This window comes from Streptomyces sp. NPDC020379 (assembly GCF_044387105.1).
Lineage (GTDB): Bacteria > Actinomycetota > Actinomycetes > Streptomycetales > Streptomycetaceae > Streptomyces.
The window spans coordinates 165923-222927 of sequence record NZ_JBIRVR010000011.1; the positions used below are offsets into that span (position 1 = coordinate 165923).

The 57005-nt window shown below is 72.5% G+C and carries 49 protein-coding genes; 25 read left to right on the top strand and 24 right to left on the bottom strand.

Annotated elements, in window-relative coordinates:
- The first annotated feature begins 426 nt into the window (after positions 1-426).
- The gene (locus ACH427_RS16935) at positions 427-1038 is read left to right on the top strand and encodes a hypothetical protein (RefSeq protein ID WP_398870251.1); all 612 of its coding nucleotides are present in this window, start codon (positions 427-429) and stop codon (positions 1036-1038) included.
- Here the strand turns inward: ACH427_RS16935 and ACH427_RS16940 are convergent.
- Entirely contained in the window at positions 1022-2323 is a 1302-nt protein-coding gene (locus ACH427_RS16940; protein WP_398870252.1) for a diaminopimelate decarboxylase, read from the bottom strand. The two genes, ACH427_RS16935 and ACH427_RS16940, sit on opposite strands and share 17 nt — an antisense overlap.
- A 205-nt stretch (positions 2324-2528) precedes the next feature.
- Here ACH427_RS16940 and hutU point away from each other — a divergent pair, with 205 nt between their 5' ends.
- The 5 genes from hutU (at position 2529) to ACH427_RS16965 (ending at position 9651) form a co-directional block, all read left to right on the top strand.
- The gene (hutU, locus tag ACH427_RS16945) at positions 2529-4193 is read left to right on the top strand and encodes a urocanate hydratase (protein ID WP_398870253.1); all 1665 of its coding nucleotides are present in this window, start codon (positions 2529-2531) and stop codon (positions 4191-4193) included.
- A 125-nt stretch (positions 4194-4318) separates the two neighbouring features.
- Complete coding sequence (locus tag ACH427_RS16950) at positions 4319-5521, top strand: allantoate amidohydrolase (protein WP_398870311.1); 1203 nt, start codon at positions 4319-4321, stop codon at positions 5519-5521.
- The gene (locus ACH427_RS16955; protein ID WP_398870254.1) at positions 5512-6924 is read left to right on the top strand and encodes a formimidoylglutamate deiminase; all 1413 of its coding nucleotides are present in this window, start codon (positions 5512-5514) and stop codon (positions 6922-6924) included. Before ACH427_RS16950 ends, ACH427_RS16955 begins: the two co-directional genes overlap by 10 nt.
- A gap of 275 nt (positions 6925-7199) precedes the next feature.
- Complete coding sequence (gene hutI, locus ACH427_RS16960; protein WP_398870255.1) at positions 7200-8369, top strand: imidazolonepropionase; 1170 nt, start codon at positions 7200-7202, stop codon at positions 8367-8369.
- Positions 8370-8502: 133 nt separating this feature from the next.
- Positions 8503-9651 (top strand): serine hydrolase domain-containing protein, encoded by a 1149-nt coding sequence (locus ACH427_RS16965; protein ID WP_398870257.1) that lies wholly within the window; start codon positions 8503-8505, stop codon positions 9649-9651.
- Between the two features lie 13 nt (positions 9652-9664).
- On the opposite strand, the gene ACH427_RS16970 is transcribed toward ACH427_RS16965, so the two are convergent.
- The 6 genes from ACH427_RS16970 to ACH427_RS16995 form a co-directional block, all read right to left on the bottom strand.
- Positions 9665-9904 (bottom strand): hypothetical protein, encoded by a 240-nt coding sequence (locus ACH427_RS16970; protein WP_398870258.1) that lies wholly within the window; start codon positions 9902-9904, stop codon positions 9665-9667.
- A gap of 77 nt (positions 9905-9981) precedes the next feature.
- The gene (locus tag ACH427_RS16975) at positions 9982-10134 is read right to left on the bottom strand and encodes a hypothetical protein (RefSeq protein WP_398870259.1); all 153 of its coding nucleotides are present in this window, start codon (positions 10132-10134) and stop codon (positions 9982-9984) included.
- On the bottom strand, positions 10131-10361 hold the full coding sequence (locus ACH427_RS16980) for a hypothetical protein (RefSeq protein WP_398870260.1): 231 nt from the start codon (positions 10359-10361) through the stop codon (positions 10131-10133). Before ACH427_RS16980 ends, ACH427_RS16975 begins: the two co-directional genes overlap by 4 nt.
- A gap of 78 nt (positions 10362-10439) precedes the next feature.
- Positions 10440-11618, bottom strand: a complete 1179-nt coding sequence (locus ACH427_RS16985; protein ID WP_398870261.1) for a helix-turn-helix domain-containing protein — start codon at positions 11616-11618, stop codon at positions 10440-10442.
- A gap of 164 nt (positions 11619-11782) precedes the next feature.
- The gene (locus ACH427_RS16990; RefSeq protein WP_398870312.1) at positions 11783-12895 is read right to left on the bottom strand and encodes a DUF5937 family protein; all 1113 of its coding nucleotides are present in this window, start codon (positions 12893-12895) and stop codon (positions 11783-11785) included.
- A 384-nt stretch (positions 12896-13279) separates the two neighbouring features.
- On the bottom strand, positions 13280-14170 hold the full coding sequence (locus tag ACH427_RS16995; RefSeq protein ID WP_398870262.1) for an RNA polymerase sigma factor SigF: 891 nt from the start codon (positions 14168-14170) through the stop codon (positions 13280-13282).
- Between the two features lie 238 nt (positions 14171-14408).
- Here ACH427_RS16995 and ACH427_RS17000 point away from each other — a divergent pair, with 238 nt between their 5' ends.
- From ACH427_RS17000 to ACH427_RS17020, 5 genes are all read left to right on the top strand, one after another.
- Positions 14409-14777 (top strand): STAS domain-containing protein, encoded by a 369-nt coding sequence (locus ACH427_RS17000; RefSeq protein WP_398870263.1) that lies wholly within the window; start codon positions 14409-14411, stop codon positions 14775-14777.
- A 183-nt stretch (positions 14778-14960) separates the two neighbouring features.
- On the top strand, positions 14961-15455 hold the full coding sequence (locus tag ACH427_RS17005; RefSeq protein WP_398870265.1) for an ATP-binding protein: 495 nt from the start codon (positions 14961-14963) through the stop codon (positions 15453-15455).
- Positions 15456-15563: 108 nt separating this feature from the next.
- Positions 15564-16379 (top strand): peptidase, encoded by an 816-nt coding sequence (locus ACH427_RS17010; protein WP_398870266.1) that lies wholly within the window; start codon positions 15564-15566, stop codon positions 16377-16379.
- A gap of 409 nt (positions 16380-16788) precedes the next feature.
- Positions 16789-17622: a hypothetical protein gene (locus tag ACH427_RS17015; protein WP_398870267.1), complete on the top strand. Its 834-nt coding sequence runs from the start codon at positions 16789-16791 to the stop codon at positions 17620-17622.
- Positions 17619-18605: a neocarzinostatin apoprotein domain-containing protein gene (locus ACH427_RS17020; RefSeq protein ID WP_398870268.1), complete on the top strand. Its 987-nt coding sequence runs from the start codon at positions 17619-17621 to the stop codon at positions 18603-18605. Before ACH427_RS17015 ends, ACH427_RS17020 begins: the two co-directional genes overlap by 4 nt.
- A gap of 81 nt (positions 18606-18686) precedes the next feature.
- On the opposite strand, the gene ACH427_RS17025 is transcribed toward ACH427_RS17020, so the two are convergent.
- On the bottom strand, positions 18687-20219 hold the full coding sequence (locus ACH427_RS17025) for a peptide MFS transporter (RefSeq protein WP_398870269.1): 1533 nt from the start codon (positions 20217-20219) through the stop codon (positions 18687-18689).
- Positions 20220-20687: 468 nt separating this feature from the next.
- On the opposite strand from ACH427_RS17025, the gene ACH427_RS17030 reads away from it, so the two are divergent.
- Both ACH427_RS17030 and ACH427_RS17035 read left to right on the top strand, forming a co-directional pair.
- Positions 20688-21368, top strand: a complete 681-nt coding sequence (locus ACH427_RS17030) for a response regulator transcription factor (RefSeq protein ID WP_366004334.1) — start codon at positions 20688-20690, stop codon at positions 21366-21368.
- Positions 21369-21429: 61 nt separating this feature from the next.
- Complete coding sequence (locus ACH427_RS17035; RefSeq protein ID WP_398870270.1) at positions 21430-22689, top strand: ATP-binding protein; 1260 nt, start codon at positions 21430-21432, stop codon at positions 22687-22689.
- A gap of 18 nt (positions 22690-22707) precedes the next feature.
- Here the strand turns inward: ACH427_RS17035 and ACH427_RS17040 are convergent, their stop codons facing one another.
- Positions 22708-23214, bottom strand: coding sequence for a GtrA family protein (locus ACH427_RS17040; RefSeq protein WP_398870271.1), 507 nt, complete (start codon positions 23212-23214; stop codon positions 22708-22710).
- A 204-nt stretch (positions 23215-23418) separates the two neighbouring features.
- Between ACH427_RS17040 and ACH427_RS17045 the strand changes: the two genes are divergently transcribed.
- Genes ACH427_RS17045 through ACH427_RS17055 form a run of 3 tightly spaced genes read left to right on the top strand, consistent with a single transcriptional unit; the run spans position 23419 to position 26284 of the window.
- Positions 23419-24570: a 5-(carboxyamino)imidazole ribonucleotide synthase gene (locus ACH427_RS17045; protein ID WP_398870272.1), complete on the top strand. Its 1152-nt coding sequence runs from the start codon at positions 23419-23421 to the stop codon at positions 24568-24570.
- Entirely contained in the window at positions 24567-25097 is a 531-nt protein-coding gene (gene purE, locus ACH427_RS17050; RefSeq protein ID WP_398870273.1) for a 5-(carboxyamino)imidazole ribonucleotide mutase, read from the top strand. The genes ACH427_RS17045 and purE overlap by 4 nt, the downstream gene beginning before the upstream one ends.
- A gap of 5 nt (positions 25098-25102) precedes the next feature.
- Positions 25103-26284 (top strand): dipeptidase, encoded by a 1182-nt coding sequence (locus tag ACH427_RS17055; protein ID WP_398870274.1) that lies wholly within the window; start codon positions 25103-25105, stop codon positions 26282-26284.
- Between the two features lie 146 nt (positions 26285-26430).
- Here the strand turns inward: ACH427_RS17055 and ACH427_RS17060 are convergent, their stop codons facing one another.
- Positions 26431-27771 (bottom strand): UDP-glucose dehydrogenase family protein, encoded by a 1341-nt coding sequence (locus tag ACH427_RS17060; protein WP_398870275.1) that lies wholly within the window; start codon positions 27769-27771, stop codon positions 26431-26433.
- A 207-nt stretch (positions 27772-27978) separates the two neighbouring features.
- On the opposite strand from ACH427_RS17060, the gene ACH427_RS17065 reads away from it, so the two are divergent.
- Positions 27979-29139: an acyl-CoA dehydrogenase gene (locus ACH427_RS17065; RefSeq protein WP_361528501.1), complete on the top strand. Its 1161-nt coding sequence runs from the start codon at positions 27979-27981 to the stop codon at positions 29137-29139.
- 198 nt (positions 29140-29337) lie between these two features.
- On the opposite strand, the gene ACH427_RS17070 is transcribed toward ACH427_RS17065, so the two are convergent.
- Complete coding sequence (locus tag ACH427_RS17070) at positions 29338-29886, bottom strand: acyl-CoA thioesterase (protein WP_398870276.1); 549 nt, start codon at positions 29884-29886, stop codon at positions 29338-29340.
- A gap of 119 nt (positions 29887-30005) precedes the next feature.
- Here ACH427_RS17070 and ACH427_RS17075 point away from each other — a divergent pair, with 119 nt between their 5' ends.
- Positions 30006-31304, top strand: coding sequence for an LCP family protein (locus ACH427_RS17075; RefSeq protein ID WP_398870277.1), 1299 nt, complete (start codon positions 30006-30008; stop codon positions 31302-31304).
- An 18-nt stretch (positions 31305-31322) separates the two neighbouring features.
- Here ACH427_RS17075 and ACH427_RS17080 read toward each other — a convergent pair whose 3' ends face one another.
- Together ACH427_RS17080 and ACH427_RS17085 are read right to left on the bottom strand one after the other, a co-directional pair.
- Positions 31323-32111, bottom strand: a complete 789-nt coding sequence (locus ACH427_RS17080; RefSeq protein WP_398870278.1) for a VOC family protein — start codon at positions 32109-32111, stop codon at positions 31323-31325.
- Between the two features lie 276 nt (positions 32112-32387).
- Positions 32388-33857: an LCP family protein gene (locus tag ACH427_RS17085; RefSeq protein WP_398870279.1), complete on the bottom strand. Its 1470-nt coding sequence runs from the start codon at positions 33855-33857 to the stop codon at positions 32388-32390.
- A 222-nt stretch (positions 33858-34079) separates the two neighbouring features.
- On the opposite strand from ACH427_RS17085, the gene ACH427_RS17090 reads away from it, so the two are divergent.
- Positions 34080-35096 (top strand): glycosyltransferase family 2 protein, encoded by a 1017-nt coding sequence (locus ACH427_RS17090; protein WP_398870280.1) that lies wholly within the window; start codon positions 34080-34082, stop codon positions 35094-35096.
- Positions 35097-35135: 39 nt separating this feature from the next.
- On the opposite strand, the gene ACH427_RS17095 is transcribed toward ACH427_RS17090, so the two are convergent.
- From ACH427_RS17095 to ACH427_RS17125, 7 genes are all read right to left on the bottom strand, one after another.
- Positions 35136-35462: a DUF4288 domain-containing protein gene (locus ACH427_RS17095; protein ID WP_398870281.1), complete on the bottom strand. Its 327-nt coding sequence runs from the start codon at positions 35460-35462 to the stop codon at positions 35136-35138.
- A gap of 10 nt (positions 35463-35472) precedes the next feature.
- On the bottom strand, positions 35473-35823 hold the full coding sequence (locus ACH427_RS17100) for a hypothetical protein (protein WP_398870282.1): 351 nt from the start codon (positions 35821-35823) through the stop codon (positions 35473-35475).
- A gap of 4 nt (positions 35824-35827) precedes the next feature.
- The gene (locus ACH427_RS17105) at positions 35828-36289 is read right to left on the bottom strand and encodes a hypothetical protein (protein WP_398870283.1); all 462 of its coding nucleotides are present in this window, start codon (positions 36287-36289) and stop codon (positions 35828-35830) included.
- A gap of 174 nt (positions 36290-36463) precedes the next feature.
- Positions 36464-38197, bottom strand: a complete 1734-nt coding sequence (locus tag ACH427_RS17110; RefSeq protein WP_398870284.1) for an LCP family protein — start codon at positions 38195-38197, stop codon at positions 36464-36466.
- A gap of 152 nt (positions 38198-38349) precedes the next feature.
- Positions 38350-40140: an LCP family protein gene (locus ACH427_RS17115; protein WP_398870285.1), complete on the bottom strand. Its 1791-nt coding sequence runs from the start codon at positions 40138-40140 to the stop codon at positions 38350-38352.
- 227 nt (positions 40141-40367) lie between these two features.
- Positions 40368-41660 carry an LCP family protein gene (locus ACH427_RS17120; protein ID WP_398870286.1) on the bottom strand — a complete coding sequence of 431 codons (1293 nt, stop codon included), beginning with the start codon at positions 41658-41660 and terminating at the stop codon, positions 40368-40370.
- A 123-nt stretch (positions 41661-41783) separates the two neighbouring features.
- On the bottom strand, positions 41784-42536 hold the full coding sequence (locus tag ACH427_RS17125) for a TIGR03089 family protein (protein ID WP_398870287.1): 753 nt from the start codon (positions 42534-42536) through the stop codon (positions 41784-41786).
- Between the two features lie 138 nt (positions 42537-42674).
- Here ACH427_RS17125 and ACH427_RS17130 point away from each other — a divergent pair, with 138 nt between their 5' ends.
- From ACH427_RS17130 to ACH427_RS17140, 3 genes are all read left to right on the top strand, one after another.
- Positions 42675-44177, top strand: a complete 1503-nt coding sequence (locus ACH427_RS17130) for an N-acetylmuramoyl-L-alanine amidase (RefSeq protein WP_398870288.1) — start codon at positions 42675-42677, stop codon at positions 44175-44177.
- A gap of 83 nt (positions 44178-44260) precedes the next feature.
- Positions 44261-45343, top strand: a complete 1083-nt coding sequence (locus tag ACH427_RS17135; protein WP_398870289.1) for a sugar phosphate nucleotidyltransferase — start codon at positions 44261-44263, stop codon at positions 45341-45343.
- A 77-nt stretch (positions 45344-45420) separates the two neighbouring features.
- Positions 45421-46323 carry a DNA-3-methyladenine glycosylase family protein gene (locus ACH427_RS17140; protein ID WP_398870290.1) on the top strand — a complete coding sequence of 301 codons (903 nt, stop codon included), beginning with the start codon at positions 45421-45423 and terminating at the stop codon, positions 46321-46323.
- A gap of 401 nt (positions 46324-46724) precedes the next feature.
- On the opposite strand, the gene ACH427_RS17145 is transcribed toward ACH427_RS17140, so the two are convergent.
- The 3 genes from ACH427_RS17145 to ACH427_RS17155 are packed head-to-tail and all read right to left on the bottom strand — an operon-like array spanning position 46725 to position 49587.
- Positions 46725-48056 (bottom strand): coenzyme F420-0:L-glutamate ligase, encoded by a 1332-nt coding sequence (locus ACH427_RS17145; RefSeq protein WP_398870291.1) that lies wholly within the window; start codon positions 48054-48056, stop codon positions 46725-46727.
- Positions 48053-49018: a 2-phospho-L-lactate transferase gene (cofD, locus tag ACH427_RS17150; protein ID WP_398870292.1), complete on the bottom strand. Its 966-nt coding sequence runs from the start codon at positions 49016-49018 to the stop codon at positions 48053-48055. The genes ACH427_RS17145 and cofD overlap by 4 nt, the downstream gene beginning before the upstream one ends.
- A gap of 44 nt (positions 49019-49062) precedes the next feature.
- Entirely contained in the window at positions 49063-49587 is a 525-nt protein-coding gene (locus ACH427_RS17155) for a cysteine dioxygenase (RefSeq protein WP_398870293.1), read from the bottom strand.
- Between the two features lie 681 nt (positions 49588-50268).
- On the opposite strand from ACH427_RS17155, the gene ACH427_RS17160 reads away from it, so the two are divergent.
- The 3 genes from ACH427_RS17160 to ACH427_RS17170 all read left to right on the top strand — a co-directional run bounded on the left by ACH427_RS17160 (position 50269) and on the right by ACH427_RS17170 (position 56238).
- Positions 50269-50532, top strand: a complete 264-nt coding sequence (locus ACH427_RS17160) for a WhiB family transcriptional regulator (RefSeq protein WP_004952403.1) — start codon at positions 50269-50271, stop codon at positions 50530-50532.
- A 400-nt stretch (positions 50533-50932) separates the two neighbouring features.
- Complete coding sequence (locus ACH427_RS17165; protein ID WP_398870294.1) at positions 50933-54694, top strand: glycosyltransferase; 3762 nt, start codon at positions 50933-50935, stop codon at positions 54692-54694.
- The gene (locus ACH427_RS17170) at positions 54691-56238 is read left to right on the top strand and encodes a DUF5719 family protein (protein ID WP_398870295.1); all 1548 of its coding nucleotides are present in this window, start codon (positions 54691-54693) and stop codon (positions 56236-56238) included. Before ACH427_RS17165 ends, ACH427_RS17170 begins: the two co-directional genes overlap by 4 nt.
- Positions 56239-56353: 115 nt before the next feature.
- Here ACH427_RS17170 and ACH427_RS17175 read toward each other — a convergent pair whose 3' ends face one another.
- Complete coding sequence (locus ACH427_RS17175; RefSeq protein ID WP_398870296.1) at positions 56354-56863, bottom strand: metallopeptidase family protein; 510 nt, start codon at positions 56861-56863, stop codon at positions 56354-56356.
- Positions 56864-57005: the final 142 nt, after the last annotated feature.

Here is a 57005-nt window from a genome sequence, read left to right on the forward strand (position 1 = left end):
GATCAAAAATCAAACACCGCCCCGACTGCCCGCTGGCGAATCGTTCGGCATCCAGGTAGTCACCGGGGACGTCCGCAAGGCCGAACTGCAACGGACAGGCCTCAAGCGCCGGCCGGGGTGCTCGTTGGTGTCAGGGGGCGCGCCTGTCTTTTTCTTTCAGCCCGTTGGGGGTGCCCCCGGACGGAGTCTGGGGGAGGTAGCTGGGGGAGTTCCGGGGCGCGCGACGCTGCGGGGGTCTGGGGGCTTGCCCCCCCACGCGGCGGAGCCGCACATCAGACGCAGCCGGGAAGGAGCGGGTAGGGAAAAAGCCCGCCGCAGGCGCCGGCCAGCCCGCACGCCCATTCTCAGCCCCCGCTCAGAAACATTCGCTAGCCTGCCGCAGGCAACAAGCCTCCAGAACCCCACGCAAAAGGGAGGATTCCAACGATGGGACGCGGCGCACACGCACTGGCCCGAGTAGCAGTGATCGTCAGAGCACCCGCAGCCTGGCTCTGGTGGCCAGGGCTGCTGAGCGCGGCCGTCGGCGCGCTCGTCCCCGGGCTCACCGGGCGGCGGATCGGGCTGCTCGCGGGCGCGGGGCTCTTCCTGATCGTGGCCGGTGCGGTCTTCCTGGCCCGGCGCGGCCGCTACCGGGAGCTCGCGCGCGGCGCGTCCCGCGCGGGCAAGGCGGTCTTCCTCCAGGACCGCCGGGTCACCCTGCGCAACTGGCGGCGCGCACGCCGCTGGTGGCTGCTGATCGCCTTCCTCGCGGCCGTCGGCTCGTCCTTCGCGGTGCCCGCCGCGGGCGGCCTCGCGCTCGCCGGCGCCGGCGCGGGCCTGTGGGCGAAGGCGCTCTGGATCGGCGGGCTGGAGCGGGACGCCGAGACGCTGTTCTGGGTGCGCACGGAGTGGGCGCGCTCGGCTCCCGCCGCCAAGCCCGTGCCCGGCTATCTCACCACCGGGCCCGCCGCGGGCGACGCGCTGCCGGGCGGCGCCCGCCGCCGTGGCCGCGGACCCGGCCGTGCCGCCCGTGGGGCGGCGGTCAGCGCAGCGCGCTGAGTTCCGTGGCGTGGGCCGCGCCGCTCTCCGCGACCAGCTCCTCCAGGCACTGCGGCGCGCGCACGGTGGCGAATCGCGTGTGACCTTCTGCCGACGCGTAGCCGTAAACCCCGGGACGGGGGAGCGAGTTGTACGCGAAGTGGTTCGAGAAGTAGTACGCGCCGGTGTCCAGCAGCGCCACATGGTCGCCCGGCTCCAGCGGCGGCAGCGGCCGGTCCACGGCGATCAGGTCGCCCGCGAAGCAGCACGGACCGGCGACCGTCTGCGGCACCGGGCGGCCCTGTTTGGGGTGCCCCTGCGCGTCGTACGCCACCACCCGCAGCGGCCAGGACTCCGGCGCGAAGACCGTGCGCGTGGCCACCTGCGCGCCCGCGTGCGTCACGGCGATCCGGCGGCCGCCCGCCGTCTTGGTGTACTCCACGCGGGCCAGCACCATGCCGCTCTTCGCGAGCAGTGACCGGCCGAACTCGGTCACCACGCCGTAGCGGCCGTCGAACAGGCCCGGCACCGTGGCCGCCAGCAGCCGCGCGTACTCCTCGAACGTGGGCGTGACCGCGTCCGACGCGAAGTTCACGGGCAGGCCGCCGCCGATGTCCAGCGTCCGCACCTGCTGCCGGCCCACCGCCCGATTGATCTCCTCGGCCAGGTCGTACGTCTCCCGTACGCCCTCGGCCATCAGCGGGGGCGGGCAGCCCTGTGAGCCGACGTGGGCGTGCAGCCGGGTCAGCCACGGGCGCTCCGCGAAGGCGCGCACCAGCCACTCCCGCGCCCCCTCGTCCCGCAGGGCCACCCCGAACTTCGAGGTCTCCGTGGCGGTGCTCAGGGCGGCGATGCTGCCCGTGCCGAGCTGCGGGTTGACCCGGATGCCGAGGGGCGAGGCGGTGGGGGCCTCGGCCGTGAGCCGGTCCAGGCGGGCCAGTTCCTGCCGGTTGTCGGCGTTGACCGCGATGCCGTGGGCGAGCGCCTCGCGCAGCTCGTCCGTCGTCTTGGCGGGGGAGTCCAGGACGACGCGGTCCGGGGGGACGCCGGCGCTCCGCGCCAGGGCGAGCTCGCCGGGGCTGGCGACCTCGCAGCCGACGCGCTCCCCGGCGAGCAGGTGGAGGACCGGGACCAGGGGCGCGGCCTTGACGGCGAAGGTGTGCAGGGCGGTGCGGGGGAAGGCGGCGTGCAGGGCGCCGGCGGCGTCGCGGATGCCCTGGACGTCGAGGAGGCCGGCGAGCGGCTCGCGGGGGCCGACGAAGCCCTGGGCGACGGCTGCGCGTACGGCCTGGTCTCTGGAGGTCATGGCGCTCCCTTTCGGTGGCTCCGTACTGATTGCCCCGAAGTCGCGCGGCGAATACCGGTGGCGTCCCCTTCCGTTTCCGGCGGCCGCACCTGTTGACTGGCGGTATTCACTGTCACAATATGTGAAGCGTTCTATTCAAGGTTCTCTTCAGATCACCGGCTAGATCACCGGCACTCCACGGAGCGCCGCCAGGGAGGCAGGGCCCATGTCCGGACCGCGACCCGTCCGAGCACCGCGCGGCACACAGCTGAGCACTCTGGGATGGCAGCAGGAAGCCGCTCTCCGCATGCTCCAGAACAACCTCGACCCCGAGGTCGCCGAGCACCCGGACAAGCTGGTCGTCTACGGCGGCACCGGCAAGGCGGCCCGCGACTGGCGCTCCTTCGACGCCATGGTCCGCACCCTGCGGACGCTGAAGCAGGACGAGACGATGCTCGTCCAGTCCGGCCGCCCGGTCGGCGTTATGCAGACCCACGAGTGGGCCCCTCGCGTCCTGATCGCCAACTCCAACCTCGTCGGCGACTGGGCGAACTGGGAGGAGTTCCGCCGCCTCGAGGCCCTCGGCCTCACCATGTACGGCCAGATGACGGCCGGTTCGTGGATCTACATCGGCACCCAGGGCATCCTCCAGGGCACCTACGAGACGTTCGCCGCCGTCGCCGCGAAGAAGTTCGGCGGCACGCTCGCCGGGACGATCACGCTGACCGCCGGGCTCGGCGGCATGGGCGGCGCCCAGCCGCTCGCCGTCACCATGAACGACGGCGTCGCGCTCTGCATCGACTGCGACCCGCGCGCCATCGACCGCCGCATCGAGCACCGCTACCTCGACGTCAAGGCCGACTCCCTCGACCACGCCCTCCAGCTCGCGGTCGAGGCGCGCGACGCGCGCCGCCCGCTGTCGATCGGCGTCCTCGGCAACGCGGCGGAACTGCTGCCGCGGCTGCTCGCCATGAACGCCCCCATCGACATCGTCACGGACCAGACCTCCGCCCACGACCCGCTCGCCTATCTGCCGGTCGGCGTGGACTTCGACGAGATGGCCTCGTACGCGGCCGAGAAGCCCGCCGACTTCACCCAGCGCGCCCGGGAGTCGATGGCCCGTCACGTCGAGGCGATGGTCGGCTTCATGGACGCCGGGGCCGAGGTCTTCGACTACGGCAACTCCATCCGCGGCGAGGCGCAGCTCGCGGGCTACGACCGGGCCTTCGCGTTCCCCGGCTTCGTGCCCGCGTACATCCGGCCGCTGTTCTGCGAGGGCAAGGGCCCCTTCCGGTGGGCGGCGCTGTCCGGCGACCCCAAGGACATCCACGCCACCGACAAGGCGATCCTCGACCTCTTCCCGGAGAACGAGTCCCTCGCGCGCTGGATCAAGATGGCCCAGGAGCGCGTCCACTTCCAGGGCCTCCCGGCCCGCATCTGCTGGCTCGGCTATGGCGAGCGGGACCGCGCGGGCGAGCGCTTCAACGACATGGTCGCCTCGGGCGAGCTGTCCGCGCCGGTCGTCATCGGCCGCGACCACCTCGACTGCGGCTCGGTGGCCTCCCCCTACCGCGAGACCGAGGCCATGCTGGACGGCTCCGACGCGATCGCCGACTGGCCGCTGCTGAACGCCATGGTCAACGTCGCCTCCGGCGCCTCCTGGGTCTCCCTCCACCACGGCGGCGGCGTCGGCATGGGCCGCTCCCTCCACGCGGGCCAGGTGACGGTCGCCGACGGCACACCGCTGGCGGGCGAGAAGATCCGCCGCGTCCTCACGAACGACCCGGGCATGGGCGTGATCCGGCACGTGGACGCGGGGTACGACATCGCGGAGTCGGTGGCGGAGGACCGCGGCGTCCGCATCCCGATGCGCGAGGGTGACCAGGCGTGACCGAATCCGATGTGCCGCGCCCCGAAAGGGGCGCGGGGAACCGCGCGACCAGCCCCCACCGGCCCGCGGCCGGGCATTCCGCAGCCGCCCCCGGTGAGACACCCACAGGCCCGTCCTTCCACGAGATGTGGCGCGACCTCGCGCCCATCGGCCGCGACGCGGCCACCCGTGGCTACCGTCGCTACGCCTGGACGGAAGCCGACACCGACTGCCGCGCGTGGTTCGCGGACCAGGCCCGGACGCGCGGCCTCACCTACGAGGTCGACCGCAACGGCAACCAGTGGGCCTGGCTCGGTGACCCCGAAGCGGGCGACGCCGTCGTCACCGGCTCCCACCTGGACTCCGTCCCCGACGGCGGCGCCTTCGACGGCCCGCTGGGCGTCGTGTCGTCCTTCGCCGCCCTGGACGAGCTGCGCGCCCGCGGCGCCCGGCCCGCCCGCCCCCTCGCCATCGTCAACTTCGGCGACGAGGAAGGCGCCCGCTTCGGCCTCGCCTGCGTGGGCTCCCGGCTGACCGCCGGACAGCTCACCGTCGAGGCGGCCCACGCGCTCCGCGACGCCGACGGGATCAGCCTCCCGCAGGCCATGGAGCGCGCCGGCTACGACCCCGGGGGCATCGGCGCCGACCCCGAGCGGCTCGCCCGCGTCGGCGCGTTCGTCGAGCTGCACGTCGAACAGGGCCGGGCCCTCTCGGACACTCCGCACCCCGTGGGCATCGCCTCCGCCATCTGGCCGCACGGCCGCTGGCGGTTCGACTTCCGCGGCGAGGCCAACCACGCGGGCACCACCCGCCTCGAGGACCGCCGCGACCCGATGCTCAGCTACGCCAACACCGTCCTCGCCGCACGGAAGAAGGCCCGGCTCGCCGGTGCCCTCGCCACCTTCGGCAAGGTCGGCGTGGAGCCGAACGGCGTCAACGCCATCCCCTCCCTGGTCAGGGGCTGGCTCGACTCCCGCGCCGCCGACCAGGACACGCTCGACCTGGTCGTCGCCGAGATCGAGAAGGCGGCCGTGGAGCGCGGCGAGCGCGACGGCATCGACGTGACGGTCACCCGCGAGTCCTTCACCCCCGTGGTCGAGTTCGAGCACGCCCTGCGCGACGAGCTCGGCCGGATCCTGGCCAAGGCCGGCCGCGCGGAGCTCCCTGTCCTGGGCACGGGCGCGGGACACGACGCCGGAATCCTCTCCGGAGCCGTCCCGACCGCCATGCTGTTCGTACGCAACCCCACGGGTGTCTCCCACTCACCCGCCGAAACGGCGGCCGAGGACGACTGCCTGGCCGGGGTGACCGCACTCGCCGACGTACTGGAGGGCCTGGCGTGTCGCTGACGAGGCAGACCTACTGGGCGGAGCACGCCCTCCTCGACACCGGGGTCGAGGAGGGCGTGGTCGTGGAGACCGGCGACGACGGCCGGATCTCCGCCGTGCGCCGGGGCGTCACGGCCCCGCCGCCCGGCGCGGTGACGCTGCGCGGACTCACGCTCCCCGGCCTCGCGAACGCCCACTCCCACGCCTTCCACCGCGCCCTGCGCGGCGTCGTCCAGGCGGGCCATGCCACGGCCGCGCCCGCGCGGCCGCACGGCGGGCGGGCCGCGGCGGAGGCCGCCGAGCGGACGCCCGGCAACTTCTGGACCTGGCGCGAGGTCATGTACGGCGTCGCCGACCGCCTCACCCCCGAGAGCTACTTCGCGCTCGCCCGCGCCACCTACGCCGAGATGGCCCTCGCCGGCATCACCGCCGTCGGTGAGTTCCACTATCTCCACCACGCCCCCGGCGGCGCGCGCTACGACAACGCCAACGCCATGGGCGAGGCACTGATCGCGGCCGCCGCCGACGCGGGCATCCGCATCACCCTCCTCGACACCTGCTATCTCTCCTCCGGCTTCGGCGCGGAGCCCAATCAGCACCAGCTCCGCTTCAGCGACGGCACCGCCGAGGAGTGGGCCGCGCGCGCGTCCGCGCTCAAGGGCGACGGCAACACCCGGATCGGCGCCGCCGTCCACTCCGTACGCGCCGTGCCCGTCGACCAGTTGGGCACCGTCGCCGCCTGGGCGCAGGAGCGCGAGGCCCCGCTGCACGTCCACCTCTCCGAGCAGACCGCCGAGAACGACGCCTGCGTCGAGGCCCACGGCTTCACCCCCACCGCGCTGCTGTCGGACCACGGCGTGCTCGGGCCGCGCACCACGGCCGTCCACGCCACGCACCTCACCCCCGGTGACATCCGCCTCCTCGGTCACTCGCACACCGGCATCTGCATGTGCCCCACCACCGAGCGGGACCTCGCCGACGGCATCGGCCCCGCCCACCGGCTGCAGAGCGCCGGCTCTCCGCTGTCGCTGGGCAGCGACAGCCACGCCGTCATCGACATCCTCGAAGAGGCGCGCGCGATGGAGCTGGACGAGCGGCTGCACTCCCACACCCGGGGTCACTGGACGGCGGCCCAACTGCTGCGCGCGGCCACCGCCGACGGCCACGCGGCCCTCGGCTGGGACGAAGCGGGCCGCATCGAGCAGGGCGCGCTCGCCGACCTCACCACGATCGCGCTGGACTCCGTGCGCACCGCGGGCCCGCCGCCGCGCCTGGGCGCCGAGACGGCCGTATTCGCGGCGACCAGCGCCGACGTGCGGCACACGGTGACCGGCGGCCGCCACGTCGTACGGGACGGCGCCCACCAGCTCGTACCCGATGTGCCGGGCGCGCTCGCGGAGTCCATCGCGGCGCTTCGGGAGTAGTCCTTGTCCGGGTGCGGCTCGGTCGCCGACTGCGGCGGGAGTGGCCTTGGGGGTCCCCCGGACGGAGTCCGGGGGAGCGTCCTCCGTCTCCCTCAGCTACTACCACCCCCGGACTCCGTCCGGGGGTGCCCCCACGGGCCGGTACGCGTACCCCCATCGGCTCACTCCGGCCGGCCCGGCGTTTGAGGGCACCGCCGCGCAGCGGCCGGTCCCACGCCACCGCCCGCAGAAACCGCCCATAAGATCCGCCCAAGCCGAAGGAGAGCCACACCCCCATGGCGACCACGGTCATCACCGGCATCAGCAACCTCGTCACCAACGACCCCTCCCTCGGTGCGGGCCCCCTCGGTCAGATCCAGGACGCGGCGGTCATCGTCGACGGCGACCGCATCGCCTGGGTCGGTGCTTCCAGCAAAGCACCCGCCACTGACAATCGCGTCGACGCCGAGGGCCGGGCCGCGCTCCCCGGCTTCGTCGACTCCCACTCCCACCTGGTCTTCGCGGGCGACCGCACCGCCGAGTTCAACGCCCGCATGTCCGGGCAGAGTTACAGCGCGGGCGGCATCCGCACCACCGTCGCCGCCACCCGCGCCGCCTCCGACGAGGCGCTGGAGGCCAATCTCCTGCGCCACATACGCGAGGCGCGGCGCCAGGGCACCACGACCCTGGAGACCAAGTCCGGCTACGGCCTCACCGTCGAGGACGAGGCCCGCGCCCTGCGGATCGCCGCCGCCCACACCGACGAGGTCACCTACCTCGGCGCGCACATCGTCCCGCCCGACCACGCCGAGGACCCGGCCGCGTACGTCGAGCTCGTCACCGGCGCGATGCTCGACGCCTGCGCGCCGCACGCCCGTTGGGTCGACGTGTTCTGCGAGAAGGGCGCCTTCGACGGCGACCAGGCCCGTACGATCCTCACCGCCGGAGCCGCGCGCGGCCTGATCCCCCGCGTCCACGCCAACCAGCTCTCCTACGGGCCCGGCGTCCAGCTGGCCGTCGAGCTGGGCGCGGCCTCCGCCGACCACTGCACCCACCTCACCGAGGCCGACGTCGACGCCCTCGCCGGCGGCAGCACCGTGGCCACGCTGCTGCCCGGCGCGGAGTTCTCCACGCGCGCCCCCTGGCCCGACGCGCGCCGGCTGCTCGACGCGGGCGTCACCGTCGCACTGTCCACGGACTGCAACCCCGGCTCGTCCTACACGAGTTCGGTGCCCTTCTGTATCGCCCTCGCCGTACGCGACATGGGGATGACCCCCGACGAGGCCGTCTGGTCGGCGACGGCGGGCGGCGCGGCGGCCCTGCGGCGCGCCGACGTCGGCCGCGTGACCCCCGGGGCCCGCGCCGACCTGGTCCTCCTCGACGCCCCTTCGCACGTGCACCTCGCCTACCGGCCCGGCGTCCCGCTGGTCTCGGCGGTCTGGCGGGGCGGCGTGCGGGAGGTCTGACCGCAGGGGGTCTCTCAGGGTGACCTCTAGGGGGCGGCCGGTGCGGAATCCTTCCTGGTCAGGAGTGTGCGGGGCGCAGGTGCCGCATAGGTTGACGGAGTATCAGCCAGCCGCCACCGAGAGGCCCCCGATCATGCGTCGCAGAACCGCCGTCGTCTCCGTAGTGCTCGCCGCCGCGGCCCTCGCGCCCGCCGCCGCACCGGCCGTCGCCGCACCCGTCGGCCGCGGCGCCGACCGGGCCGCCCTCCAGCACGCGCTGGACGCGGTCGTCGCCGAGGGCGTGCCCGGCGCGACAGCCGAGGTACGGGACGCCGGCGGGGTCTGGCGCGGCGGCAGCGGCGTCGCCGACCTCGCGGACGGGCGGCGCGCGCAGGCCGGGGACCGGTTCCGGGCCGGAAGCGTCACCAAGAGCTTCGTCGCCACCGTCGTCCTCCAGCTCGTCGACGAGGGCAAGGTCCGCCTCGACGACCCCATCGGCCGCCACCTCCCCGGCCTGGTGCCCGACGGCAGCGACGGCGCGCCCGTCACCGTACGGCAGCTGCTGAACCACACCAGCGGGATCGCCAACTACACCGACGTGCTCCGGCGGCTGCCCGACCCCCTGCGCAGCCTTCAGCGCTCCCACTACACGCCCCGCGAGCTGGTGGACATGGCGCTCAAGGAGCCGCGTACGTTCGAGCCCGGCGCGGCGGGCAGGTGGGAGTATTCCAACACCAATTACGTCATCCTCGGCATGCTCGTCGAGAAGCACACCGGCACCACCCTCGACCAGGCCATCACCCGGCGCATCGTCCGCCCGCTCCACCTCACCGGCACCTCGATACCCACCTCCGAGCACCTGTCCGGCCCGCACCTGCACGGCTACGAACAGTTCCCCGGCGAGAGCGCCCCCACCGACTACGCCGACTTCAGCCCCACGGCCTTCTGGGGCCCCGGCAACCTCGTCTCCACCACCGCCGACCTCAACCGCTTCTACCGCGCCCTCGCCGGCGGCAGGCTGCTCCCCTCGCACCTGTGGCGCGAGATGAACACCCCGCACGACACGGACCGCGGCGAGACCCGCAAGTACGGTCTGGGCCTGGAGAGCAACTCCGCCTACTGCCCCGGCGAGAAGCCGGTCTGGGGCCACACCGGAAGCGTCCCCGGCTACAACACGTTCAGCTTCACCTCGGCCGACGGCAAGCGGCAGATCACGCTCGCCCTCTCGAAGGACATGAGCAAGACCCCGCAGGCCGATACCGCGGCCCTGAAGGTCCTGTCCACAGCGCTGTGCGCGAAGTAGCCCGCTGTGCGCGTCACACGGGCGGGACGACATCCGGGCCGATCGCCGGGGTGTCGTCCTCGTGCTCGTCCCCGCACGGCAGGAACCGCCTGCAGAAGATCCCCCGCCCCCGGCACGCCGGGCACGTGTGCGCCGCCGACATCTCCCCGGCCTGGCCGGACTGACTCACATAGAGCGTGAGTGCCTGGTAATACCCGCTTCCCCGGCACCCCTTGCAGAACTGATGCGGGCCGGTACAGCACTCTTCGCTCATGCGGGTGATGTTCCTCCGAGAGGGCGCTACGCAGGATGCTTCGTCCTTGACTCCTTCCTTTCCGCGTACGGGCCCCGTCACGCGTGTGCGGCCCGCCGATGCGTCTCGAGTTGCCGGTTCAGGTCCTGGACGACGTCGAAGCGACCTTCCCGGGCCGCTCCGGCCCGGGCCAGCAGGATCTTCGAACACACGAGGCAGGACCGGGCGGACGGCGGCGCGGTGCGGCTCATGCGTGCCCCCGGCTGCGGGCGTTGGCGGCGGCCACGCCCGCACGGAGCGTGTCCTTCCGGGTGAGGGCCCGGACGTTCTCCCGATCGGTCTCCCATTCGCGGCCGCCGCGCTGAGGCCGGAGGAAGACGCGGGTCGGTGTGGTCGCCATGACCACACCGACGCGGTCGCGTACCGAATCCCATGCCACTGTTCCGACCTCGGGCGTTGCCGCCTGTTCGTTCGCCATGGAAGAGACGCTAGGGACCTGGCCTTTTGCCGGGCAATGGCACTCTGGCGGGGTGCTGCCGGAGAGTGCCACGCAGCGTCACATGGGCACCCCCACGGCATCCGCCAGCGTCCGCATCTCAGGGGTGAGGGTCCTCCGCCGGTCGATCACCCGGCCGAGGATGTCGCGCGCGTAGCGCTGGTTGGGGAGCCACTGGGGTGCCGCGCGCCGGATCGTCTGGAGGATGTCGACGGCCTCCGCGTACTGGCGCGAGCGGACATGCGCTTCCGCGACGTCGAGGAGATGCCGGTTGCGGTTGTTGGACGTGGGGCGGAGCCCTCCCGCGGGCACGCGCTCCGCGAGCTGGAGCACCACGTCCGGCCGGTCGGTGATCATCGCGTTCTCCGCGCGCTTCAGCGTCACGGTCACGGGTCCGAACGCCCGGAGGAAGTCCTTGTCCGGGGCGAACTCGCGTCCCATCGCCACCGCCGCCGAATGCGCGAGGCGCAGCGCCTGTTCCGCTTCGCCGGGCCTGTTGTCCCTGACGGACGCGGCGGAGAGACGCAGCAGCAGCCAGCCCCACGCGCTCAGTTCCGCCGGGGTGGCCCGGGACATCCGGGGTTCCATTTCGTCTGCCCACCGGGTGGCGAGTTCCCGGGCCTCGGCGAGCCGCCCTTGCCGCAGGAGCAGCCAGCACTGCGTGCTGACGGTGGCCGCGCCGTGGAGGCGGTCCGGTGCGCCGTCCAGGGAGCGGTCGAGCGCGTCGTGCGCCGCCGTGAACTGCCGTGTCTGGGTGAGCAGCCAGCCGGTCAGCTGCATGACGCGGGCGCGTACGGCCCTGCCCTCGGCATCCGCCTCGGCGAGGCTGTCGGCGTCGCGGATCAGCGCGGGCAGCACCGGGCCCAACTCGGCGTAACGGTCACCGGAGAAGAGCGGCAGTGTCGAATCCAGGGCGCCGAGGACGCCGCTCACGGTGGGCGGTTCGTCCGGTTCATCCGGTCGGACGCCCGGAGTGAGGGCCTGCCGGACCGGCGCCCACTGGTCCGGGGGCGGGAAGTCGTCCTCGTGGTCGTCCGGTTCGGCGAGCAGCCGGGTCGTCGGGACCCCGAGCGCGACGGCGAGCCGTCTGGCCGTCTCCAGGCGAGTGTCGTTCCGCTCGCCCTGTTCGAGCTTGCGGATCAGCGAGAGCGAGACGCCGGAGGCGGTGGCCAGCTCACGCTGGCTCAGCCCCCGACGCTTGCGTACCTCATGAAGCCGCCGCCCGATAGTGGCACCCATGAGCCGAGCGTACGCCCGACCGCACACGTCGCGGAGCCTGGCGCCGGTCGGCGGCGGCCTCAACGAGCGAGCCCGGGCCGGCATAGGCGCGGCCGGAGATCGTATGCGCGGCCGGCCCAAGCCTCGCCCCCGGCGCAGCCGGAGACCGTACGCCTCGCGAACCCTCAGCGCAGGATCCCCTCCAAGAACTCCCCGCTCAGCCGTGCCACCGCCAGCACATCCAGCTGATAGTTGACGTACCGGCCGCGCCGGCGCGTCGTGATCAGGCCCGCTTTCTTCAGCACGCCCAGGTGGCGCGAGACCTCCGGCGCGCTGATGCCCAGGATGCCCGCCAGTTCCCCCGTCGTGTGCGGCGCGCGGGCTGTGCTGCGGCAGAGCTGGATGCGGACCGGGTGGGCCAGTGCCTCCAGGCGCAGTTTCAGGAGCTCGACCGAGGCCGGCGGCGGCAGTTCGGGCGAGGCGATGGGGTAGTGGACCACCGGGCGCCAGCCCGGCCGGTGCAGCACCATCAGGTGCGGCCAGCCGAAGCGCGACGGTACGAACGTCAGGCCCGTGCCCACCGCCGGGTCCACCGCCGAGGTGTGTCCCTCCGTCAGTTTGTCGACCCGGACGAGTCTGCCGCCGTCCTCCAGGGTGATCGCGGGGGAGACCTCGGCCAGGGCCTCGCTCAGCCCCTTGCGGCGCAGCAGTTCGCTCTTGTGCCGGGCATCGGCGGCGAGCGCGGGCTCGCCCTCCCGCCAGAGGGCCGCGAAGAAGGCGTCGTCGCAGTCCTCCAGCAGGCGGCGCACCCAGGCGCGTACGGAGGCGGGGTCCTCCAGCAGCCGCCCGGTGAAGTCCAGCTGCCGGGGGCCGCGGGCGGCGGCCAGCTCCAGTGCCCTGGCGCGGGTGGCAGGGTCGGCGAGCGGGGAGGGGGCGCCCGTGTTGTAGGAGGCGAGGCAGGTGAACTCCAGGGCGGTGGTGACGAACTGGTCGTCGTCCAGCCGGTCCAGCTGGTCGAGCTCCTCGGCGAGCGTCCGGCCCGTCCGGCCGTCGCCGCCGCGCAGCCCGGAATACGGCATGAAGAGGTCGGAGAAGGCGTGCCGCCACAGGAAGTCCGCCTCGCGCAGCCGGTCGGCGAGATCCTGCCGGAGCGCGCCGGCCGTGGCGGTGGCCCAGGCCGCCTGCCCGGGGTGGTGGCCGGGCTCGGACAGGACGTGCAGCGTGATGCACAGCTCGGCCAGCGGGGACGTCTCGAAGACGATGCGCTCGGGCGGCAGGCCGGTGATGTCTATGCTCACGCTCATGGCGACATCTTGCACTTATTCACATGGTGGGGTCGCCCGGATTGACGGCCGGTGCGAATCGGCGCGGTCGTCCTCGATCGGGTGAGGCCGGAGCCGCCCGCCCGTCACACGTGACTGCGGGCGGGACGATGCCCGGGTGAACGTCAATCAGAGCCGCCCGCCCCTGGTCGGGTGCAGGCGCTGCGGCAGTCCGATGTGGTGGGACGTCACCTACCCGTACACGCCCGGGTGGTACTGCTCCCCATGCGATCACCCCCCGGAGCGCCGCCGCAGCGCGCACGCCGCGCCGCCGCGGTGCCCCGAGGGGTGTACGAGTGCCGTGATCCAGACCGGTGACGACGGCAGCCGGCAGTTCGTCTGCCATCGCAAGTGACCGGGTCACTCCTCGACCAGCAGCCCCCGGCGCAGCCGCACGAGCGTGCGCGAGAGCAGCCGTGAGACGTGCATCTGGGAGATGCCCAGCTCCTCGCCAATCTCCGACTGGGTCATGTTCGCCACGAAGCGCAGGGAAAGGATCTTCCGTTCGCGGGGCCGGAGTTCGGCGATCAGCGGCTTGAGGGACTCCACGTACTCGATGCCTTCGAGGCCGTGGTCCTCATAGCCGATGCGGGCCGAGAGCGTGCCCTCGGCGTCGTCCTCGGTGGGCTGGGCGTCCAGCGAACTCGCGGTGTAGGCGTTGCTCGCGGCCATGCCCTCGATGACCTCTTCCTCGGCCAGGCCGAGCCGTTCGGCGAGCTCGGCGACCGTGGGGGAGCGGTCGAGCTGCTGCGCCATCTCGTCGCGGGTGCGCGCGAGGTCGAGGCGGAGCTCCTGGAGCCGCCGGGGGACGCGCACGGACCAACTCGTGTCGCGGAAGAAGCGCTTGATCTCGCCGATGATCGTCGGCATCGCGAAGGTGGGGAACTCGACGCCTCTGCTGAGCTCGAAGCGGTCGATCGCCTTGATCAGGCCGATCGTGCCGACCTGGACGATGTCCTCCATCGGCTCGCTGCGGGTGCGGAACCGCGAGGCGGCGAACCGCACCAGGGCCAGATTGAGTTCGACCAGGGTGTTGCGGACATACGCGTGTGCGTGGGTGCCCTCCTCGAGCTCCGCGAGGCGGGCGAAGAGGGTCTTGGACAGGGCCCGCGCGTCGTCCGGCCCCACCTCGTCGTAGGGCGGGATCTCGGGGAGCCCGGCGACAGCGGGCTCGTTCTGTTCGTGCGGGGTCGCCGACGACGCGGTCTCCCGAAGGGTTCCGGTGCGCGGTGCGTCGAGCCGGGGTGACATGGTGTCCTCCATCATTCTCGGCATATGGCCGCCGATGCCTTGACTTCTTGCTGCGGTTTGCGGCGCCTCCAAAGCCGTCCGTGGTGGATGTCCTCTACTAGCCCTACCGGTCTTCACCACCCCCTGGCAAGTCCGTGTTGTCCGACTTTGTCGGTAAATGACGGATGTTCGGCTACCGGACGTCGTATCGAAGGCGTAGTGTTCACCCGTCCACGCAAGCAACCGGGAAGGGATGCGCATGGACCGCGGGATGGTCGGCAGCGCAAGCAAAGGCCGGCTGAATGTAGAGGTCCGGCGCCACGGAGCCAGTGCGGTCGTGACGCCGGCGGGTGAGCTCGATCACCACACCGCCGAGCTGCTGCGCGAGCCCCTGGAGGCGAGCGTCGCCGGTATCAGCGCGCGCGTGGTCGTGGACTGCTCGAAGCTGGAGTTCTGCGACTCCACCGGGCTCAACGTGCTGCTGGGCGCCAGGCTGGTCGCGGAGGCCGCGGGTGGATCCATCCACCTCGCCGCCATGCAACCGGTCGTCGCCAGGGTCTTCGAGATCACCGGCGCGGAAGCCGTCTTCACCGTGCACGACACGCTGGATGCCGCGCTCTCCGAGTGACGGGTGTTACCACTCCTACCTGTGCGTTACCCCCGGGTTACCCGTGTCACAGGAGCCACGCCGAAGAAGTGGGTGTTCCCCTGGATCGGTCGGGCAGGAGTCTGCTGAATCTGTACTGCATCTGTTTTAAGTGCCTGGTATCCATCAAACCCTGAGTCGGTGAATCGGTGAGGTGAAGCGCTGATGAGCACCACGCGGCCGTACCCGCCGCCGGGCGAGCCCGGTCCGGACGCGGACGGCGCCTCCGTCGATGCCCACCCGCCCGCCGGGGGGCAGGTCCGCCGCCTCCGCCTCGTCGGGGCCAGCGGCGCGGTTCCCCGTGCCAGGGACTTCACCCGCCAGGCGCTCCAGGACTGGGGCTGGCTGCCCGCCGCCACCGCCGACCACCGCGCGGCCGCCGAGGACGTCCTGCTGGTCGTCTCCGAGCTGGTCACCAACGCCTGCCTGCACGCCGACGGCCCCGAGGAACTGCGGGTGAGCTTCGCCGGCAAGGTGCTGCGGCTGGAGGTCGCCGACCCCGGCGTCGGCACCCCCACGCCCCGCACCCCGCACCGCGCGGGCCGCCCCGGCGGCCACGGCATGTTCATCGTGCAGCGGCTCTGCCTGGACTGGGGAGTCGTGCGCAACGAGGGCGGCGAGGGCAAGACCGTCTGGGCGGAGCTCGCCGCTCCGGCCTAGCGCGTGAGATCTCTTCCCTCCTCGAGGTCCCCGGCGTACTGTCGGCGCCCGATCTGATGTGCCGTCAGTGATGCACGGCTACGGCACCGGACGAGAGGGGAACCCGAGGTGTCCCACATCCAGCGCCGACCCGCTCGCCGTACGGGCGCGCTCGCGCTCGCCGCGACCGTGGCCGGAGGAACGGTCCTCCTGCTGGCCGCGCCCGCCGCGCACGCGGACACGGTCGACGTCAACTACCAGTGCAAGACCCCCATCGGCGACAAGAGCGCGGTGTCGCCCATCGACATCAAGGGCGTCGCGAGCGGCGACTCCTACAAGCTCACCATGTCCTTCGAGAAGGGCGTCTCCTCCAGCCCCGTCGCGCTCGGCAAGGGCGCGATGAAGCCGAGCGCCGTCATCAAGCTCGGCGGCGCGGACAGCGGCACGGTGGCCGTGGAGGGCCCCGCCAACTCCGAGGAGATCCCCGCCAACACCCCCATCAAGATCAGCGACTTGTCGGGCACGTACACCCCGAAGAAGAGCGGCACCGTCACCTTCACCGCCTCCACCCTCACGATCTCCGCCCTCGGCACGACGACGACCTGCACGCCGTCGAACAACCCGAAGCCGTCGCTGACGCTGGAGGTCAAGGCGGGCGGTTCGTCGGGCGGCACCACGACGGGCGGGTCGACGACCGGGGGCTCCACGACGGGCGGTTCGACAACGGGCGGTTCGACCACTGGCGGGTCCACGTCGGGTGGTACGGGTGGTACGGGCGGGGCGAGCGGGTCGGCCGTGAGCGGGGGGTCCACCGGTGGTGGGCAGCTGCCGCAGACGGGGCCGGCGGATTCGGCGGTCGCGCTCGGAACGCTCGGGGGGACGGTGTTGCTGACCGGGGTCGCCGGGGCGCTTTGGCTGACGCGGCGGCGGGGCGCTGCGCGCTAGGCGGTGCGGGATGGAGGCTTGCCTCAGCTTCCGGGTGCGGGCCGGCTGGCGCCTGCGGCGGGCTTTTCCCCTGCCCCGCCCCTTCCCGAAACTGGGGGCAAGCCAGCCCCCAGCCCCCCGCAACGCGGCTTCGCCGCGTTGTCCTCAAACGCCGGACGGGCTGAGTTGCGCACCCACATCAGCCAAATCCAGCCCGTTGGGGGCACCCCCGGACGGAGTCTGGGGGAGGTAGCTGGGGGAGTTGAGGACGCGGCCGCAGGCCGCTCCCGCCGCAGGCGGCAACGAAACCCGTGGCCGGGGGCCTGGGGCACGCGCCCCCCACGCGGCGGAGCCGCACATCAGACGCAGCGGGAAGAGGCGGGCTGGGGAAAGGCCCGCCGCAGGCGCAGACGCACACCGGGAGCCGCCCATGAAGCCGCACCACCTCGCAGCGGTCTGCGTCGTCCTCCTTGCCGCCGCCCCCACCGCTGACGCCGACCCCCGGCAATGGATCGCCACCCCCGCCCCCGCGGGCAAGAGCACGCCCCGCCCCGACGACCGGAGAGCGTTCGAGCTGGAGGGCGACCCCGGCACCGTGTTCCAGGACAAGCTGTCCGTCATCAATCCCGGTGACACCGCGCGCTCCCTCGCCGTGCGGGCGGACGGGTCCTGGGTGTCGCTCGCGGTGCGCACGGTGAAGGTCCCGGCGCGTACCCGCGCGGACGTGCCGTTCGCCGTGGCCGTGCCCGCCGGCGCGGCGCCGGGAGATCATCCGGGCGCGCTCGTCGTCAGCGGGGAGGGGCGGCAGGCGCGCGTACCGCTGACCGTGCGGGTGAGCGGCGCCGCGCTGCTCGCGCTCGCCGTGGAGCACGTACGCGTCAGCCGCGAGGGCGGCGCCGCGGTCATCCGCTACGCGCTGGTCAACCGCGGCAACACCGCGCTCTCCCCGCGCCTGGACATCCGCGCGGACGGCCTCTTCGGCACGGTCCTGCGCCGTACGGCCACGGGCGTGCCCGCGGAGCTGGCGCCCGGCCGGAGCGTGCGGCTGGCGGAGCGGTGGACGGACGCGCCGCGCCTGGACTCCGTACGGGTCCGGCTCACCGCCACCGCGCCCGGCGGCGCCCGCGCGACCGCCTCCGGCTCGTACACGCCCCTCCCGTGGCTGTTCCCGGCCCTGGGCGGGCTCGCCGCGGTGCTCGCCGCGGCGGCGCTCCTGTTCGTACGCCGCTCCCGGCGCGCCCGGCGTGCGGGAGCGGCGGCGTGAAGGCCCGTGGCGCGGGCGTGGCGGCCCTGCTGCTGGCCTTGGCGTGTGTGCTGCTGCCCGCCGCCCGCGCGAGCGCCGACGGGCCCGCTCTGCGGCTCGACCGGACCGAGGCGGGCAAGGGCGCCGTCCTCACCGTCAGCGGCACCGGATGGCGGCCCCGGACCCTGCTCACGCTCCTCGTCTGCGGCCAGGACATGATCGGCGGCACCGACAGCTGCGCCAACGCCGACGGGCGCACCGCGACCACCGGCGCCGACGGCCGCTTCAGCACGCGGATCCCGGTCGCCGAGCCGCCCAAGCCGTGCCCCTGCGTGGTGCACGTGGCGACCGTCACGGGCGACCCGGTGGCCGTGGACGCGGCGCTCAAGGTGGCCGGGCACCCCGTCGCGTCCCTGCCGCCGCGCACCGGCGGCGAGCGGCTCGGGGTCCTGGACGCGCGGCTGGAGGGGAGCGGCGGGCTGCTCACGTGGTTCGGGGCACCGCCGCACCGGCGGCTGGTCGTCACCCTCGGCAATCTGGGCTCCACGCCCGCCAAGGACCCCGTCTTCGAGGTCGGCACCTCGCACGGCGTGCTCGCGCCGGAGTGGGAGAAGCAGCACTGGCGGGGCACGATCGCGGCGGGCGGGCGGGCCCGCGTCCCGCTGGACGTGGAGCTGGCGGCCGGGGCGTACGGCGACTACCAGGTGTCCCTGAAGTACGGGGACAAGGTGCTGGTGGAGGAGCCGTGGGCCGTGGGACGGCCGTGGGGGGTGACGCTCTTCTGGATCCTGCTGTGCGTGGTGGTGTCGGTGGGGGTGTTCCGCGTGGGGATGGCGGTGGTGGGGCGCGTACGGCCCGCCGAGCGGCCCGAGGAGGCTCGCGACGGCTCCTTGCCGTGGTTCCGCCCGGAGGCGGACCCGACACGCGCCACGGAGGCTTCGGGCGGGGGCGCGCACCGCCCGTCCACCACCCGCGCGAAGGCGCGTCCTCCGGATGAGGCGTAAACCAAAGCGCCCCCCGGAGCGATGGCGCGCCATCGCCCCGGGGGGCACTCCGAGTTACGGATCGTTACCGAGCGGACCGCGTCAGCGGACGTCGCCCATCAGGCCGACGATCTTCTTGCGGTTCAGCCAGATGCCGGCGCCCGCCAGGACGGCGGCCGCGGCCTCGCCGAGGATCACGCCGGTGCCGTTGAGGTCGGCACCCGCCGTGATCAGCAGGGTCATCACACAGTCGCCCGCGGTGACCGCGAGGAACCAGACACCCATCATCTGGCTGGCGTACTTCGCCGGCGCCATCTTGGTGGTCAGGGACAGACCCACCGGGGACAGGCACAGCTCGCCGACGGTCTGGAGGCCGTAGATCGCGATCAGCCACATCGGGCTGACCTTCGTACCGTCCGACGCCATCGACATCGGGAGGGCGAAGAGGACGAACGAGAGGCCGACGAAGACCATCGCCGCGGCGAACTTCACCGTGGTGCTGGGCTCGCTCTTGCGGCGGGCCAGCGCCAGCCACAGCGCCGCGAAGATGGGCGCCAGCGCCACGACCCACAGCGAGTTGACCGACTGGAACCAGGTGGACGGGAAGTCGAAGCCGAAGATGTTGTCCGCGGTCTTCTTCTCGGCGAAGGTCGACATCGTCGACCCGCCCTGGTCGAAGATCATCCAGAACACGGCGGCCGCGACGAAGAACCAGATGTAGCCGCTGACCTTGGTCTGCTCGGTCTCCGTCAGCTCCTTGTCGCGCTTGATGCGCGCCAGCACGAAGATCGGGATGAAGAGGCCGAGCAGCGCGATCGGGACCAGGGCCCAGTTGATCGTGTAGACGCCGGTGCCGATCACGATGCCGTAGAAGACCGCGGCGACGACGAGCCAGATCAGGCCCTTCTTCAGCCAGGAGTTGCGCTCGGCGACCGTCAGCGGGGTCGGGACCTGGCTGCTCTTCGCGTTCAGGTGGCGGGTGCCCAGCAGGAAGACCAGCAGACCGAGGCCCATGCCGACGGCGGCGATCGCGAAGCCGAGGTGCCAGTTGTACTTCTGGCCGACGGTGCCGATCACCAGCGGTGCGGCGAAGGCGCCGACGTTGATGCCGATGTAGAAGAGCGTGAAGCCACCGTCACGGCGCGGGTCCTTGGGACCGTCGTAGAGGTGGCCGACCATCGTCGAGATGTTGGCCTTCAGCAGACCGGAACCGATCGCCACCAGCGCGAGGCCGAAGAAGAACGTCGGCTTCCCGGGGATGGCCAGGACCAGGTGACCGGCCATGATGACGCTGGCCGCGATGGCCACCGTCTTGCGCGGACCCCAGACACGGTCACCGAACCAGCCGCCGGGCATGGCGAGCAGGTACACCATCGCCACGTAGACGGAGTAGATGGCGACCGAGGTGGCCTCGGGCATCGCCAGACCGCCGCCCTGACTGCCGGGCTTGGCGTCCGGGCCACCGGCGATCAGATAGACGACGAGAAGGGCCCTCATGCCGTAGTAGGAGAACCGCTCCCACATCTCGGTCATGAAGAGAATGGCCAACCCGCTGGGGTGGCCAAGGAAGGTCTTGCCGCTGGGAGCAGGAGTGGTCTCCTGAGGAGCAGCACCCTTCGTCAGGCTGGACGCCATGGTCGATCCTTGTGTGCTCGGGACGCGCGATGGAGCTGTTACGCGCCCGGGTGGGGGTTGGCCGGCACCGGCTACTGCGCTGCCCGCCCCCACGCCCTAAGGGGTTCGGTCCCCCGCGGGGGACCGGCAGGACAGCCGTACACCGGGATCCACGCCCCCGCGCACCTTCGCGCGGCGGACCCGGCCGACAGGTCATTCACTGTGTAACAAGGCTGAGGGAACAGCCCCGCGCACAACAGAGACCTCCGGCGAGATGTGGTCGTGCCGAAGGTCCCCCGATGGTGCTACAGACGTCTGGTCACCATACGTCACACCCCGCCCGGATAAGGAAGGCGTTGAGACATGGATCACAGGTGAGTCCGGAACCATTCGCATACGTTCGAAGGTGAGTTTGCTCTTGGAGAAGTGTTGCCCTCGGTAGCTCTGAGTGCACCTCTGACGTGCGCCCGGGCGGACTACCATCAAGCCATGACCCGAGTACTGCTCGCCGAGGATGACGCGTCCATCTCGGAACCGCTCGCACGCGCCCTGCGCCGCGAGGGTTATGAGGTGGAGGTGCGCGAAGACGGTCCCACGGCGCTCGACGCCGGCCTCAAGGGAGGGGTGGACCTGCTCGTCCTCGACCTGGGGCTGCCCGGCATGGACGGCCTGGAGGTCTGCCGCCGGCTGCGCACCGAAGGCCACGGCTTCCCCGTCCTGGTCCTCACGGCCCGCGCCGACGAGGTGGACACCGTGGTCGGCCTGGACGCCGGCGCCGACGACTACGTCACCAAGCCCTTCCGGCTCGCCGAACTGCTGGCCCGCGTGCGGGCGCTGCTGCGCCGCGGCACTGTCGAGTCCCAGCAGCAGCCCCCCGCCACCCATGGCGTGCGGATCGACGTCGAGTCGCACCGCGCCTGGATGGGCGACGAGGAACTCCAGCTCACGGCGAAGGAATTCGACCTGCTCCGGGTGCTGGTGCGGGACGCCGGCCGGGTCGTCACCCGCGATCAGCTGATGCGCGAGGTCTGGGACACCACCTGGTGGTCCTCCACCAAGACCCTCGACATGCACATCTCCTGGCTCCGCAAGAAGCTCGGGGACGACGCCGCCAACCCGCGCTACATCGCCACCGTCCGCGGCGTCGGCTTCCGCTTCGAGAAGAGCTGAGCCGACCCGGCCCAGAGCCCCGCTGCCGGGCTGCTTACGTACCACCCGCCCGGAGGGCACCGTGCGCCGCCGACTGATCAACTCCACGCTCGCCGTCGTGCTCGTCGTGATCGCCGTGTTCGGGATCTCGCTCGTCATCGTCGAGACCCGCACGATCGAGAACAGCGCGCAGGAGAGCGTGCAGTCGGAGGCCGTGCGCCTGGAATCCATCGTCGACAGCCGGCTGGTCGGCGGGGAGCGGGTGGAGTCGGGGATCCTCAGCGAGCAGATCACGCCGCAGCGCTACGCCCGGATCGAGATCCCCGGCAGGCCGGTCATCGAGATCGGCACCCGCCCCAAGGGCGGCCTCATCACCGCGGAGCTCAAGGGCGGGCAGGGCGAGACCGTACGGGTCGAGGCGTCCCGCTCCACGGTCAGCCGTGAGGTCGGCCGCACCCTGCTGGTCATCCTCGCGGTGGCCCTGCTCGCCGTGGTGGCCGCCGTCTTCCTCGCCGTACGGCAGGCGAACCGGCTCACCGCCCCGCTCATCGACCTGGCCGAGACGGCCGAGCGCCTCGGCTCCGGCGACCCGCGCCCCCGGCACCGCCGCTACGGCGTGCCCGAACTGGACCGGGTGGCGGACGTCCTGGACTCCAGTGCCGAGCGGATCGCCCGGATGCTCACCGCCGAGCGCCGGCTCGCCGCCGACGCCTCGCACCAGCTGCGCACGCCGCTGACGGCGCTGTCGATGCGGCTGGAGGAGATCACGCTCACCGACGACCCGGACACGGTCAAGGAGGAGGCGACGATCGCCCTCACCCAGGTGGAGCGGCTCACCGACGTCGTCCAGCGGCTGCTCACCAACTCCCGCGACCCCAAGGCCGGTTCGGCCGTCACCTTCGACCTGGACGAGGTCGTCAAGCAGCAGATCGAGGAGTGGCGCCCCGCCTCGCGCAGCGAGGGGCGGGCCATCGTGCGCTCCGGCAAGCAGGGGCTGCGGGCCGTCGGCACCCCGGGCGCGGTCTCGCAGGTGCTCGCGACGCTCATCGAGAACTCGCTGATGCACGGGGACGGCACGGTCGCCCTGCGCACCCGCGTCACCGGCACCCAGGCGGTCGTGGAGGTCACCGACGAGGGGCCGGGCGTCCCGCCGGACCTGGGCGCGCGGGTCTTCGAGCGGACGGTCAGCGGCCGGAACTCCACCGGGCTGGGCCTGGCGGTCGCCCGCGACCTCGCCGAGGCGGACGGCGGGCGCCTGGAGCTCCTCCAGGCCAACCCGCCGGTCTTCGCGCTGTTCCTCAGCCTTGAGGGGGACCAGACGGACGGCGCCGGCCCGGCCTGAGCCGCTGCCGCGCGTCGATCACTGTGCGTCGATCCGGGCCGGCGGCTCCTCCGTGAGGAAGGACTCCGCCGTCTGCACCGCCTCGCGCGCGGGGAGGGCCCGGAAGACCCATGTGCGGTAGGACCAGAAGCGGAAGACCGTGCCGATGCCGAGGCCGACGACGTTCTTCGCGATGTTGTCCGCGAGCGGGGTCGTCAGGCCGAGGCCGTAGTGCGAGAGCGCCAGGATGCCGTTCTCGATCACCAGGCCGATGCCGCTGAACAGCAGGAACAGCGACAGCTCGCGGCTGCGCCGGCTGGTGTCGCAGTCGCGGTAGGTCCAGTAGCGGTTGCCGACGTAGTTGGTCGCGATGGCGACCACCGTCGCGATCACGCCCGAGCGCACCACCGCGAGGTGGAAGCCGTGGACGCAGATGTTGAAGACGATGAAGTTGACCACGAACCCGATGGCCCCGACCGCGCCGAACTTCGCTATCTCGCGGGCCAGCCTCTGCAGCCGGGAACGCATGGTGTGCCGTTGACTCATAAAGATCGTCAGGCTCCGTCGTGTGGGGCTGTCCGGGGACATGGGCGGCATTCATGCTATCCAGCGCTCCGGGTCACCGAGAGAGGGCATCGGTGAACGCGGAGCGAACGCACGCCATATCGGCCATCACGGCAGCTCCTTGTTCTTAGGATGATCCTCCAAGAGGGTGTGGGAGCGGTTCGCACGTACGGATACCCTGGGGGCGTGACGTTCCCGGTAGTCGGCATGGTCGGCGGCGGTCAGCTCGCCCGTATGACCCACGAGGCGGGCATCCCCCTCGGCATCAAGTTCAAACTGCTCAGTGACACCCCGCAGGACTCGGCGGCCCAGGTGGTCAGCGACGTCGTCATCGGCGACCATCGCGACCTGGAAACCCTTCGTGCTTTCGCACAAGGCTGCGATGTGATCACCTTCGATCACGAGCACGTACCCACCGAGCACCTCCGGGCCCTGGAGGCGGACGGCATTCCCGTCCGCCCGGGGCCCGACGCGCTGGTGCATGCCCAGGACAAGGGCGTGATGCGGGCGAAGCTCGACGCGATCGGAGTGCCCTGTCCCCGGCACCGGATCGTCGAGGACCCCGCCGACGTCGAGCGGTTCGCCGCCGAGGGCGACGGCTTCCCCGTCGTCCTCAAGACGGTGCGCGGCGGTTATGACGGAAAGGGGGTCTGGATCGTCCGTGACGCAGAAGAGGCGGGTGAACCCTTCCACGCCGGAGTGCCCGTGCTCGCCGAGGAGAAGGTCCCCTTCGTCCGCGAGCTCGCCGCCAACGTCGTCCGCTCCCCGCACGGCCAGGCCGTCTCCTATCCCGTCGTCGAGTCCATCCAGACCGACGGCGTCTGCGACACCGTCATCGCCCCCGCCCCCGGCCTCTCCGAGGCGCTCTCCGCCCACGCGCAGCAGCTCGCCCTGAAGATCGCCAAGGAGCTCGGAGTGGTCGGCCACCTCGCCGTCGAGCTCTTCGAGATCCGCCACGCGGACGGCACCCCCGGCGTCCTCGTCAACGAGCTCGCCATGCGCCCGCACAACTCCGGCCACTGGACCCAGGACGGCGCGATCACCTCGCAGTTCGCCAACCACGTACGCGCCGTGCTCGACCTCCCGCTCGGCGACCCGCGCCCGCGCGCGAAGTGGACCGTCATGGCCAACGTCCTCGGCGGCGACTACCCCGACATGTACGCCGCCTATCTGCATTGCATGGCGCGGGACCCGGGCCTGAAGATCCATATGTACGGCAAGGACGTCAAGCCCGGCCGCAAGGTCGGACACGTCAACACCTACGGCGACGACCTGGCCGACGTGCGCGAGCGCGCGAGCCACGCCGCCGGATACCTGCGAGGAACGATCACCGAATGACGAACAGCTCCCCCCTGGTCGGCATCGTCATGGGCTCCGACTCCGACTGGCCCGTCATGGAGGCCGCCGCCAAGGCCCTCGACGAGTTCGACGTCCCCTACGAGGTCGACGTCGTCTCCGCGCACCGGATGCCCCGCGAGATGATCGCGTACGGGGAGCAGGCCGCCGGCCGCGGGCTCAAGGCCGTCATCGCGGGCGCCGGGGGAGCGGCCCACCTCCCCGGCATGCTGGCCTCCGTCACCCCGCTGCCGGTGATCGGCGTGCCCGTCCCGCTGAAGTACCTCGACGGCATGGACTCCCTGCTCTCCATCGTGCAGATGCCGGCCGGGGTCCCCGTCGCCACCGTCTCCGTCGCGGGCGCGCGCAACGCCGGCCTGCTCGCCGTCCGCATGCTCGCCGCCCACGACGGCCGACTGCTGGAGCGGATGCGCCGCTTCCAGGACGAGCTCAACGAACAGGCCACCGAGAAGGGCCGCCGGCTGCGCGCGAAGGCCACCGGCAACGACGGCTTCGGCTTCGGGAAGTGACCGCCGTGAGCGACCACCTCGCGCGCGCCCGCGAACTGCTCGCCGCCCACCCCGTCGTCGACGGCCACAACGACCTCCCCTGGGCGCTGCGCCAGCAGGTCCGCTACGACCTCGACCGGCGCGACCTCGCCACCGACCAGAGCGCCGACCTCCACACCGACCTGCCGCGGCTGCGCGCGGGCGGCGTGGGGGCGCAGTTCTGGTCCGTGTACGTGCGCACCGACATGGCCGGTGACGAGGCGGTCAGCGCCACGCTGGAACAGATCGACGCCGTACGCCAGTTGACCGCCCGCTACCCCGCCGACCTGCGGCTCGCGTTCACCGCGGACGACATGGAGGCGGCGCGCGCCGAGGGCCGGATCGCCTCCCTCATGGGCGCCGAGGGCGGTCACAGCATCAACAGCTCCCTCGCCACGCTCCGCGCCCTGCACCGCCTCGGCGTGCGCTATATGACGCTGACCCACAACGACAACGTCCCGTGGGCCGACTCCGCGACGGACGCGCCCGTGGCGGGCGGGCTGACCGCCTTCGGCGAGGAGGTCGTGCGGGAGATGAACCGCCTCGGCATGCTCGTCGACCTCTCGCACGTCTCCGCCGACACGATGCGGGACGCCCTGCGGGTCAGCGAGGCGCCGGTGATCTTCTCGCACTCCTCCGCGCGGGCCGTCTGCGACCACCCGCGCAACGTGCCGGACGACGTCCTCGCGGCGCTGCCCGCGAACGGCGGCATGGCCATGGCCACCTTCGTCCCGAAGTTCATCCTCCCCGAGGCCGTCGCCTGGACCCGCGCCGCCGACGAGAACATGCGGGCCCACGGCCTGCACCACCTCGACACCACGGCCGAGGCGATGGCCGTCCACCGCGCCTTCGAGGCGGCCAACCCCCGCCCCATCGCCACCACATCGACGGTCGCCGACCACCTCGACCACATGCGCGAGCTCGCGGGCATCGACCACATCGGCATCGGCGGCGACTTCGACGGCACGGCCTTCACCCCGTCCGACCTGCCGGACGTGTCCGGCTACCCCCACCTGATCGCGGAGCTTCTGCGCCGCGGCTGGTCGGAGCCGGACCTGGCGAAGCTGACGTGGGGGAACGCGGTGCGGGTGCTGCGGGCGGCGGAGTCCGTGGCTTCCGCCACGACGAGGGGCCCGTCGAACGTGACACGCGAGTCCCTGGACGGCTGATCCCGGGGTTTTTCCCCAGCCCCGCCCCTTCCCAACGGGGGCGCCTGCCCCAGGCCCCCGGCTTCGGGAAGGGGCGGGTAGGGGAAAAAGCCCGCCGCAGGCGCAAGCGAACGCACCCCACCCCCGCGGCGGAGCCGCAAAGAAACCTACGCCTGCGGCCGCCCCATGGCCCGGAACGTCCACCCGGCCTCCCGCCAGGCGCGAGCGTCCAGCGCATTGCGCCCGTCCAGCAAACACCGCTCGGCCACCACACCCCCCAGCTCCGCGGGAGAAAGCTCCCGGAACTCCCCCCACTCCGTCAGGTGCAGCACCACATGCGCCCCCCGCACCGCGTCCAGCGCCGTCGGCGCGTAAGCGAGCGTCGGGAAGAGACGGCGGGCGTTCTCCATCCCCTTGGGGTCGTAGACGGTGACCTGCCCGCCCTGAAGGTGGATCTGCCCGGCGACATTGAGCGCCGGGGAGTCCCGTACGTCGTCGGAGTCCGGCTTGAACGTGGCGCCGAGCACGGCCACCCGACGGCCGAGGAAGCCGCCGCCGACCGCCTCCCGCGCGAGCTCGACCATGTGGCCGCGGCGGCGCATGTTGATGGAGTCGACCTCGCGCAGGAAGGTCAGCGCCTGGTCGACGCCCAGCTCGCCCGCGCGGGCCATGAAGGCCCGGATGTCCTTGGGCAGGCAGCCGCCGCCGAAGCCGATGCCGGCCCGCAGGAACTTCTTGCCGATCCGCTCGTCGTGGCCGATGGCCTCCGCGAGCTTCACCACGTCGCCGTCCGCCGCCTCGCAGACCTCGGCCATGGCGTTGATGAAGGAGATCTTCGTGGCGAGGAAGGAGTTCGCGGCGGTCTTCACCAGCTCGGCCGTGGGGTAGTCGGTGACGACGAACGGCGTGCCCGCGCCGATCGGCGTCGCGTACACCTCGCGCAGCAGCTTCTCGCCGCGCTCACCGGCGACGCCGACGACGATCCGGTCGGGGCGCAGCGTGTCCTGGACGGCGAAGCCCTCGCGCAGGAACTCCGGGTTCCAGGCGAGCTCGACGTCGGCGCCCGCCGGGGCCAGCCCGGCGAGCAGCCCCGCGAGCCGCGCCGCGCTGCCGACCGGGACGGTCGACTTGCCGACGACCAGCGCGGGCCGGTGCAGCACGGGGGCGAGGGCGGTGACGGCGGCCTCGACGTAGGACATGTCGCACGCGTACTCACCGTGCTTCTGCGGGGTGTTCACGCAGATGAAGTGGACGTCACCGAACTCGCCGACTTCCTCCCAGGAGGTGGTGAAGCGCAGCCGCCCGGTCGAGCCCTCCAGGCCGGCCACATGGCGGCCGAGCAGTTCCTCCAGGCCGGGCTCGAACATCGGGACCTTGCCCCGGCCGAGCATCTCGATCTTCTCGGGCACCACGTCGAGGCCCAGCACCTCGAAGCCGAGCTCGGCCATGGCGGCCGCATGGGTGGCGCCGAGGTAGCCGGTGCCGATCACGGTGATCCTGGGGGCCATGCGGTGCTCCATGTGCTGACGGGCCGGATTGCGCTGCCCGAGCATAGTCGGGGCGTGCCCCGGGAAGGATCTCGGGAGACGCCATGACCCCTCGGGCGCGGTGCGGACCGCCGTGCGGACGCTGTCGGCAAGCTCACGTATACCCGTCCGGACACCGCCCCTAGAATTGGGTTACTAAACGGTAGTTAACTCTCAGGGGAGCACGCCTTGGCGGGAACAAAGGACTTCGACCTGTACCGGCCTTCCGAGGAGCACGACGAGCTCCGCAAGGTCGTGCGCTCGCTCGCCGAGGCGAAGATCGCGCCGTTCGCCGCCGAGGTGGACGAGGAGGGCCGCTTCCCCCAGGAGGCGCTCGACTCGCTGGTGGCCGCCGATCTGCACGCCGTGCACGTGCCCGAGGAGTTCGGCGGCGCCGGTGCCGACGCGCTGGCCACCGTGATCGTCATCGAGGAGGTCGCGCGCGTCTGTGCCTCCTCCTCGCTGATCCCGGCGGTCAACAAGCTCGGCTCGCTGCCCGTCGTCCTCTCCGGCTCGGACGACCTCAAGAAGCGCTATCTGAGCCCGCTGGCCAAGGGCGAGGCGATGTTCTCGTACGCCCTCTCCGAGCCCGACGCGGGTTCGGATGCGGCCGGCATGAAGACCAAGGCCGTGCGCGACGGTGACCACTACGTCCTCAACGGCGTGAAGCGCTGGATCACCAACGCGGGCGTCAGCGAGTTCTACACGGTCATGGCCGTCACCGACCCCGAGAAGCGCTCCAAGGGCATCTCCGCCTTCGTGGTGGAGAAGTCCGACGAGGGCGTCTCCTTCGGCGCGCCCGAGAAGAAGCTCGGCATCAAGGGCTCCCCGACCCGCGAGATCTACCTCGACAACGTCCGGATCCCCGCCGACCGCATGATCGGCGAGGAGGGCACCGGCTTCGCGACCGCGATGAAGACCCTCGACCACACCCGCATCACCATCGCGGCGCAGGCGCTGGGCATCGCGCAGGGCGCGCTGGACTACGCCAAGGGCTATGTCCAGGAGCGCAAGCAGTTCGGCAAGCCGATCGCCGACTTCCAGGGCATCCAGTTCATGCTCGCCGACATGGCGATGAAGCTGGAGGCCGCCCGCCAGCTCACGTACTCGGCCGCGGCCAAGTCCGAGCGCCTCGACGGCGACCTCACCTTCTTCGGCGCCGCGGCCAAGTGCTTCGCCTCCGATGTCGCCATGGAGGTCACCACGGACGCCGTCCAGCTCCTCGGCGGCTACGGCTACACCCGTGACTACCCGGTGGAGCGCATGATGCGCGACGCCAAGATCACGCAGATTTATGAAGGCACGAACCAGGTGCAGCGGATCGTGATGGCGCGCAACCTGCCGAAGTAGGGTCTTCGCAGGTGACGGCCCTCGGCGTGCTGCCGGGGGCCGTTCGCGTGGGCTCGGCGAGGCCGCTCCGGGCTGGCCTCCGGCGGGGCCGTCCGCGCCGGGCGGCGCAGGAGCCCGCCTCGGCCCCTCATGCGGCCCGTCCGGCGCTTCGAGGACACGCGGCGCGGCCGCGTTCAGGCGCCCGCGCCCGCGAACCCGCTAGTCGGCCAGCCCCTCCGCCTCGCGCGAGGAGCGCAGTTCCATGATCGCCCGGCGGCGGGCCAGCCGGTGCGTGCGGCGGATCTGCGCCTCCTGGTAACGCCGCCGGTCCTTCTCCGTCTCCGGCTCCACCGGCGGCACCCGCCTCGGCTTGCCCCCGTCGTCGACGGCCGCGAAGACCAGATACGCGCTGCCGACCTGGACCGCGGGGGTGGACTCGTTCCACCGCTCGGCCATCACCCGCACGCCGATCTCCATGGAGCTGCGGCCGGTCCAGTTGCACTGGGCCTGCACATGCACGAGATCGCCGACCTTGACCGGTTCGAGGAAGGCCATCTCGTCCATGGAGGCGGTGACGGCGGGGCCACCGGAGTGGCGGCCGGCGACCGCGCCGGCGACGTCGTCCACCAGCTTCATGATCACGCCGCCGTGGACCGTACCGAGGAGGTTCGTGTCACCCGCGGTCATGATGTGCGAGAGGGTCGTGCGTGAGGCGGATGTCGGCTTGCCCGATATATCCGACTCCAGATCCGGGTCCTGAATGGTCATGTCCACCACTGTATGCCCGGGCGCTCCACTGGGCCGGATGTGCATCAGCTCTGCAACAGCCCTGCCCCGATCATGTAGCCGCCCGTCTGTCGGCCGTTCGGGCGGGCACACTCGACTTCATGAGTGATTGGCGCGAAGGGCGGACCGACGAGCGGCGGGACCGGTACGGACGCGGCAGCACGAGCGCCGAGCCGGAGGGCGTCCGCGCCATGCCGCATGTCCGCCGTGACGCCCCGCCGCGCCCGTACCGGCCGGTACCCGGCCAGAACTCCTCCGGCGGCGGCACGAGCGCGCCCCCCGCCCCCCGTCCCGGCGACGGCTACAACACGGGCCGGGTCTACGGGCACGGCGGCCCGGTGGGCCCGAACGGCGGCGGCGGTGGCGGCGACGGCCGGGGCCCGCGCGGCCGCGGCGGCCGGACCAGCCCGCCGAACTGGCGCAAGCGGATCACGGTCGGCCTGATCGCGTTCGTCGTGCTGCTGCTGGCGGTCTCCGTCAGCACGTACTTCTGGGCCGACTCGAAGATGCGCCGCGAGGTCGACCTCAGCAAGGTGAAGGACCGCCCCTCCGGCGGCAAGGGCACGAACTATCTGATCGTCGGCTCCGACAGCCGCGAGGGCCTGTCCGACCAGGACAAGAAGGACCTCCACACCGGGTCCGCGGACGGCAAGCGCACCGACTCGATGATGATCCTGCACACGGGCGACAACGGCACGACGATGCTGAGCCTGCCCCGCGACTCGTACGTCACGATTCCCGCCTTCACCGGGCCGCAGTCCGGCAAACGGTTCCCCGCGTCCACGCACAAGCTCAACGAGGCGTATTCGGACGGTGGGGCGGAGCTGCTGGCGCAGACCATCGAGTACAACACCGGACTGCATATCGACCACTACGCGGAAATCGGCTTCGGCGGCTTCCGTAATCTGGTCGACGCACTCGGTGGTGTCGAGATGTGTCTGGACAAGCCGGTGAAGGACCGTGACTCCGGCGCGGACTTCAAGGCGGGCTGCCAGACGCTGAACGGCACGCAGTCGCTCGCGTTCGTACGCCAGCGCCACCAGGAGGCCGACCAGGACCTGGGGCGGATGCGCAATCAGCAGAAGTTCCTGAACACCCTCGCCAAGCAGGCGGCCTCGCCGTCCACGGTCCTCAACCCCTTCCGCCTCTACCCCGTCATCGGCTCCGGGCTGGACACGCTCGTCGTCGACAAGGACATGGGGCTGACGGACCTGATGTCGATGTTCTGGTCGATGAAGGGCGTCACCGGCGGCGACGGCAAGCAGCTGACCGTGCCGATCTCCAACCCCAACCTGCCCACCCGGAGCGACGGCGTGGCGGTCAAGTGGGACTCGGTCAAGGCCAAGCAGCTCTTCGACCAGCTCAAGAACGACGAGAAGGTCACCGCCGCCGACCAGTGACGCGGGGAGCGCACCGGGTCAGGCGGCTTCCGGCCCGGTCGCGTTGATCACGGCGAAGATGCCGCCCTGCGGGTCCTGCACGACGGCCATCCGGCCCGCCATCATGTCGAACGGCGGCACGATGACATTGCCCCGCGCGTGCACGAGGGCGTCGACCGTGCTGTCCGTGTCGTCGACCGCGAAGTACGTCAGCCAGTGCGGGGGCGTGCCCTCCGGGAGCTTGTCGAGCCCCTGCATCCCGCCGACCGTCCGCCCGTCGACGTTGAGCGCGAAGTAGCCGTCCGCGCCCTCCATGGGATCGGCCTTGATGCCCAGGGCGGCGGAGAGGAACGCCGAGGCGGCGCCCGTGTCGCTGGTGTCGAGCTCGTTCCAGATCAGCGCGCCGGGCTCGTTGACGACGCCCGCGCCGGGGAAGTCCCGGGCCTGCCACAGGCCGACCACCGCGCCGGTCGGGTCGGAGACGACCGACATCCGGCCGAGCGTCATCACGTCCATCGCCGGCATCATCACCTTGCCGCCCGCCTTCGTGACCTTCTGCTCGGTGGCGTCCACGTCGGCGGTCGCGAGATAGGTGGTCCACACGGTCGGCGGCGTCGGCCCGCCGTCCGGCGACATCGCGGTCATGATGCCGGCCACCGGCTTGCCGCGCAGCGTGCAGACGGCGTACCCACCCGTCTCCGGTGGCCCGACCTCGCCCTGCCACCCGAAGAGATCACGGTAGAAGTCCAGGGCGGCTTGCTGGTCGGGCACCATGAGGTCGATCCAGCAGGGGGTGCCGGGCGCGTACGGACCGGTTACATCGGGCATGTCGGCTGCCTCTCGGGGACGCGGTTCGGTGACCCCCCTTACCCCCACCTTCCGCGCACCACCGGGCCCCCGCCAGCGGCGGGGGCCCGTCCGGGGTTCCGGGGGCGACGCGAGCCGAGTGCTCGAAGGACAGCCCCGGACCTGGGACGGAAGCTGTCATCCGCGGTCCGGCACGGATGGTGCGTCGCGGGGTGGCCATCCGCCGCGCCCGATCACAGTCACAGCTCCCGGCGAGATCGCCCTTGACGCGAAGGCCCGTGCGGAGCTGAGCCCTCCTCAAGGGCACACCGCCCGATCCCCCGTCATCACCTCCGCGCCCGCCCTCTGGGGCGCCCGGGCGCGGACCTCGTGGAGTGCAGTGAAGTCCGTGCCGAGTGTGACGCGCATCAGCGGGCCCTGGCCCGGGACGGGGTGGAGTTCCGCCGTGGGGAGGGCCGCGGCGAGGGAGCGGACCGAGCGGTCCCAGCGGGGGTCGTAGGCGATCACCGTGCGCGCCTGGGCGGGGCCCGCGGACGCGTCCGTGGGCAGGCCCGTCGTGCTGAAGCCCATGGCGCGCAGCGTCTGGTCCGTGGCGCGGGCCAGGCCCTGGCGGCCGCTGCCGTTGTAGACCTGCACCCGGATCTCCGAGGGCGCCACCTCCACCGGCGTCGGCGCCTCCTGCCGCCGGGCCGGGGCCTTCGCGTCGTGGAGCCGGGAGGGCGCGTGCGCGGTCAGCGGCCGGTCCTCGCGCAGGGCCTGGAAGAGCCTGGCGGAGGCGGCGTCGTCCCACTTCACGGTCGAGCCGACGTGCGGCACCGGGAAGTTCGCGGAGGCGATGGGCACCGACAGGAACTCCGTGGCGGCGGGCTTGAGATTGCGCATGGCCTGGCCCAGCCCGATCAGCTCGCCGCTGTCGAAGCTCCGGTCGGCGCGTACCGAGCCCAGCAGCGTGTCGGCGACCTGCTGGAACATCACGGGGTTCAGCAGCACCCCGCTCTGCGACACCCGGTGCAGCAGCGCCGCGAGGAAGCGCTGCTGCCGCTGCATCCGGCCCAGGTCGGCGGCCCCGTCGAGGTGGCGGGAGCGTACGTACTGCAGCGCCTGGCCGCCGTTGAGCGTGCTCGTGCCCACCGGCAGGTTCAGCCCGCTGAAGGGGTCCTGGAGCGGCCGGTCGGTGCACAGCCGCACGCCGCCCACCTCGTCGACGGTCTTCATGAAGCTGGTGAAGTCGACCTCCAGATAGTGGTCGATGTGCACGCCGGTGAGGTGCTCCACCGTCCGTACGGTCAGCGCCGGCCCGCCCTCCGCGTACGCCGCGTTCAGCTTCTGCACATGTGTGGGGTGCGGGCGGCCCGCCTCGTCCAGGTGGTCGGGGATCTCGCTGTAGGTGTCGCGTGGCAGGCTGACCACGGTGGCCCGGTCGTGGTCGGCGGAGAGGTGCACCAGCATCACCGTGTCGGTGCAGTGGCAGGGCGCGCCGCCCAGGTGGTAGAGCCGCCTCTCCTCCTCGGTGATCTTGTCCCGGGAGTCCGTGCCGACGATCAGCAGATTGGTGCCCTGCCCGCTCGCCGGCCGGTTCGACAGCCCGCGGAAGACGTCGATCCGGCCGATGCGGCTGTCGATCCCGCTGACCACCGCGTGCCCCACGCCCGCGGTGCCCAGCACCACCGCCGCCACGCCCGCGGCCACGCGCACCCCCCAGCGTGGCCGGCGGGGGGCGCCGTGGCGCGGTCCGTTCGTGCGGGTCGTGCGGGCCGGTGCGGTCATGGGGAGACCTCCGCGACGGACGGCAGCAGGGGCGACCTGGGGCGGGCCAGGGACCGGCAACGGTAGGTCAATACGATCAGCGGGCCGTGCCCCCACGCCGCTCCGGGTCACCGGGCCACCCGGCCGGACAGCGCCGGTGTCCGCCATTAGCGGTAACGTGACCGACGATTCCGCCGACCCCGGCCCAGCCGGGTGGGTGACCCCCGTACCCCCCGAGGAACCATGCCCGAACAGCAGCCGCCCGCCGTTTCCGTGATCATGCCGGTCCTCAACGAGGAGCGGCACCTGCGTACGTCCGTGCGGCACATCCTGGAGCAGGAGTACGCCGGAGAGCTGGAGGTCGTGATCGCCCTCGGCCCCTCCACGGACCGTACGGACGAGATCGCCGCCGAGCTCGTCGAAGAGGACCCCCGCGTCCACACCGTGCCGAACCCCACCGGGCGGACGCCCGCCGCGCTCAACGCCGCGATCAAGGCGTCCCGCCATCCGGTCGTGGTGCGCGTCGACGGGCACGGCATGCTCTCGCCGGACTACATCGCGACGGCCGTGCGCCTGCTGGACGAGACCGGCGCGCAGAACGTCGGCGGCATCATGCACGCCGAGGGCGAGAACGCCTGGGAGATGGCCGTCGCCGCCGCCATGACGTCGAAGATCGGCGTGGGCAATGCCGCCTTCCACACCGGCGGTGCCGCCGCGCCCGCCGAGACCGTCTATCTCGGCGTGTTCCGGCGCGAGGCGCTGGAGCGGCAGGGCGGTTACAACGAGGAGTTCATCCGGGCCCAGGACTGGGAGCTGAACTTCCGGATCCGTGAGGCCGGCGGCCTGATCTGGTTCTCACCGGAGCTCAAGGTCTCCTACCGGCCGCGCCCGTCGGTGCGGGCGCTGGCCAAGCAGTACAAGGACTACGGCCGCTGGCGGCACGTCGTCGCCCGCTACCACCAGGGGTCGATCAACCTCCGCTACCTCGCGGCGCCGACCGCCGTCGTGGCCATCGCGGCGGGTGTGGTCGCGGGGGCGACCGTCAGCCCGTGGGCGCTGGTCGTGCCCGGCGGCTATCTGGCCGCCATCGTGGCGGGCTCGGTCCCGGCGGGCAAGGGGCTGCCGCTGAAGGCGCGGGCGCAGATCCCCCTCGCGCTGGCCACCATGCACATGTCGTGGGGCTACGGCTTCCTGACCAGCCCGCGCTCCCTGGCGAAGAAGGTCATCGCCAGCCGCCGTCCGGCGGTGAAGAACGGCTGACCGTCCGTGGGGACCGGTGCGCCGGTCCCCACGGAGGCGTCAGATCCGCTCCCCCGAGAGGAGCGGCTCGAAGGAGCGGTAGGCGGTGTAGTTCCTGAAGTGCCGGGCGTAGAGCTCCGAGCCGTCGGCCAGGCGCTCGTCGAGCACCTCGCTGACATCGACCACGTGCCGCAGCCGCCAGATGATCAGCTCACCGGCCTCGTTCTCGTAACTCGTCTCCAGGCCCTTGCCGTGCGCCTCGGCCTTCTCACGGGCCCGTGCCTCGTCCTCGGCCGTCAGCAGGACGAAGCTCTCCTGGTAGAGCGGGGTGTGATCGTCCACGTCGGACGAGGACTCGCACAGGAGGACAGCGACGTAAGTGGGCATGTTTCCCCGGCTATTTCTTGAAGCGGTTGTCGTTCAGGAGCTTCCAGGCGGTGTTGCACGTGCTCAGGCGGCAGCCCTTGAGATAGCCCAGGGTGTCGCCGTAGTGCTGTCCGGGGAACACCGAACGGATGGAGCCTTTGCGGCAGCGGGAGATGAAGTTGGTGGCGATCTCCCCCAGGTTGTCGTTCGCCGCGCAGGCGTCGCCGAGACGGTGCTCGGGGGCGAGGAGCACGGCACCGGTGGCCGCCTCCGCGGCCGTGGGGAGGCCGGCCGTCGCGCCGCCCGCGAGGACGGCGGCCAGCACGCAGCGGGTCACGAGCGCCCGCACGGCACCCCGGCGTCCGTGGTGGTGGGTGCGCATCGGATCAGCAGCCCGCCATCTTCTCGTAGGCGATCCAGACCTCGCCCTTGTTGTTGAGGCTGACGTTCCCGCTCTTGTGCAGCCCGGTGTACTTCCCGCGGTACTTCCGCAGCTCCCCGACGGGCGATTCCAGCGTCATATAGGGGGAGTCGGGCTTCCAGTCCCCGGAGAACTTCGCGTAGACCTCGTTGGTCCCGTCGGTGCCGCTGGCCCAGCAGGCGCGGGATCCGGAGTAGAGGACGAGGTTGCCGTCGTACTGCATCTCCAGGCGGTAGCCGCCGTTCCGGAGGCAGTGGCCGGGGATGAGCCTGTCGGTGAAGGACGTGCCGTCGCTGCGGCACTCCTCCAGCACCCGGACGCTGTGGGCCTTCTCGGCGGGGGCGGCCGTGGCCTGCCCCGTCACCGCCGCGAGGGCCGCCATCAGGTTCACCGCGGCGAGTACGCAGACCCGGGAGACGTTCCTCATGCAAGCTGCCTTTCGTGAGCGCTTCTGAGCCACAGGCGCAGAGAGTATCGGGAGTGCTACGCGAAGTCACCGGGATCGCGGAACTCTCACCCGTCACGGCGGTAAGGGGCCGGACCCGCCCCGGGTCCGGCCCCTCGTCCGTACGCTCACAAGACCGACGAGCGGCTTCCGCCGTCAGAACCGATTCAGCGAATTGACCTTCATGCAGGCGGAGGTGTCGTTGCCGTTGAGCGGGTCCGCGCTCTCCGGGGCCTTGTTGTCGGCGTCCTTCTTCTTGTCGCCGGACTTGCCGCCGTTCTTGTCACCGGACTTGTCGTCGCCCTTGTCACCCGGCTTGTCGCCGGACCCGCCGCCGTCGGCCTTGCTGTCGGTGCCGTCCTTCGTGTCGCCCCCGCCGGCCCGGTCCTTGGGATAGGCCGTGCCCGAGCGCCAGTCGGCGCCGATGACCAGGGTCAGCTCGTCGACCGCGGTGGACATGCGCAGCGCGCCGTCCGGCAGCCCGAGGGCCTTGGCCACCGCTTCGGCGTCACCGCGCTGGGACGCCTTGGAGTAGCTGAGCGTCGTGTCGAGCTGCGACCGGGGGGTGGAGTCGGCGGTGGCCTTGGTGAAGCCCTTCCCGACGAGGAACGCCGCGATGTCGCTGCCCCGGCCGGTGGCCACGGGCTGGGCCGCGGTGCCCGTGCCGTTGAAGACGGTCACCGGGACGCTGCCCCTGGGCGCGGCGGGCGCCGAGGGGGCGGACTTGGGGTCCTTCTTCTTGTCCTTGCCGTCGAGCGCGACGTCGTTGCGCACGAGCGAGAACAGCTTGTCCGCGTCGCCCGCCTTGGGGACGACGTGCGCGTCCGGGTCCTGCGGGTCGGTGGCCCACGGCATGGTCGCCATGGTGATCCGGCCGGACGGCACCTGCTTCAGGTCCTCGGCCAGGTCGTAGAGCTTCTTGACCGAGCCGAGGTCCTTGTCGACCGTCAGCGCCTTGGTGGCGGACTCGGCGAGCCCGGTGAGCTGGCCCGGGTCGCTCAGCTTGGTGCCGGACTTCAGCTGACGGACCATCGCGTTCATGTACATGTGCTGGGCGTGGGTCCGGCCTATGTCGCTGCCGTCCTCGAAGCCGTGCCGGGTGCGCAGCCACTGGAGCGCCTGCTCGCCCTTGACCTTGTGCTCGCCCTTCTCCAGCCGCAGCCCGGACTTGCTGTCGTAGACGTTGTTGTCGACGCAGACCGGCACGCCGCCGACGGCGTCGGCCATGCTCACCACGCCCGAGAAGTCGATCATCATGAAGTGGTCGATGGGGATGCCCGTGAGCTCTTCCCAGGTGGCGACCGTGCAGCCCGGACCGCCGTTCATGAGGCTGGTGTTGATGATCTGGCTGCTGGTCTCGCGGTAGACCTTCCCGTCCTCCGGGTCGGTGCACTTGGGGATCGTCACCCGGGTGTCGCGCGGGACGCTGATGACCGACATGTTGCTGCGGTCCGCCGAGACGTGCACCAGCATCTGGACGTCGGCGAGCGGCTTGCGGCCGGCGTCCTCGCGGGCGCCGCCGAGTGCGACGTTCTCGGGGGTGTTACGGCTGTCCGAGCCCAGCAGGAGGATGTTCAGCGGGCGCTGGCCCTCGGCGTTGGCGGCGCTCCGGTCGAGGCGCTTGTCGCCGAGGTTGAGGGCGTCCTTCTTGAGGTTGCCGTTGAGGTGCTGGTAGTAGAAGTAGCCCGCGGCGGAGGTGCCGAGGACCAGGACCGCGAGGCAGAGCGCGGTCCAGCGGGCTATTCGCGCTATGCGCGCGCGGCGGGAGGGCGGCGTCCCCTTCGCGCCGCTGTCGCCGGACGCGCCCTCGCCGCCCTTCTTCCCCGCGCCGTCACGGGCTCCCGGGACGCGGCCGCGCGAGCGCGACCCCCGCACACTGCTCTGCCGCATCGGGCCTCCCCTGAATGGTGCTTCCGGCCCGATGGGCAGGCATGCCGTCTCTGGTGCGCCGTGGGCGCGGGTCGTTCCGCGCGCACGGGCGGGCCACGCGCCTCACCGGAGGGTGGCCCGACCAGTGAGATGCGTGTGTGCCACGCCTAGGTTCACTTGGCGCAGATGTTCTTGTCGTCCGCTTCGACCTTTTGAATGCCCTCCGGGGCCTTTTCGGGCGCCGCGGGTGCGGAGACGGGGGTGCCGGCGGCCTTGAAGTCGGCGCCGAGCGTGAGCGTCATGTCCGCCATCGGACCGGCGGCGGCCGCTGTCTCCTTGAGGGCGTCGGCCGACAGCCCCATGGCGTCGGCGAGCCGCCGCGCCTGGTCGGCCTGGTCGGGCGCGAACTCCAGCACGGTCTTGTCGACCTTCTTGCCGCCGGGCGCGTTGCCGCCGTTGGTGGTGCGCGGCATGCCCTTGGAGTTCTGCATCCAGGCGACGGCCTCCTGGGCCGCGCCGATCCTGCCGCTGCCGTTGAGCACCTTGGCCCGCACGGCCGCGGGCGCCGCCATGGGGCCCTTGAGCAGCGCCTGCTGCTTGGCGTCCTTGGCGTCCTGTGCCTTCTTCTCCTTCTCCTTGACCTCGGTCAGGGAGACGTCCTGCTTGACCATGGCCAGCAGCGGGTCGGCCTTGGGCTTGTCGAGGAGGACCGTCTTGCGGACCTTGCCGTCGGCGGGGTTGTCGACGACCGGCAGGGTCGCGAAGGTGATGTTCTTGGTGTTGACCCGGCTGAGGTCCTTCGCCAGCTTGGTCAGGTTGCTGACCGAGCCTATGCCGGTGTCGACGGTGAGCGACTTCGTCGCCGCGTCGCCCAGGTCGTAGAGCTTCTTGGGGTTGGTGAAGGTGTCCCCGGACTTCATCTTCCGGATCATCGAACTCAGGAACTGCTGCTGGAGCTTGATGCGGTCCAGGTCGCCGCCGAAGCCGACGCTGTGCCGGGTCCGTACGAACGCGAGCGCGTCCTCGCCCTGGATCTCGTGCCGCCCCTGGCTGAGCTTGAGGTGCGACTTGGGGTCGTCGATGCCCTTGGCCAGGCAGACCTCGACCCCGCCGACGGCGGAGGAGAGCTGCTTGACGGCGTTGAAGTCGGCCATCATGAAGTGACTGATCTTCAGGCCGGTGATCTGCTCGACGGTCCGCCAGGTGCAGCCGGGATCGCGGTCCTCCTGGCCCAGGCTCTCGTTGAAGCGGACGCCCTTGGAGCCGGGGATGGCCTTGGTCTTGCCGTCCTGCTTGGTCGGGCACTCCGGGATGTCGGTGATCATGTCACGCGGGATGGAGATCGCGGTCGCGTTGGAGCGGTCCTCGGAGACGTGGAACAGCAGCGTGGTGTCGGCGTGGCCGACGCTGCCGTCGTCGCCGTAGCCCTCGTTGCCCTTGCCCGAGCGCTTGTCCGTGCCGATGACGAGGATGTTCACCGGGCCCTTGGTGACGGCGGCGTTGTCGATGCCGACGTCGACCTTGTTGATGTTGTTGTTGAAGTGCTCGTAGAGCAGATACGCGCCCAGCGAGCCGCCGACCAGGACGAAGGCGAGGGAGCCGCCCGTCCAGAGCAGGACCTTCTTCTTCGCGGTCTTCTTCGGCCTGGGCCGCCGCCGGCCCGCGGCCGCCGCCTTGGGACCGCCGCCCCTGCGCCCGCCGCCACCGCCGGTGCCGCGCTGACCGGGCATCGCCTTGGGCGCCGCGGTTCCCGGGCTCTTGGAGGAGATCCTCCCGGAGGGGACGAAGGAACTCGTCGCGGCCGGCGGGGTGGTGACGGCCGCGGGGGGCGAACCCTGCGCGGAGGCCGGATCAGACCCCTCGGCATGGTCGAGGCGCAGCTCGTAGCTGCCGGTTTCGGGGTCGAAGACCCACTGGTCGGCGGGGTCGATGCCGCCCGCCCGCCCACGGCCTTGCGCGTCCACGGTCGCTTGAATCCTCCGTCGGTGCCACGCGGCGCCTGCCCCCCGAGGCGCTCGGTCACGTCGTCTTTCAGTGCGCGGTCAGCCCGGCCGTGCGCACCGGATCGCTCACACTATCCGCCCAGTTCAGCGTCGAGCGACGCCGGTGACAAATTCCACTCCCCTACAACTGGGCAATCTGCCCAATCCTTTCGCGGCCGCGAAAAACCCGATCATACGTTTCGGGGGATTCATCCACAGTTGCCGCGAGCGGCGGTGGTTCCCTCGTACGTGGGGGGCGCGGTGGGCGAGGGAGAGGATGCGGAGGGGGAGGGAGAGGTGCCGGCCGGGTCCGTCGGGGCGCCGGGATCGGTGGGCGCCTGATAGCCGCCCGGTGCCTCCGGCCCCGCGGTCCCCTCCGGCGCCCCGGGCTCCTCGGCCTTGCCGTGCCGGCCGGTGCCACCGCCCGGGTGCGCGCCGCCGGGCTTGCTGTCGGCCGGGCGGACGTTCGCGCTGACCGACACCGGCTTGTCCTCCCGCAGTTGCCGGAAGAGCTGGTCCGCGTCCGGCTGCACCAGCTCGTCGCGGTCCGTGTTGTACGGATACGGGCGGCGCGGCACCGTCAGGAACTGCACCCGGTCGCTCGGGATGCCCCGCACCGTGCGCACCAGGTCGTACAGCTTCCGCAGCGAGCCGAGCCCGGCGTCCGTGGTGAGCGAGGAGGTCGCCGCGTCGAGCACGGGGTAGAGCCGCGTCGGGTTGAGCAGCACGCCGTCGCTCTGCATCTCGGTGAACAGCGCGCCCAGGAACGCCTGCTGTCGGCCCATCCGCTCCGTGTCGCTGCCGTTGCCGAGGCTGTAGCGGGCGCGGACGAAGCCCAGCGCCTGTTCCCCGTGCAGGACCTGACGGCCCGCGGGCAGTTTGAGGTGCGCCTCGTGGTCGTCGATCGGCTGCTTGAGACACACCTCGACCCCGTCGACCGCGTCCACCAGCCGCTTGAAGCCGCTGAAGTCCACGATCACGTGATGGGTGATCCGGATATGGCTGATGTTCTCGACGGTACGGATCGTGCAGGCCGGGCCCGCGAGCTCGAAGGCCCAGTTGAACTGGGCGAACCGCTCGTTCGTCCGGCTGCCGTCCGGGCGCCGGCAGCTGGGGATCTGCGCCATCAGGTCACGCGGCAGGCTGACGGCCGTCGCGCTCCGCCGGTCGGCGGACACGTGCAGCAGGATCGTGGTGTCCGAGCGCTGGGTCCCGCTGTCCTCGCCGTACTCGCCGTTGCCGGGTCCGCCGCGGGTGTCGGAGCCGATGATCAGGATGTTCTGTGCCCCGGCCACCAGGGCCGTCGGGCGCTCCCGCTCGTACTGCGCCAGCTCGTTCGCCGTGTCCGTGTCGGTGTGGATGTTGCTGTTGAGCCGCTCGTAGAGCACCCAGCCCACCGCGGCCAGCGCGAGCGTCAGCACGGCCAGGGCCAGTGCCAGCCAGCGCAGCCAGCGGCGCCGCCGCCGGGGCGTGAGGAAGGGAGCGTCGGTGCCGTCGTTCACAGCTGCGTCCCTCCCTCACGGGGTGGTACGTGCCTCTGCCGGGCCTTTCCGTGCGGTGCCGGCGGTGTGCTCGGGGCCGGCGCGTATCCCCGATCATCGCGCGGTCCCGGCGATGCGGCAGCGTCAGAGGGCCGTCACGGTGACGCGCTCACTCTCCCGGCGCTTGTCCAGGCCGCCGCCGGACAGCCGGTCGAGGTTGCGGCACAGCACCACCGAGCCCCCGGCGGCGAGCGGCGCGAACAGCCCGGCGGAGAGGCCGTCCCAGGTGGCGTACGGCAGGCCGGACAGCATCCGCGAGCCGCTGCCCAGCCCGTGCTGGAAGGCGTCGGTGCGCGCCCGCTCGACCAGCTGGGCCCCCGTCAGCTCCAGGCCGTCCACCGCGAGCGCGGGGGCGTCCGGGTCGACGGGCGCGTACGGCGCGAACCGGTCGCCCTGGCTGGGCACCTCGACGGCGTAGTCCGCGAAGCCCTCCGGCGGCTGGGGGAACCGGCCGCCCAGCGGGCGCAGGGCGAGCGCGACGCGCTCCCCGGAGCAGGCGCGCGCCTCCTGAAGGGTGTCCGGGCCGCTCACCACCAGGTCCGCGGCGGCCGGGTCGCCGCCCACGTCGGCCATGACGCCGACGGAGGAGCAGGCGAGCAGCCAGACGGCCGTCTGCCAGTGGGCGGGCAGCAGCAGCGCGAGCCGGTCGCCGGGCTCGGCGGAGAGCTCGCCCTGGAGCAGGTTGGCGGTCTTCGCCACCCAATTGGCGAAGGTGGCCACGGACAGTTCCACGCGCTCACCGGTGGCGTCGTCGTAGAAGGTCACGAGAGGGCGGGCCGGGTCCGCGGCGAGCGCGGAACGCAGCAGGTCGGCGGGGGTGCGATCGGTGGCGTTCATCGCCGCCAGGGTACGCGGCCAGGCCGCTGACGGGCAGTCGGGAAAGCGCGCGCGGGGCCGTGCGGGGGCCGACTGGGCGTCACTTTCCGGCCCACTTTGAATGGACAGACTTATCCGCATATGTCCAGGATTTCTGTCATGCGTGGATTCCTTGTCACCTCGACGGTCAGCGCCGCCGCCCTCAGCCTGCCCTTCCTGGCCACCTCGCCGGGGGTCGCCCCCGCGAACGCCTCCTCCGGTACGACCTCGTTCACCGGTGCCCCGAACACCGTCCCCGGCTCGACACAGTCCGTGCCGCTGGTCCGCCTCGGCGGCTCCGACCGGGCGCGCACCAACGGACCCGCCGAACAGGGCGTGCCCCAGCGCGAGGTCAAGCCCTTCTCCCTGATCGGCATCGTGTGGGACGACGCCGGTGCCGAGCTCCGCGGCCGCGCCCAGGTGCGCACCCGTGCCGTGGGCAGCCGGGCGTGGTCCGGCTGGCAGGACGTCCAGACCCACGACGACGACCGTCCCGACCTCGACTCCCGCGAGGCGCGCAACGGCCGGCTGCGCGGCTCCACCGCACCCCTGTGGGTCGGCGCCTCCGACGCCATCCAGCTGCGCGTCCGCCCCGACGCCGCCACCGAGCGCACCCCCGAGGGCCGGGCCCTGCCCGCCGGCATGCGCCTCGAACTCGTCGATCCCGGCGCCGCCCCGGCCCCCCAGTCCCGTCGCGTCCCCGTCGTGCCGCCCGGCACCGACGAGGAACGCGCCAGCTCCGCCGCCAACGCCCCGCTGGCCCCGCTCGGTGCCACCGAGATCCCCGCCGCGGGCCGGAAGGCCGCGCGCTCCGACGTCGCCGCCACCGGCACCGGCCGCGGCAGAATGCCCTCGGACGAGCCCGAGGGGGACACCGAGAACGACGACTCCGGTGACTCCGGTGACTGGAACGACAGCGACGAGAGCGGCGACTCCCGGGTCAGCGGGGACCCGGACGACGGCTACGACCAGGACGGCCCCTCGGACTCCGGCGAGAACACCGCCCCCGACGGCCGCTACACCGCCTCCCGCCCGCGTATCGTCACCCGGGCCGGCTGGGGAGCCGACGAATCGCTCCGCGAGCGCGCCTTCGCGTACACCAAGACCGTCAAGGCCGCCTTCGTCCACCACACGGCCTCCGGCAACAACTACAGCTGTTCCGAGTCCGCCTCCGTCATCCGTGGTATCTACCGCTACCACGTCGTGAGCAGCGGCTGGCGTGACATCGGCTACAACTTCCTCGTCGACAAGTGCGGCACCATCTACGAAGGCCGGGCGGGCGGAGTGGCGAAGCCGGTCATGGGTGCCCACACCCTCGGTTTCAACACCAACAGCATGGGCATCGCCGTTCTCGGAAGCTTCGCGAGCTCCACCCCGCCCAAGGCGGCGGTGAACGCCCTGTCCTCCCTCACCGCGTGGAAACTCGGCCTGTACGGGGTGAACCCGCGCGGCACCGCGACCCTGGTGTCCGGCGGCGGAAACCTCTTCAAGAAGGGAACCTCCGTCAAGCTCAAGGCCATCTCCGGACACCGCGACGGCTACGCCACGGAGTGCCCGGGAGACCGCCTCTACAGCAAGCTCGGCACGACCCGCTCGGCCGCCGCCCGCCTCCAGGGCCGCTGACCGGGGGGCTGGCGGACGCCGCCGGTCTGCATAAACTGGCCGCCGATCAAGCCCCGTCCCCAGCAGGAAGCAGAGACGACAAGGTGACTGAAGCGATCCTCCTGGTGGGCGGCAAGGGGACCCGGCTGCGCCCCCTCACGATGAACACGCCGAAGCCGATGGTGCCGGCGGCGGGCGTGCCGTTCCTGACCCACCAGCTGGCCCGGGCCCGCGCCGCCGGGGTCGAGCACATCGTGCTCGCCACGTCCTATCTGGCCGAGGTCTTCGAGCCGTACTTCGGCGACGGGTCCGCCCTCGGCCTCCACCTCGAGTACGTCACCGAGGTGGAGCCGCTCGGCACCGGCGGAGCCATCCGCAACGTCGCCGCCCGGCTGCGCTCGGCGCCGGACGAGCCGGTGCTGATCTTCAACGGCGACATCCTCACCGGCCTCGACATCGAGGCGCTGGTCGACACCCACCGCACCACGGGAGCGGACGTCTCCCTGCACCTGACGCGGGTCGAGGACCCCCGCGCCTTCGGCCTGGTGCCCACCGACGCCACCGGCCGGGTGACGGCCTTCCTGGAGAAGCCGCAGACGCCCGAGGAGATCGTCACCGACCAGATCAACGCGGGCGCGTACGTCTTCAACCGCTCGGTGATCGACTCCATCCCCGCCGGCCGGCCCGTCTCGGTCGAGCGCGAGACCTTCCCCGGGCTGCTCGCGGCGGGCGCGCACCTCCAGGGCATGGTCGACTCCACCTACTGGCTCGACCTCGGCACCCCGCAGGCGTTCGTACGCGGCTCCGCCGACCTGGTACTCGGCCGGGCCCCCTCCCCGGCCGTGCCGGGCCGCTGCGGCGACCGGCTCGTCCTCGACACCGCGGACGTCGCCCCGGACGCCAAGCTCACCGGCGGCACCGTGATCGGCGCCGGGGCCGTCGTGGAGCCGGGCGCGCGGATCGACGGCAGCACGGTCCTCGACGGCGCGGTCATCGAGGCGGGCGCGCAGGTGCGCGACTCCCTGGTGGGCGCGGGCGCGCGGATCGGGGCGCGCACGGTCCTCGACGGCGCGGTCATCGGTGACGGCGCGCGGGTCGGCGCCGACAACGAGCTCCGGGCGGGGGCGCGGATCTGGTGCGGCGCGCGGATCGACGCGGGCGCGATCCGCTTCTCCTCCGACCAGTAGCGGACCGGGGCCCGCCCCGCGCCCGCTAAGTGGACTCAGGGCCTCCGCTTGTCGGTCCGCCGACGTAGGCTGGCCGGATGGCGACGCGCACATGGGTCCCGTCGGGCCCGTACGACCTGGGGCGCACCCTCGGCGTCCTCGCGCGCGGCCCCGGCGACCCGGCCTACCAGGTGGCGGCGGACGGCTCCGTCTGGCGCGCCAGCCGCACCCCGGACGGTCCGGGCACGCTCCATGCGACCGCCCGCGACGGCGAGGTGCGCGCCGAGGCGTGGGGCCCCGGCGCCGACTGGCTGCTGGACCACCTCCCGGCCCTCCTCGGCGGCACGGACGACCCCGGCGCCTTCACCCCCCGCCACCGCCTCGTGCACCAGGCGCACCGCCGCAACCCGGGGCTGCGGCTGGCCCGCACCGGGCTGGTCCTGGAGTCGCTCATCCCGTCGATCCTGGAGCAGAAGGTCACCAGCGACGAGGCGTACCGCGCCTGGCGCCTCCTCCTCCAGCGCCACGGCGAACCCGCCCCCGGCCCCGCCCCCCGTATGCGTGTCATGCCCGACCCCCGGGGCTGGGCCCTGCTCCCCTCCTGGGAGTGGCACCGGGCGGGCGTGGACGGGAAGCGGTCCGCGACGATCGTCCGCGCCGCCCGGGTGGCCGCCCGCCTGGAGGAGGCCGCCACCATGGACGAACGCCCGGCCGCCGCCCGCCTCCAGGCCGTCCCCGGCATCGGCCCCTGGACGGCGGCGGAAACCCTCCAGCGAAGCAACGGCGCGACCGACGCGGTCACGGTCGGGGACCTGCACCTGCCGAAGATCGTCGGCTATGCGCTGACGGGGCGGCGGGGGATGGACGATTCGGCCATGCTCGACCTGCTGTCGCCCTACGCGGGCCAGCGCCACCGGGCGTGCCGGCTGATCCTGCTCACGGGGGTGGCCCCGCCGCGCAGGGCCCCACGCTTCTCGGTGAACGACATCAGGGCGATCTGAGGCGTGTCGCTTTTTCGCGGCTTCGTCCGCTGAGCGGTCGGCTTGCGGCTCGGGCGGCCTCAAGCTCCGGCCGGGCTTGGGGTTGGTGGCCTTTCAGCTGTCCGGCGTTTGAGGACAACGCGCGAAGCGTGTGGTGGGGGTCTGGGGGCTTGCCCCCAGTTTCGGGAAGGGGCGGGGCTGGGGAAACAACCAGCCCGTCCGGCGCTTGAGGACGCGGGCGCAGGCCGCCCCCGCCGCAGGCGGCAACGAAACCCGCGGCCGGGGGCCTGGGGCACGCGCCCCCCACGCGGCGGAGCCGCACATCAGACGCAGCCGGGAAGGGGCGGGGCCGGGGAACAAGCGCCGCAGGCGAAACGGACCCGCACCCGACAACGGCGCCCAGCCCAAGCCCCCGCCCTACCTCACCGCACCTCGATGAAAGACGACACGCTCCGCGCCCCCCGCTCACGAGGCTCCCCCGCGGCCCGCCCCACCGCGACCGCCCCCATCGGAGACCATCCCGCCGGAAGGCCGAGCACAGACCGCACGACCTCCGCACAGAACATCGTCGACGAGACCCAGGCCGACCCCAGCCGCTCCCCGGCCAGTGCCACCAGGAAGTTCTGGACGGCGGCGCCGGCGGCGACCACGAACATCTCCCGCTCGGCCGCGTTGCGCCGCGCGTCGGGATACGTGTGGGAGCCGTCCATGACCAGGCATGGCACCACCAGATAGGGAGCGTTGCGCAGGACGTCGCCCCGCCGCACCCGCTTGGCGATGCTCTCCTCGCTGAAGCCGTCGCCGCGCAGGTCGGAGATCCAGGCGTCGCGCATGGCGTCGAGCAGCCGCGTCCGCGAGGACTCGGACTCCAGCAGGACGAACCGCCAGGGCGTCGTGTGGTGCGGGGCGGGCGCGGTGATCGCGGCGGCGACGGCCCGCCGCACGGCACCCGGGTCGACGGGCTCGTCGGTGAACTCGCGGATCGTCCGCCGCTGGGTCATCGCTTCGCGTACGGCCTCGGAGGTCCCCAGCCGGAACATGTCGTCGGCGGGGGAGCGGACGAGCGCCCGCGCCCCGGCGCCGTCGTCGCCCACGACGTGCGGAAGACCGCGCACCACGGCCACCGGCAGCCCCGCGGTCTTCCCCTTGACGAGGTCACCCGCGGCGGCCAGTTCGTCCGCGGTGGCGACGGTCGTCACATTCAGGGGATTGCCGTGGGTGTCCACGCCGCCGCGCAGGTCGTCGAGGACGCGCACCCCGGCCGCGCCGATCGCGACGTCGGTCAGCCCGGAGCGCCAGGGGCGGCCGAAGGTGTCGGTGATGACGACGCCGACCTCGACGCCGAGCGCCTCCTTGAGCCCGGCGCGCAGCGCGCGGGCGGAGGCGTCCGGGTCCTCGGGCAGCAGCAGTATCGTGCCGGCCTCGGTGTTCGACGCGTCGACTCCGGCGGCGGCCATGACCAGCCCCTGCCGGTTCTCGACGATGCGGAGGGCGCCGCGCCGGGCCACGACCCGCACGGTCTCGGCGTCGATCGCGGCCTCGCGCTCCGGGGCCCGGACGATCCGGCCCTCGGCCTTGCTGACGATCTTCGAGGTGACGAGCAGGACGTCGCCGTCGGCGAGGCCGGGCAGTCCCTCCGCGCCGGCCGCCGTCGCGATGAGCTTGACGAGGTCGTCCCCGGCCCGCACCTCGGGGACGCCGGGCAGCGCCCAGACGCGGTACGCCGGGACGTCCTCGCGCGGCAGGCCGGTCACGCGCGCACCTCCTCGGCGAGGGCCAGCGCCTGCTCGGCCATCCGCGCGGTGGCCTCGGTGTCGGTCATCATCAGCGGGACCGACCGGCAGCGGATCCCGGCGGCCTCGACCTCGGCCACGGCGCCCGCGTCGACGGTGTCGACCAGCCAGCCGTCGATGAGCTCCGAGCCGTAGTGCCGGGCGACGGCGGCGGCCGAGGACTCCACCCCGACGGCCTCCAGGACCTTGTCGGCCATGCCGCGCACGGGCGCGTCCCCGACGATGGGGGAGAGGCCCACGACGGGCGCCGCCGCGGCCGCGACGGCCTCGCGGACGCCGGGCACGGCGAGGATCGTGCCGACGCTGACGACCGGGTTGGACGGCGGGAAGAGGATGACGTCGGCCGACGCGATGGCCTCCAGCACGCCGGGCGCGGGCTTGGCCTCCTCCGCGCCGACGGGGATGACCGCGCGCGCGGGCGTGGCCGCGCGCAGCCGCACCCAGTACTCCTGGAAGTGGACGGCCTTGCGGCCCTCGCCGTCCGGGTCGTCGATCAGGACGTGCGTCTCGACGCGGTCGTCGCTCATCGGCAGCAGCCGCACGCCCGGCTGCCAGCGACGGCAGAGCGCCTCGGTGACGGCGCTGAGCGGATAGCCGGCGGCGGTCATCTGCGTACGGACGATGTGGGTGGCGAAGTCGCGGTCGCCGAGCCCGAACCACTCGGGCCCCACGCCGTAGGCCGCCAACTCCTCCTTCACGGCGAAGGATTCCCCGGCCCGGCCCCAGCCCTGCTCCTCGTGGATGCCCCCGCCGAGGGTGTACATCACGGTGTCGAGGTCGGGACAGACCTTGAGGCCGAAGAGGTGGATGTCGTCTCCGGTGTTCCCGATGACGGTGATGTCCGCGTCGGGGACTGCTGACTTGAGGCCACGGAGGAAGCGGGCGCCCCCGATCCCGCCGGCCAGAACCACAATGCGCTGCATGCGGAACAGTGTGTCAGCCGCCTGTGACATCCCTGTGGGGGGAGTCAGCCGCGCACGGCATCCCGGTCGGCGGTCAACGCGGCGGCCGCGGGCCGCCGGTGACGCATGGGCATCTCGGTGAGGCCGGGGGAGTAGACGTGCAGGCTCACGGCCGGGCCGAGGGAGTCGTTGACGACCTCGTGGGCATAGCCGGGCGCGAAGACGCGCTGATCGCCGGCGCGCAGCCGCCGCCGCGCGCCACCCTGGGCGCCGCTGCCCCAGCTGACCTCGGTGAGCTCCCCCTGAAGGACGGTCAGGACGCCGGAGGACGGCCCGTGGTCGTGCTGCCCGCTGCCCTGGCCGGGCACCCAGCTGAGCAGCCACACCTCGTAGCCGGGGCCGGTGCGCAGCCGGTGGTACCAGCGGCTCGTGGCGTCGTACTGCACGAGGCGGGCCCAGGAGGCGGTGTCGGCGGCGAGGGAGCGGGCCAGCCCGGCGAACTCGGCGATGGTGGCGGGGTGCGCGGGGGCGGGCGGCATCAGGTGCGGGATGGCGAGCGGGTCGCCGGCGATCTGGACGTCGCTGTTCATGTGCGGGGTTCCTCGGCGGATGTGCTGGGCTGCGCGGGGGAGCGGTGCGAGGACGCGTACGGACGCGTCCGGGTACGGGAGCGCGGGCCCTGCGGACGGGCGGGAAGGGCGAGCGAGGTGGAGCGGGAGGAAAAGCTCAGCTGGAGCTCGTGGGCATCAACAGCTGGAACAGCGACAGCGCGCCTGCACAGCGCAGCGGGACCCGTAGTCACGGGTCAGGCTGAGTGCGGCGATCGCTGGCATGCCACCAAAGGTGACGGGCCCGACCGCGCTCTGTCAACCGGGTGTCCGTTTTGGGGCTAATCTTTCACCTCATCCGGTAACTGAGGGTGCTGAAAGGTTTGCGGCCCAGGGGTCGCGGACAGGTGGCGCAGCAGTCGCGGCCGTAAACATCATTCGGCCGGACGGTGCAACGGGATTGCCGTGCGTGACGTCCTCTCCTTCAGGAAGAGGATGGGACTGTCGGGACGGGCAGTTGATTCTGTCCGGACTTGTAATGTTTCGGACACTTTCTGCTTGGCTTTGGTTCCGCAGAGTGAATAAGGGGCCCAATAGCAGATCTCGGCTTGACTGGCCCGGATCGGCACACTTGTAATTTCACCCGTGTTGTTCTGCCGCACTTGATGAAGGCAGCCTTGATGAAGGCAGCACGGGGACGCAAATGACAGACGAGGGGCGCACATGACCGAGCTGTTTCAGCAACTGCTGGTCGAGGAGGCGGACGAGGAGCTCGGCTGGCAGGAGCGCGCGCTGTGCGCTCAGACCGATCCCGAGTCCTTCTTCCCCGAGAAGGGTGGTTCCACGCGCGAGGCCAAGAAGGTCTGTCTCGCCTGCGAGGTCCGCTCGGAGTGCCTTGAATATGCCCTTGCCAATGACGAACGCTTCGGCATCTGGGGAGGTTTGTCCGAGCGAGAGCGCCGCCGCCTCAAGAAAGCAGCGGTCTGATTGATCGGACAAACAGTTCTGTGGACGGTCTTATTGAAGTCCGGCGAAGAGAAATAGCCCCGCCGCACTCCGCGCACTCCGGCCATGACGAACGGTCCGCCTGCCGCGTTCCACAGCGAGCGGCGGACCGCCGCGTACGCGGCCACCGGCCCGGACACGGCATATCGGCCCCGCGGGGCGGCACCCCCGCCACCGGCCGGCCCACCGCGCGGACACCCGGCGCGACCGCGTCAAGAGGCCCGGGAGCCCGCCCCCGCTGACGGGACGGGGCGGGGCGCACACCACCGGAGAGGCCCTAGTGTGGTGGCCCGTCGAGCGCACCGCTCGACCGCAGCCAGCAACCGCACAGCAGTCCTCCGGGGGGCGACCCCCGGACCCCGGCCGGAGGGCCCGTACCTCGATGTCCGTGCACAGCAATACGGCGGCCCACTACCCGGCCACCTCTGCCACGTTCGATCCCGCAGTCCCCCCGGCGTTCCCGCGCCACGTCGTGACCGCCGTGCTCGTCGCCCACGACGGCGCCCGCTGGCTGCCCGACGCGCTGACCGGACTGCTCGGCCAGGAACGGCCCGTCCAGAGCGCCGTCGCCGCCGACACCAGCAGCACCGACGACTCCGCGCGACTGCTCGCCGAGGCCCTCGGCCCCGACCGCGTCCTGCACCTCGCCCGCCGCGCCGGATTCGGCGCCGCCGTCGACGAGGCCGTCCGCGCGGTCCCCGCACCGGACCCCGGCGAACTGCCCTACCTCAAGCGCTCCAGCGGCTGGGACCCCGTCAGCCGCACCTGGCAGGAGGACCCCTACGACCAGGGCGGCCGCGCCGACCACCGGCACGACGACCTCGACCCCGTCCAGTGGCTCTGGCTACTCCACGACGACTGCGCCCCCGAACCCGGCGCCCTGCACGAACTGCTGCGCGTCGCCGACGCCGAACCCGACGCCGCCGTCATCGGCCCCAAGCTCCGCAGCTGGTACGACCGCAGACAACTGCTCGAGGCCGGCGTCTCCATCGCCCGCAGCGGCCGCCGCTGGACCGGCCTGGAGCGCCGCGAACAGGACCAGGGCCAGCACGACCAGATCCGGCCCGTGCTCGCCGTCTCCACCGCCGGCATGCTCGTCCGCCGCGACGTCTACGAACAGCTCGGCGGCTTCGACCCCCGGCTGCCCCTCATGCGCGACGACATCGACCTCTGCTGGCGCGCCCACGCCGCCGGCCACCGCGTGCTCGTCGCCCCCGACGCCGTCATGCGGCACGCCGAGGCCGCGGCCCGCGAACGCCGCCCCGTCGACTGCGCCGGCCGCTCCGCCGTGAACCCCCACCGCGTCGACAAGGCGGGCGCCGTCTACGCCCTCCTCGCCAACACCCGCGGCCCGCTCCTGCCGTACGTCATGCTCCGGCTCGTCCTCGGCACCCTGCTGCGCACCCTCGGCTACCTCCTCGGCAAGGCCCCCGGACAGGCGCTCGACGAACTCACCGGACTCTTCGGCACCCTGCTGCGCCCCGGCCGGCTCCGCGCCGCCCGCAAGCGGCGGGGCGCGCCCACCGTCGCCACGAGCGAACTGCGGCCGCTGTTCCCCCCGCCCGGCGCGACCGTCCGGGCCACCGTCGAACAGCTCGCGAGCAACCTGACCGGCCGCTCCGAAGCCGAACTCTCCTCCGCCGGACGCCACGGAGCCGTCGAATCCGGACCGGGCGGCGACGACGCGGACTTCCTGGAGGTCGAACAGTTCACCCGGCTCCGGCGCATCGCCCGCAAGCCGGCCCCCGTCCTCTTCGCCCTCCTGCTGCTCGTCTCGGTGATCGCCTGCCGCGCGCTGTTCGGCGGCGGCTCGCTGTCCGGCGGCGCCCTGCTGCCCGTCCCCGACGGCGTCTCCGGCCTCTGGGCGCGCTACACCAGCGGCTGGCACCCCGTCGGCGTCGGCAACACCGGCAGCGCGCCCCCCTACCTTGCCGTACTCGCCGCCCTCGGCACCCTCTTCCTCGGCTCCACCGGCTTCACCCTCACCCTCCTGCTGGTCTGCTCCGTGCCCCTGGCCGGACTCACCGCCTACTTCGCCTCCCGCCCGCTCGTCTCCTCCCGCCTGCTGCGCGCCTGGGCGAGCGTCGCGTACGCCTTCCTGCCCGCCGCCACCGGCGCCCTCGCCACCGGCCGGCTCGGCACCGCCGTCCTCGCGATCCTGCTGCCGCTGATGGCCCGCGCGGCCGTCGCCGCCACCGCGCTGCGCGTCCCCACCGCCCGCCCCACCTGGCGCGCCTCCTGGACGTACGCGCTCCTGCTCACCGTCACCACCGCCTTCACCCCGGTCGTCTGGCCGCTCGCCGTCGTGCTGGGCCTCGGCGCGCTCGCCGTGCACGCCGTACGGGGCGGCGCCGCCCGGCTGACCCTCCACGGGCCGCGCTTCCTCGCCGTGGTCCTCACCCCCCTCGTCGTGCTCGCCCCCTGGTCGCTCGGCCTCTTCACCGACCCCGGCCGCTTCTTCGCCGAGGCGGGCATCGACCAGGGGCACGGCACGACCGCGCCCTGGCACCTCCTCGCGGGCGACCCGGGCGGCCCGAAGACCTTCGGCGGCCTGCTGCTCGCCGGCGTCGTCCTGGCCGCCCTCGCCGCCCTGCTGCGCGCCGACCGGGCCCGCGCCGTCCGTACGGCCTGGACGGCGGCGCTCGCCGCCCTTCTATGCGCCGCCCTGGCGAACGGCAGCGGCTGGGCCGGGCCCGCGACCCTGGTCTACTGCCTGGCGCTCGTCGCCGCGGCCGTCGTGGGCGCCGAGGGCGCCCGCGAGCGCGTCGCCGCGCTCAGCTTCGGCTGGCGCCAGCCCGTCGCCGCCCTGATCGCCCTGACGGCCGCCGCGGGCCCGCTCGTCGCCGCCGCCGTGTGGATGGTGGCCGGTGCCGACGGACCGCTCGAACGGCGCTCCCCCGAGCAGGTCCCGGCGTTCGTCGCGGAGGAGGCGGGCACCCGCGACCAGGCCCGCACCCTGGTGCTCGACGGCACCGCCGGGCACGTCGGCTACGCCCTGGTCCGGGGCTCCGGCGCCCGGACCGGCGACGCCGAACTGGCCGTGGCCGCCGGGCGCGACAAGAAGCTCGACGCCGTCGTCGCCGGCCTCGTCGCGGGCTCCGGAGCCGACCAGGCGGGCCTCCTCGGCGACTACGCCGTCGGCTATGTCCTCGTACGCGACAGCGCGCCGCGCTCGACGGGCCGGGTCCTGGACACCACCCCCGGCCTCACCCGGCTCAGCCGCCAGGACCGCAGCTCGCTGTGGCGGGTCGACCGCGACGTCGCCCGCGTCACCATCGTCCCCGGCGCCGCGCAGAACGCCGCGCAGCGGTCCGCCCCCGTGACGGTCGCCTCCGGCCCCGTCGAGGCGCACACCACCGTCCCGGACGGCCCCCAGGGCCGCGTCCTGCGCGTCGCCGACAAGGCCGCGCCCGGCTGGCAGGCCACTCTCAACGGCCGCGCGCTCAAGCGCACCACCGTCGACGGCTGGGCACAGGGCTTCGAACTGCCCGCCGGAGGCGGCAAGCTCGCCCTGACCTACCAGGCCCCCCTGGCGCACACGGCATGGCTCTGGACGCAGGGGCTCCTCGCCGCCGTCCTGGTGGTGCTCGCCCTCCCGGGCCGCCGCCGCGAGGTCGACGACGACCTGCCGGAGACCGGCGCCCCGGCGGCAGCGGCACCCGCGCCCGCCGCGCCCTCCGTCCCCGCGCAGCCGGCCGCCGGAGAGGGCCGCAGAGCCCGCCGCCTGCGCGCCGCAGCGGAGGCCGAGGCGACGCCCCCGCCGGCCGCACCCGAGCCCCCGGCGGCCGAGCCGGCCGCCGACCCGTACGCACAGCAGACCGCCGATCCCTACGCCGCCGATCCCTACGCCGCCGATCCCTACGCCGCAGTCCCGCAACAGCAGCAGTACGGCCAGTGGGGCGGCGCGCAGGGTTACGGGACGTACGACCAGCAGCCCTACCAGGAAGGCGCCTACGAAGGCACCTACGACGGCTCGTACCAGCAGCAGAGCGGTGACTACGCGCAGCAGGCGCACTATCCCGCCGATCCGTACGCGGCGGGGACGTACGACCCGTACAGCTACGGACAGCAGCACTACGACACGACGTACGGCGACGGTGGCCACCAGCAGCACCAGCACCGCGACGGGAGCGAGCAGCAGTGAAGCGCACCACCCTGTCCCTGTTCGGCGCGGTGGCGGCGCTCGTCGCGGTCACCGGCGTCGCCGTGCTCGAAGCGCCGTCGGGCACCGCCGGCACGGCCGCGAAGGCGCCCGCCCGGCTGCCCGTGGAGCGCTCGATGCGGCTCTGCCCGGCGCCCACGTCCTCGGACGTGGGGGAGACGACGTACACCGCCTTCACCCCGGCCGGAGCGCCCGCCCGCGCGGGCGCGCGCAAGGCCACCGCGGACCTGCTGGCGGCGAGCGGCACGGCGGCGGGCCCGGCCAAGAAGGACGACGGCAAGTCCGACGGCAAGGGCAAGAAGAAGGACGACCAGGGCGCGGTGGCGGCCGGTGCGACGGTGCTGTCCCTGAAGGAGCCCGGCAAGCCCGTCACCGCCACCACGGACCGCTCCGACGCCCCCGCCCTCATCGGCACCGCCGACGGCACGCTCGCCCCCGGCTGGACCGTGCAGCAGAGCACCGTGGTGAGTGCGGGCAGCGGGCGCGGACTGCACGGGCTCACCTGCACGGCACCCGACACGTCCTTCTGGTTCCCTGGCGCGAGCACCGCCAAGGGCCGCCAGGACTACGTCCACCTGACCAACCCGGACAGCACCCCCGCCGTCGTCGACCTGGAGATGTACGGCAAGGACGGCCGGATCCAGGCCGCCGCCGGCGAGGGCATCAACGTCCCGCCGCGCTCCACCGTGCCGGTGCTCCTGTCGACCCTCACGGACACCCCCACGGAGAACGCGACGCTCCATGTGGCCGCCCGCTCCGGCCGGGTGGGGGCCGCGCTCCAGGCGTCCGACGAGAAGCTCGGCGGCGACTGGCTGCCGCCCTCCGGCGAGGCGTCACCCGGCGCCGTGCTCCCGGGCATCCCGGCCGACGCCACGTCCGTCCGCCTCTACGTCTTCGCGCCCGGCTCCGACGACGCCGACCTGAAGCTGCGCTTCGCCGGGGCGAACAGCGCGATCACCCCGGCCGGTCACGAGAGCGTGCACGTCAAGAGCGGCATGACGACGGCCGTCGACCTCGGGGACATCACCCGCGGCGAGGCGGGCTCGCTGCTGCTCGACGCGGACGGCGGCAGCACGCCGGTGGTCGCCGCGCTGCGGGTCACCCGGGGCAAGGACGACAAGCAGGAGACGGCCTTCATCGCGGCGACCCCGCCGATCGACAAGCGCGGCACGGTCGCCGACAACCGCGTGAAGAGCAGCACCCTCGCCCTGGTCGCGCCCGGCAAGGAGGCGGCCCAGGTGAAGGTCACCTCCTCGGCGGGCAGCGACGGCGGCAGCACCGTCAGCAAGACGTACACCGTCAAGCCGGGCACCACGCTGTCCGTGGAGCCGCCGGAGCCCTCCGGTGCGAAGGGGAGCTACGCGGTGACCGTGGAGAAGGTCTCGGGCGGCCCGGTGCACGCCTCGCGGATGCTCGCGCTGCCCAAGGACGGCGTGCCGATGTTCACGATCCAGCCCATCCCGGACGACCGCTCCACGGTGGCCGTCCCGGAGGCCGGGCAGGACCTGTCGATGCTGAACCGGTGAGCCGGCCGGCCGTCACCTCCGGTCCCCGGCCGTCAGCCTCCGACAGTCAGTGCGTCACCGGCGTTCAAACCTCCGGCGGGGGAAGGGATGTTGGCGCCGGCTGTCGGTGGGGCGGTCAGTCCTGGCCGTAGCGCGGATCCACCGACTCCGGTGCCAGCCCGAGGAGTTCGGCGACCTGCTCCACCACGACCTCGTGCACGAGCAGCGCGCGCTCGTCCCGGCCCTTGGTGCGGATCTCCACCGGCCGCCGGTAGATCACGATCCGGTCCGGGGTGTCGCCGTGCGCCGCGACGTACCGGCCGAGCGGCACCGTCTCGCCGTCGAACTCGAAGGCGTCGAGCTCCTCGGCATCGCTCATCGTGCCGCGCCCGTCACGGGTGGTCACCGGGACCTCGCGCACGACGAAGTCGACCGCGGACAGCTGCGGCCAGAGCCGCTCCAGCCGCTCCGCGGAGTCGTGCACCAGGTCGACGAAGGCCTCACCCCGGCTGACCGACAGCGGCACTTGGGGCGGGGCGATCGGTCCGCGCATGCCGCGTCCGTGGCGGTCGCGGTGACGCGGGCGCGGCCCGGCGGGGCTGGGGGCGCCTCCGGAGGTGACCGGAGGAGGTACGGGGCTGTCCATCACTCCCGAGAGTAGCCGTCGCCCGGCTGTGTGCGCGTAGTGATCGCATATCAGCCGAATGTCGCTGAATGAATGTTTCAGTCGCTTCTGTGATCAATTACGGCCATGTGCAGGACGGCACCGTGCTCGTTGAAGGACACTG

Excerpts from the sequence above, each read along its gene's own strand:
- ACH427_RS16935 (WP_398870251.1), top strand. The coding sequence starts at position 427 with ATGGGACGCGGCGCACACGCACTGGCCCGAGTAGCAGTGATCGTCAGA.
- ACH427_RS16940 (WP_398870252.1), bottom strand. The coding sequence starts at position 2,323 with ATGACCTCCAGAGACCAGGCCGTACGCGCAGCCGTCGCCCAGGGCTTC.
- hutU (WP_398870253.1), top strand. The coding sequence starts at position 2,529 with ATGTCCGGACCGCGACCCGTCCGAGCACCGCGCGGCACACAGCTGAGC.
- ACH427_RS16950 (WP_398870311.1), top strand. The coding sequence starts at position 4,319 with ATGTGGCGCGACCTCGCGCCCATCGGCCGCGACGCGGCCACCCGTGGC.
- hutI (WP_398870255.1), top strand. The coding sequence starts at position 7,200 with ATGGCGACCACGGTCATCACCGGCATCAGCAACCTCGTCACCAACGAC.
- ACH427_RS16965 (WP_398870257.1), top strand. The coding sequence starts at position 8,503 with ATGCGTCGCAGAACCGCCGTCGTCTCCGTAGTGCTCGCCGCCGCGGCC.
- ACH427_RS16970 (WP_398870258.1), bottom strand. The coding sequence starts at position 9,904 with ATGAGCGAAGAGTGCTGTACCGGCCCGCATCAGTTCTGCAAGGGGTGC.
- ACH427_RS16975 (WP_398870259.1), bottom strand. The coding sequence starts at position 10,134 with ATGAGCCGCACCGCGCCGCCGTCCGCCCGGTCCTGCCTCGTGTGTTCG.
- ACH427_RS16980 (WP_398870260.1), bottom strand. The coding sequence starts at position 10,361 with ATGGCGAACGAACAGGCGGCAACGCCCGAGGTCGGAACAGTGGCATGG.
- ACH427_RS16985 (WP_398870261.1), bottom strand. The coding sequence starts at position 11,618 with ATGGGTGCCACTATCGGGCGGCGGCTTCATGAGGTACGCAAGCGTCGG.
- ACH427_RS16995 (WP_398870262.1), bottom strand. The coding sequence starts at position 14,170 with ATGTCACCCCGGCTCGACGCACCGCGCACCGGAACCCTTCGGGAGACC.
- ACH427_RS17000 (WP_398870263.1), top strand. The coding sequence starts at position 14,409 with ATGGACCGCGGGATGGTCGGCAGCGCAAGCAAAGGCCGGCTGAATGTA.
- ACH427_RS17005 (WP_398870265.1), top strand. The coding sequence starts at position 14,961 with ATGAGCACCACGCGGCCGTACCCGCCGCCGGGCGAGCCCGGTCCGGAC.
- ACH427_RS17015 (WP_398870267.1), top strand. The coding sequence starts at position 16,789 with ATGAAGCCGCACCACCTCGCAGCGGTCTGCGTCGTCCTCCTTGCCGCC.
- ACH427_RS17025 (WP_398870269.1), bottom strand. The coding sequence starts at position 20,219 with ATGGCGTCCAGCCTGACGAAGGGTGCTGCTCCTCAGGAGACCACTCCT.
- ACH427_RS17030 (WP_366004334.1), top strand. The coding sequence starts at position 20,688 with ATGACCCGAGTACTGCTCGCCGAGGATGACGCGTCCATCTCGGAACCG.
- ACH427_RS17040 (WP_398870271.1), bottom strand. The coding sequence starts at position 23,214 with ATGAGTCAACGGCACACCATGCGTTCCCGGCTGCAGAGGCTGGCCCGC.
- purE (WP_398870273.1), top strand. The coding sequence starts at position 24,567 with ATGACGAACAGCTCCCCCCTGGTCGGCATCGTCATGGGCTCCGACTCC.
- ACH427_RS17060 (WP_398870275.1), bottom strand. The coding sequence starts at position 27,771 with ATGGCCCCCAGGATCACCGTGATCGGCACCGGCTACCTCGGCGCCACC.
- ACH427_RS17070 (WP_398870276.1), bottom strand. The coding sequence starts at position 29,886 with ATGACCATTCAGGACCCGGATCTGGAGTCGGATATATCGGGCAAGCCG.
- ACH427_RS17075 (WP_398870277.1), top strand. The coding sequence starts at position 30,006 with ATGAGTGATTGGCGCGAAGGGCGGACCGACGAGCGGCGGGACCGGTAC.
- ACH427_RS17080 (WP_398870278.1), bottom strand. The coding sequence starts at position 32,111 with ATGCCCGATGTAACCGGTCCGTACGCGCCCGGCACCCCCTGCTGGATC.
- ACH427_RS17085 (WP_398870279.1), bottom strand. The coding sequence starts at position 33,857 with ATGACCGCACCGGCCCGCACGACCCGCACGAACGGACCGCGCCACGGC.
- ACH427_RS17090 (WP_398870280.1), top strand. The coding sequence starts at position 34,080 with ATGCCCGAACAGCAGCCGCCCGCCGTTTCCGTGATCATGCCGGTCCTC.
- ACH427_RS17095 (WP_398870281.1), bottom strand. The coding sequence starts at position 35,462 with ATGCCCACTTACGTCGCTGTCCTCCTGTGCGAGTCCTCGTCCGACGTG.
- ACH427_RS17100 (WP_398870282.1), bottom strand. The coding sequence starts at position 35,823 with ATGCGCACCCACCACCACGGACGCCGGGGTGCCGTGCGGGCGCTCGTG.
- ACH427_RS17105 (WP_398870283.1), bottom strand. The coding sequence starts at position 36,289 with ATGAGGAACGTCTCCCGGGTCTGCGTACTCGCCGCGGTGAACCTGATG.
- ACH427_RS17110 (WP_398870284.1), bottom strand. The coding sequence starts at position 38,197 with ATGCGGCAGAGCAGTGTGCGGGGGTCGCGCTCGCGCGGCCGCGTCCCG.
- ACH427_RS17125 (WP_398870287.1), bottom strand. The coding sequence starts at position 42,536 with ATGAACGCCACCGATCGCACCCCCGCCGACCTGCTGCGTTCCGCGCTC.
- ACH427_RS17130 (WP_398870288.1), top strand. The coding sequence starts at position 42,675 with ATGCGTGGATTCCTTGTCACCTCGACGGTCAGCGCCGCCGCCCTCAGC.
- ACH427_RS17140 (WP_398870290.1), top strand. The coding sequence starts at position 45,421 with ATGGCGACGCGCACATGGGTCCCGTCGGGCCCGTACGACCTGGGGCGC.
- cofD (WP_398870292.1), bottom strand. The coding sequence starts at position 49,018 with ATGCAGCGCATTGTGGTTCTGGCCGGCGGGATCGGGGGCGCCCGCTTC.
- ACH427_RS17155 (WP_398870293.1), bottom strand. The coding sequence starts at position 49,587 with ATGAACAGCGACGTCCAGATCGCCGGCGACCCGCTCGCCATCCCGCAC.
- ACH427_RS17160 (WP_004952403.1), top strand. The coding sequence starts at position 50,269 with ATGACCGAGCTGTTTCAGCAACTGCTGGTCGAGGAGGCGGACGAGGAG.
- ACH427_RS17165 (WP_398870294.1), top strand. The coding sequence starts at position 50,933 with ATGTCCGTGCACAGCAATACGGCGGCCCACTACCCGGCCACCTCTGCC.
- ACH427_RS17175 (WP_398870296.1), bottom strand. The coding sequence starts at position 56,863 with ATGGACAGCCCCGTACCTCCTCCGGTCACCTCCGGAGGCGCCCCCAGC.